The sequence below is a fragment of the Streptomyces sp. NPDC002838 genome (assembly GCF_040295365.1).
Lineage (GTDB): Bacteria > Actinomycetota > Actinomycetes > Streptomycetales > Streptomycetaceae > Streptomyces.
This window is the reverse complement of the sequence record NZ_JBEOVF010000060.1, coordinates 1-52,272: the sequence shown is the minus strand read 5'-3', so window position 1 is coordinate 52,272 and position 52,272 is coordinate 1. Positions and strand designations below refer to the sequence as shown.

The 52,272-nt window shown below is 70.4% G+C and carries 47 protein-coding genes and 1 pseudogene; 16 read left to right on the top strand and 32 right to left on the bottom strand.

Annotated elements, in window-relative coordinates:
• Positions 1–128: 128 nt before the first annotated feature.
• The 5 genes from ABT063_RS43990 to ABT063_RS43970 all read left to right on the top strand — a co-directional run bounded on the left by ABT063_RS43990 (position 129) and on the right by ABT063_RS43970 (position 9,754).
• Entirely contained in the window at positions 129–524 is a 396-nt protein-coding gene (locus ABT063_RS43990; protein ID WP_351066590.1) for a GNAT family N-acetyltransferase, read from the top strand.
• Positions 525–709: 185 nt separating this feature from the next.
• The gene (locus ABT063_RS43985) at positions 710–2,086 is read left to right on the top strand and encodes an alpha-amylase (RefSeq protein ID WP_351066589.1); all 1,377 of its coding nucleotides are present in this window, start codon (positions 710–712) and stop codon (positions 2,084–2,086) included.
• A 191-nt stretch (positions 2,087–2,277) separates the two neighbouring features.
• Entirely contained in the window at positions 2,278–7,674 is a 5,397-nt protein-coding gene (gene pulA / locus ABT063_RS43980) for a pullulanase-type alpha-1,6-glucosidase (RefSeq protein WP_351066587.1), read from the top strand.
• 75 nt (positions 7,675–7,749) lie between these two features.
• Complete coding sequence (locus ABT063_RS43975; protein ID WP_351066585.1) at positions 7,750–9,369, top strand: SpoIIE family protein phosphatase; 1,620 nt, start codon at positions 7,750–7,752, stop codon at positions 9,367–9,369.
• A gap of 28 nt (positions 9,370–9,397) precedes the next feature.
• Positions 9,398–9,754, top strand: coding sequence for a 5-carboxymethyl-2-hydroxymuconate Delta-isomerase (locus tag ABT063_RS43970; protein ID WP_351066583.1), 357 nt, complete (start codon positions 9,398–9,400; stop codon positions 9,752–9,754).
• Here ABT063_RS43970 and ABT063_RS43965 read toward each other — a convergent pair.
• From ABT063_RS43965 to ABT063_RS43955, 3 genes are all read right to left on the bottom strand, one after another.
• Positions 9,751–10,467 carry a TetR/AcrR family transcriptional regulator gene (locus ABT063_RS43965; RefSeq protein ID WP_351066581.1) on the bottom strand — a complete coding sequence of 239 codons (717 nt, stop codon included), beginning with the start codon at positions 10,465–10,467 and terminating at the stop codon, positions 9,751–9,753. The two genes, ABT063_RS43970 and ABT063_RS43965, sit on opposite strands and share 4 nt — an antisense overlap.
• A 74-nt stretch (positions 10,468–10,541) precedes the next feature.
• Positions 10,542–12,464 carry a hypothetical protein gene (locus ABT063_RS43960; RefSeq protein WP_351066580.1) on the bottom strand — a complete coding sequence of 641 codons (1,923 nt, stop codon included), beginning with the start codon at positions 12,462–12,464 and terminating at the stop codon, positions 10,542–10,544.
• 57 nt (positions 12,465–12,521) lie between these two features.
• A complete protein-coding gene (locus tag ABT063_RS43955; protein WP_351066579.1) occupies positions 12,522–13,058 on the bottom strand; it encodes a tetratricopeptide repeat protein in 537 nt (178 codons plus the stop codon).
• A gap of 86 nt (positions 13,059–13,144) precedes the next feature.
• Between ABT063_RS43955 and ABT063_RS43950 the strand changes: the two genes are divergently transcribed.
• Positions 13,145–13,549, top strand: coding sequence for a hypothetical protein (locus ABT063_RS43950; RefSeq protein WP_351066578.1), 405 nt, complete (start codon positions 13,145–13,147; stop codon positions 13,547–13,549).
• A gap of 69 nt (positions 13,550–13,618) precedes the next feature.
• Here ABT063_RS43950 and ABT063_RS43945 read toward each other — a convergent pair whose 3' ends face one another.
• The 9 genes from ABT063_RS43945 to ABT063_RS43905 form a co-directional block, all read right to left on the bottom strand.
• On the bottom strand, positions 13,619–15,178 hold the full coding sequence (locus ABT063_RS43945; RefSeq protein WP_351066576.1) for a DUF1996 domain-containing protein: 1,560 nt from the start codon (positions 15,176–15,178) through the stop codon (positions 13,619–13,621).
• Between the two features lie 202 nt (positions 15,179–15,380).
• Complete coding sequence (locus tag ABT063_RS43940) at positions 15,381–16,034, bottom strand: response regulator transcription factor (RefSeq protein WP_351066575.1); 654 nt, start codon at positions 16,032–16,034, stop codon at positions 15,381–15,383.
• Complete coding sequence (locus ABT063_RS43935) at positions 16,019–17,296, bottom strand: sensor histidine kinase (RefSeq protein WP_351066574.1); 1,278 nt, start codon at positions 17,294–17,296, stop codon at positions 16,019–16,021. Before ABT063_RS43935 ends, ABT063_RS43940 begins: the two co-directional genes overlap by 16 nt.
• A 52-nt stretch (positions 17,297–17,348) precedes the next feature.
• A complete protein-coding gene (locus ABT063_RS43930) occupies positions 17,349–18,368 on the bottom strand; it encodes an SDR family oxidoreductase (protein WP_351066573.1) in 1,020 nt (339 codons plus the stop codon).
• A 60-nt stretch (positions 18,369–18,428) separates the two neighbouring features.
• Positions 18,429–18,995 carry a winged helix-turn-helix domain-containing protein gene (locus ABT063_RS43925; RefSeq protein ID WP_351066572.1) on the bottom strand — a complete coding sequence of 189 codons (567 nt, stop codon included), beginning with the start codon at positions 18,993–18,995 and terminating at the stop codon, positions 18,429–18,431.
• Between the two features lie 303 nt (positions 18,996–19,298).
• On the bottom strand, positions 19,299–20,327 hold the full coding sequence (glnII, locus tag ABT063_RS43920; RefSeq protein WP_351066571.1) for a glutamine synthetase: 1,029 nt from the start codon (positions 20,325–20,327) through the stop codon (positions 19,299–19,301).
• A gap of 365 nt (positions 20,328–20,692) precedes the next feature.
• On the bottom strand, positions 20,693–21,301 hold the full coding sequence (locus ABT063_RS43915) for an SCO2207 family protein (protein WP_351066596.1): 609 nt from the start codon (positions 21,299–21,301) through the stop codon (positions 20,693–20,695).
• Positions 21,302–21,475: 174 nt separating this feature from the next.
• Positions 21,476–22,261 (bottom strand): hypothetical protein, encoded by a 786-nt coding sequence (locus ABT063_RS43910; protein ID WP_351066570.1) that lies wholly within the window; start codon positions 22,259–22,261, stop codon positions 21,476–21,478.
• A gap of 58 nt (positions 22,262–22,319) precedes the next feature.
• A complete protein-coding gene (locus ABT063_RS43905) occupies positions 22,320–22,679 on the bottom strand; it encodes an arsenate reductase family protein (RefSeq protein ID WP_351066569.1) in 360 nt (119 codons plus the stop codon).
• Between the two features lie 176 nt (positions 22,680–22,855).
• On the opposite strand from ABT063_RS43905, the gene ABT063_RS43900 reads away from it, so the two are divergent.
• From ABT063_RS43900 to ABT063_RS43890, 3 genes are all read left to right on the top strand, one after another.
• Positions 22,856–23,170 (top strand): hypothetical protein, encoded by a 315-nt coding sequence (locus ABT063_RS43900; protein WP_351066568.1) that lies wholly within the window; start codon positions 22,856–22,858, stop codon positions 23,168–23,170.
• Positions 23,171–23,386: 216 nt separating this feature from the next.
• Positions 23,387–23,707 (top strand): GatB/YqeY domain-containing protein, encoded by a 321-nt coding sequence (locus ABT063_RS43895; protein WP_351066594.1) that lies wholly within the window; start codon positions 23,387–23,389, stop codon positions 23,705–23,707.
• 302 nt (positions 23,708–24,009) lie between these two features.
• Positions 24,010–24,300 carry a hypothetical protein gene (locus ABT063_RS43890; RefSeq protein ID WP_351066567.1) on the top strand — a complete coding sequence of 97 codons (291 nt, stop codon included), beginning with the start codon at positions 24,010–24,012 and terminating at the stop codon, positions 24,298–24,300.
• 24 nt (positions 24,301–24,324) lie between these two features.
• Here the strand turns inward: ABT063_RS43890 and pspAB are convergent, their stop codons facing one another.
• The 5 genes from pspAB to glnA all read right to left on the bottom strand — a co-directional run bounded on the left by pspAB (position 24,325) and on the right by glnA (position 30,650).
• A complete protein-coding gene (gene pspAB, locus ABT063_RS43885) occupies positions 24,325–24,909 on the bottom strand; it encodes a PspA-associated protein PspAB (RefSeq protein ID WP_351066566.1) in 585 nt (194 codons plus the stop codon).
• A 2-nt stretch (positions 24,910–24,911) separates the two neighbouring features.
• Positions 24,912–25,832 (bottom strand): zinc metalloprotease HtpX, encoded by a 921-nt coding sequence (htpX, locus tag ABT063_RS43880; RefSeq protein WP_351066565.1) that lies wholly within the window; start codon positions 25,830–25,832, stop codon positions 24,912–24,914.
• A gap of 163 nt (positions 25,833–25,995) precedes the next feature.
• Positions 25,996–28,698 (bottom strand): substrate-binding domain-containing protein, encoded by a 2,703-nt coding sequence (locus ABT063_RS43875; protein WP_351066564.1) that lies wholly within the window; start codon positions 28,696–28,698, stop codon positions 25,996–25,998.
• A 132-nt stretch (positions 28,699–28,830) separates the two neighbouring features.
• Entirely contained in the window at positions 28,831–29,088 is a 258-nt protein-coding gene (locus ABT063_RS43870; protein ID WP_351066563.1) for an SCO2583/SCO2584 N-terminal domain-containing protein, read from the bottom strand.
• A gap of 152 nt (positions 29,089–29,240) precedes the next feature.
• Positions 29,241–30,650 (bottom strand): type I glutamate--ammonia ligase, encoded by a 1,410-nt coding sequence (glnA, locus tag ABT063_RS43865; RefSeq protein ID WP_351066562.1) that lies wholly within the window; start codon positions 30,648–30,650, stop codon positions 29,241–29,243.
• Positions 30,651–30,849: 199 nt separating this feature from the next.
• Here glnA and ABT063_RS43860 point away from each other — a divergent pair, with 199 nt between their 5' ends.
• The gene (locus tag ABT063_RS43860; protein WP_351066561.1) at positions 30,850–31,317 is read left to right on the top strand and encodes an RDD family protein; all 468 of its coding nucleotides are present in this window, start codon (positions 30,850–30,852) and stop codon (positions 31,315–31,317) included.
• Between the two features lie 90 nt (positions 31,318–31,407).
• On the opposite strand, the gene ABT063_RS43855 is transcribed toward ABT063_RS43860, so the two are convergent.
• From ABT063_RS43855 to lipB, 4 genes are all read right to left on the bottom strand, one after another.
• Positions 31,408–32,109 (bottom strand): DUF4191 domain-containing protein, encoded by a 702-nt coding sequence (locus ABT063_RS43855; RefSeq protein ID WP_351066560.1) that lies wholly within the window; start codon positions 32,107–32,109, stop codon positions 31,408–31,410.
• Between the two features lie 70 nt (positions 32,110–32,179).
• Positions 32,180–32,380, bottom strand: a complete 201-nt coding sequence (locus ABT063_RS43850; RefSeq protein ID WP_351066559.1) for an SCO2195 family GlnR-regulated protein — start codon at positions 32,378–32,380, stop codon at positions 32,180–32,182.
• A gap of 282 nt (positions 32,381–32,662) precedes the next feature.
• Positions 32,663–33,628, bottom strand: coding sequence for a lipoyl synthase (gene lipA / locus ABT063_RS43845; protein WP_351066558.1), 966 nt, complete (start codon positions 33,626–33,628; stop codon positions 32,663–32,665).
• 324 nt (positions 33,629–33,952) lie between these two features.
• Positions 33,953–34,750 carry a lipoyl(octanoyl) transferase LipB gene (lipB, locus tag ABT063_RS43840; RefSeq protein WP_351066557.1) on the bottom strand — a complete coding sequence of 266 codons (798 nt, stop codon included), beginning with the start codon at positions 34,748–34,750 and terminating at the stop codon, positions 33,953–33,955.
• Positions 34,751–35,048: 298 nt separating this feature from the next.
• On the opposite strand from lipB, the gene ABT063_RS43835 reads away from it, so the two are divergent.
• Positions 35,049–36,488, top strand: a complete 1,440-nt coding sequence (locus tag ABT063_RS43835) for an NsdA family TPR-like regulatory protein (RefSeq protein WP_351066556.1) — start codon at positions 35,049–35,051, stop codon at positions 36,486–36,488.
• On the opposite strand, the gene ABT063_RS43830 is transcribed toward ABT063_RS43835, so the two are convergent.
• Both ABT063_RS43830 and ABT063_RS43825 read right to left on the bottom strand, forming a co-directional pair.
• The gene (locus ABT063_RS43830) at positions 36,485–37,960 is read right to left on the bottom strand and encodes an NAD(P)/FAD-dependent oxidoreductase (RefSeq protein WP_351066555.1); all 1,476 of its coding nucleotides are present in this window, start codon (positions 37,958–37,960) and stop codon (positions 36,485–36,487) included. The genes ABT063_RS43835 and ABT063_RS43830 overlap by 4 nt on opposite strands.
• A 180-nt stretch (positions 37,961–38,140) precedes the next feature.
• Positions 38,141–39,037, bottom strand: coding sequence for a TIGR01777 family oxidoreductase (locus ABT063_RS43825; RefSeq protein ID WP_351066554.1), 897 nt, complete (start codon positions 39,035–39,037; stop codon positions 38,141–38,143).
• Positions 39,038–39,110: 73 nt separating this feature from the next.
• On the opposite strand from ABT063_RS43825, the gene ABT063_RS43820 reads away from it, so the two are divergent.
• Entirely contained in the window at positions 39,111–39,599 is a 489-nt protein-coding gene (locus ABT063_RS43820) for a GNAT family N-acetyltransferase (protein WP_351066553.1), read from the top strand.
• Here ABT063_RS43820 and ABT063_RS43815 read toward each other — a convergent pair.
• Together ABT063_RS43815 and ABT063_RS43810 are read right to left on the bottom strand one after the other, a co-directional pair.
• Entirely contained in the window at positions 39,580–39,771 is a 192-nt protein-coding gene (locus tag ABT063_RS43815) for a hypothetical protein (RefSeq protein ID WP_351066552.1), read from the bottom strand. The two genes, ABT063_RS43820 and ABT063_RS43815, sit on opposite strands and share 20 nt — an antisense overlap.
• An 86-nt stretch (positions 39,772–39,857) precedes the next feature.
• Positions 39,858–41,042, bottom strand: a complete 1,185-nt coding sequence (locus ABT063_RS43810; protein ID WP_351066551.1) for a MarP family serine protease — start codon at positions 41,040–41,042, stop codon at positions 39,858–39,860.
• A 148-nt stretch (positions 41,043–41,190) separates the two neighbouring features.
• Here ABT063_RS43810 and ABT063_RS43805 point away from each other — a divergent pair, with 148 nt between their 5' ends.
• Positions 41,191–42,075 carry a peptidoglycan recognition protein family protein gene (locus ABT063_RS43805; RefSeq protein WP_502991007.1) on the top strand — a complete coding sequence of 295 codons (885 nt, stop codon included), beginning with the start codon at positions 41,191–41,193 and terminating at the stop codon, positions 42,073–42,075.
• 101 nt (positions 42,076–42,176) lie between these two features.
• On the top strand, positions 42,177–42,368 hold the full coding sequence (locus tag ABT063_RS43800) for a hypothetical protein (RefSeq protein WP_351066549.1): 192 nt from the start codon (positions 42,177–42,179) through the stop codon (positions 42,366–42,368).
• Positions 42,369–42,379: 11 nt separating this feature from the next.
• On the opposite strand, the gene ABT063_RS43795 is transcribed toward ABT063_RS43800, so the two are convergent.
• The 4 genes from ABT063_RS43795 to ABT063_RS43780 all read right to left on the bottom strand — a co-directional run bounded on the left by ABT063_RS43795 (position 42,380) and on the right by ABT063_RS43780 (position 47,653).
• Positions 42,380–42,898, bottom strand: a complete 519-nt coding sequence (locus tag ABT063_RS43795; protein WP_351066592.1) for a DUF4240 domain-containing protein — start codon at positions 42,896–42,898, stop codon at positions 42,380–42,382.
• 80 nt (positions 42,899–42,978) lie between these two features.
• Entirely contained in the window at positions 42,979–43,956 is a 978-nt protein-coding gene (locus ABT063_RS43790) for a helix-turn-helix transcriptional regulator (protein ID WP_351066548.1), read from the bottom strand.
• A gap of 78 nt (positions 43,957–44,034) precedes the next feature.
• On the bottom strand, positions 44,035–46,737 hold the full coding sequence (gene aceE / locus ABT063_RS43785) for a pyruvate dehydrogenase (acetyl-transferring), homodimeric type (protein ID WP_351066547.1): 2,703 nt from the start codon (positions 46,735–46,737) through the stop codon (positions 44,035–44,037).
• 292 nt (positions 46,738–47,029) lie between these two features.
• Entirely contained in the window at positions 47,030–47,653 is a 624-nt protein-coding gene (locus ABT063_RS43780) for a GntR family transcriptional regulator (RefSeq protein ID WP_351066546.1), read from the bottom strand.
• A gap of 238 nt (positions 47,654–47,891) precedes the next feature.
• Here ABT063_RS43780 and ABT063_RS43775 point away from each other — a divergent pair, with 238 nt between their 5' ends.
• The gene (locus ABT063_RS43775; RefSeq protein WP_351066545.1) at positions 47,892–48,578 is read left to right on the top strand and encodes a hypothetical protein; all 687 of its coding nucleotides are present in this window, start codon (positions 47,892–47,894) and stop codon (positions 48,576–48,578) included.
• Positions 48,579–48,751: 173 nt separating this feature from the next.
• Here ABT063_RS43775 and ABT063_RS43770 read toward each other — a convergent pair whose 3' ends face one another.
• A complete protein-coding gene (locus ABT063_RS43770) occupies positions 48,752–49,330 on the bottom strand; it encodes a TetR/AcrR family transcriptional regulator (RefSeq protein ID WP_351066544.1) in 579 nt (192 codons plus the stop codon).
• A 90-nt stretch (positions 49,331–49,420) separates the two neighbouring features.
• Here ABT063_RS43770 and ABT063_RS43765 point away from each other — a divergent pair, with 90 nt between their 5' ends.
• Positions 49,421–49,867, top strand: coding sequence for an anthrone oxygenase family protein (locus ABT063_RS43765; RefSeq protein WP_351066543.1), 447 nt, complete (start codon positions 49,421–49,423; stop codon positions 49,865–49,867).
• A gap of 125 nt (positions 49,868–49,992) precedes the next feature.
• Here ABT063_RS43765 and ABT063_RS43760 read toward each other — a convergent pair.
• Both ABT063_RS43760 and sucB read right to left on the bottom strand, forming a co-directional pair.
• A pseudogene (locus ABT063_RS43760) lies at positions 49,993–50,932 on the bottom strand (transposase).
• A 151-nt stretch (positions 50,933–51,083) separates the two neighbouring features.
• Positions 51,084–52,272 (bottom strand): 2-oxoglutarate dehydrogenase, E2 component, dihydrolipoamide succinyltransferase (gene sucB, locus ABT063_RS43755; RefSeq protein ID WP_351066542.1); only part of this gene is annotated, 1,189 nt, incomplete at its 5' end.

Sequence of the window (52,272 nt, the reverse complement as noted above, 5' to 3'; positions counted from 1 at the left end):
CGGGCCGGGCTATGGTGCGGCCCCACCCTTTGGTGGGGGGGACGCGGGCCTGACGAGCCGGCGGGGGGGCTCCCCCACCTCCGGGGGACGCCCGCCCTGTGGGGCGGCAGACCCCGTACGCTCGCGCCATGACGATCACCTACGAGTGGCGCGGCGACTTCGACAACTCAGCCGTCAATGCGCTGCATGCGGAGGGCTTCGATCATCGGCCCGTCAATGCCGACTGGCTGACGCGGGTGCACCGCCACAGCCTGGGCTGGGTCTGTGCACGTCATGACGGTGACCTCGTCGGCTTCGTGAACGTCGCGTGGGACGGTGGCGCCCACGCGTTCCTTCTGGACACCGTGGTCGCGGTCGGCCACCGCCGCTTCGGGATCGGTGGCGGGCTTGTGGCCGAGGCCGCCCGGCAAGCCCGTACAGCCGGATGCGAGTGGCTGCACGTCGACTTCGAAGACGACCTGCGGTCGTTCTACTTCGACGCCTGCGGGTTCAGGCCGACGACCGCGGGTCTTGTCGCGCTCTGAGTCGCCGCACCGGATCGGCCTACCCGTCCAGGGCGGCGCTGAAAGTTCTTGAATCAACTTCACACGGCCCACTGCCTTTTGAGGCAGCGGGCCTTTAACATCTCCGTCACCGCAAGTTTGCTGCAAGGTTCAGCAAGCGCATTCAGCGGCTCCGAACTGCCTTCAACGACGAAGGAAAAGCCCACATGGCATCCAGCAGATCCCTCGCGGGCGCCATCGCGCTCGCCGCCGCGGCGGCTGTCATGGCCCCCGGCGCCGCACACGCCTCCCCGCCCGGCACCAAGGACGTCACCGCCGTCCTCTTCGAGTGGAACTTCGCCTCGGTGGCGAGGGAGTGCACCAACACCCTCGGCCCCGCCGGCTACGGATACGTCCAGGTCTCCCCGCCCGCCGAGCACATACAGGGCTCGCAGTGGTGGACGTCGTACCAGCCCGTCAGCTACCGGATCGCGGGCAGACTCGGTGACCGTACGGCCTTCCAGAAGATGGTCAACACCTGCCACGCGGCCGGTGTGAAGGTCGTCGTCGACACGGTCATCAACCACATGTCGGCGGGCAGCGGCACCGGAACCGGCGGCTCCTCGTACACCAAGTACAACTACCCGGGCCTGTACTCGTCGTACGACTTCGACGACTGCACCAGCCGGATCAGCAACTACCAGGACCGCTGGAACGTCCAGCACTGCGAACTGGTGGGCCTCGCCGACCTGGACACCGGCGAGTCCTACGTCCGCGGTGCCATCGCCGGCTTCATGAACGATCTGCTCTCCCTCGGTGTCGACGGCTTCCGCATCGACGCGGCCAAGCACATGGACGCCTCTGATCTCGCCAACGTCAAGTCCCGGCTGAGCAATCCGTCGGTGTACTGGAAGCAGGAGGCCATCTACGGCAGCGGAGAGGCCGTCCAGCCCACCGAGTACACGGGCAACGGTGACGTCCAGGAGTTCCGCTACGCCTACGACCTCAAGCGCGTCCTCAACAACGAGAACCTCGCCTACCTGAAGAACTACGGCGAGGGCTGGGGCTACATGAACAGCGGTGTCTCCGGCGTCTTCGTCGACAACCACGACACCGAGCGCAACGGCAGCACGCTCAGCTACAAGGACGACGCCAACTACACGCTGGCCAACGTCTTCATGCTGGCCTGGCCCTACGGCGCCCCGGACATCAACTCCGGCTACGAGTTCTCCGACACGGACGCCGGCCCGCCCAACGGCGGGACGGTCAACGCCTGCTGGCAGGACGGCTGGAAGTGCCAGCACGCATGGCCGGAGATCAAGTCGATGGTCGCCTTCCGCAACGCCACGCGCGGTGAGGCCGTGACGAACTGGTGGGACAACGGCAACGACGCCATCGCCTTCGGACGGGGCAGCAAGGGCTTCGTGGCCATCAACCACGAGTGGGGCTCGCTGAGCCGTACGTACCGGACATCGCTGCCTGCGGGGACGTACTGCAATGTCCAGAACAACACAACGGTGACCGTCAACTCCAGCGGCCAGTTCACGGCCACCTTGGGCTCGAACACGGCCCTGGCAATCTACGCGGGGAAGTCGAGTTGCTGAGTCCTCTGATGCGGTAAGAGGGCTTGACGGTTGCGCGGCGACAGAAAACGCCACCGCCCTGGCCATCCATGGCAAGTCCGGCCTCTGAAAGTTCTTTCCGAGTTTTTCAGGACCCTTGCTGTAAGCCTTTCCTCGGCGATACGGTCGCGCGGGGTCGGACCCAAGAGCCGTACATCGCAAGGAGTCCCTCTGTGATACCGAGATGGCCGGCGCCGTCGAGGCGCCGCACCAGCCATACCGGACGGGTCGCCGCGGTCACCTTGACCGCGCTGGCCGCAGCGCTCGTCCAGCCCCTCGCCGCCCGTGCCGCTACCCCGCCCCCGCCGCCGTCCGATGCCAGGCTCGCCGCCGAACCCGCCCGGCACGACGCCACGCGCGAGCAGTTCTACTTCGTGATGCCGGACCGTTTCGCCAACGGCGACACGTCCAATGACCGGGGCGGCCTCACCGGCACCGGCCTCACCACCGGTTACGACCCCACCGACAAGGGCTTCTACCAGGGCGGTGACCTCAAGGGCCTGACCAAGAAGCTCGACTACATCAAGGGTCTCGGCACCACCGCCCTCTGGATGACCCCGATCTTCAAGAACCGGCCCGTCCAGGGCACCGGCAAAGACGCTTCCGCCGGCTACCACGGCTACTGGGTCGCGGACTTTACCCAGGTAGACCCGCACTTCGGCACCAACAAGGACCTGGAAACCCTCATCGACAAGGCCCATGCCAAGGGCATGAAGGTCTTCTTCGACGTCATCACCAATCACACGGCCGATGTCGTCGACTACGAGGAGAAGTCCTACGGCTACCTCTCCAAGGGCGCGTTCCCGTACCTGACGAAGGACGGCGAGCCCTTCGACGACGCGGACTACGCGGACGGTGCCAAGAGCTTCCCCGCCGTGGACGCCGACTCCTTCCCGCGCACGCCGAAGGTCACGCAGCACCTCAAGGTCCCGTCCTGGCTCAACGACCCGACGATGTACCACAACCGCGGCGACTCGACCTACGCCGGCGAGTCGACCACGTACGGCGACTTCTCCGGCCTGGACGACCTGTGGACCGAGCGTCCCGAGGTCGTCAAGGGCATGGAGAGGATCTACCAGCGGTGGGTCAGGGACTTCGACATCGACGGCTTCCGGATCGACACCGTGAAGCACGTCAACATGGAGTTCTGGACCCAGTGGGCCACGGCGCTGGACGCCTACGCGGCCAAGCGGGGCCGCGACGACTTCTTCATGTTCGGCGAGGTCTACTCCGCCGACACCGCGATCACTTCGCCGTACGTCACCCAGGGCCGCCTCGACGCCACGCTCGACTTCCCCTTCCAGGAGGCGGCCCGGCAGTACGCCTCCCAGGGCGGCAGCGCCAAGAAGCTCGCGTCCGTCTTCGGTGACGACTACAAGTACACGACCGACAAGGCCAACGCGTACGAGCAGGTCACCTTCCTCGGCAACCACGACATGGGCCGCATCGGGTACTTCCTGAACCAGGACAACCCCAAGGCGACCGACGCCGAACTGCTCGCCAAGGACAAGCTCGCCAACGAGCTGATGTTCCTCAGCCGCGGCAACCCCGTCGTCTACTACGGTGACGAGCAGGGCTTCACCGGCTCCGGCGGCGACAAGGACGCCCGCCAGCCCCTGTTCGCCTCGCGTACGGCCGACTACCTCGACGACGACGAGATCGGCACCGACCGCACGCACGCGAGCGACGCGTACGACCCGAGTGCACCGCTCTACCGGCAGATCAGTGCTCTGTCGAAGCTGCGGAAGGCCAACCCGGCGCTGACCGACGGAGTCCAGACCGAGCGCTACGCGGCCGAGGGCCCCGGCATCTACGCCTTCACCCGCACCGACGCCAAGTCCGGCACCGAGTACGTGGTCGCCTTCAACAACGCCGGCGAGGCGAAGACGGCGACCCTCGCGACGGGCTCGGCGGAGATGGCGTACACCGGGATCCACGGCACCGACCGGACGGCCAGGTCCGACGCCGACAAGAAGATCACCGTCACCGTCCCGCCCGGCTCGGCCATCGTCCTCAGGGCGACCGGCAGGCCCGCCAAGCCCGCCACCAAGCCGACGGTCACCCTCAAGGCCCCCGCCCCCGGCGCCACCGGCACCGTGGAGCTCGGCGCCGACGTCGACGGCGGACAGCTCAACCGGGTCGTCTTCGCCGCCCAGATCGGAGACGGCAAGTGGCGGACCCTGGGCTCCGCCGACCACGCCCCGTACAAGGTCACCCACACCATCGCCGAGGCCGTACCGACCGGTACGGCCCTGCGCTACAAGGCGGTGGTGATCGATTCGGCCGGCCGCACGGCGAGCTCCACGGCGGCCTCCAGCACCGGCACTGCACCCACCGAGCAGCCGCCCACCGCCTCCTCCCGCGACTACGCGATCGTCCACTACAAGCGCACCGACGGCGACTACGCCGACTGGGGCCTGTACGCCTGGGGCGACCTCGCCGACGGCGAGTCGACGAACTGGCCCGACAGCCACCCCTTCATCGGCCGGGACGCGTACGGCGCCTTCGCCTACGTCAAGTTGAAGCCCGGCGCCTCGAACGTCGGCTTCCTCGTCATCGACAAGGACGGCAACAAGGACGTCTCCGCCGACCGCACGATCGACGTCACCCGGACCGGCGAGGTGTGGATCGAGCAGGGCAGGGCGGACGTACGGACAGAGCGCCCGGACTACCCCGCCCAGGACAAGACCAAGGCCGTCCTGCACTACCACCGTGCCGACGGCGACTACGACGGCTGGGGCCTGCACGTCTGGACGGGCGCCGCGAACCCCACCGAGTGGTCGAACCCCCTGAAACCGGTGAAGACTGATACCTATGGCGCGGTCTTCGAGGTACCGCTCACCAGCGGCGCCACCAGCCTCAGCTACATCGTCCACAAGGGCGACGACAAGGACCTGCCCACCGACCAGTCGCTCGACCTCACGGCGAACGGCCACGAGGTGTGGCTGGTGAGCGGCCAGGAGAAGTACCTGCTCCCGCAGCCGGCCGGGTCTGCCGCCGCGCTCGACCTGACCACCTCCAAGGCGGTCTGGATCGACCGGAACACGGTGGCCTGGAACGGCTCCGAGGCGGCCGCGTCCACCCAGCTGCCGTACTCCCGCGCCGGCTCGATCGAGGTGAGGGACGGCGGGCTGACCGGCGACGACCAGCGCTGGCTCCGGCTGACGAGGACCACCCTCACGGACGGCCAGAAGACCAGGTTCCCGCACCTGAAGAACTACACCGCCTGGTCCGTCGACCCGCGCGACCGCGACCGGGTGCGCGAGGCCCTCAGCGGCCAGATCGTCGCGTCCCAGCGGGCCGCGAACGGCGCCGTACTTGCGGCGACGGGCGTCCAGATCGCCGGTGTACTCGACGATCTGTACCCCGGGGCGACCAAGGCCGAGCTGGGACCGGTGTTCCACAACGGCCGTCCCACGCTGGCGGTCTGGGCGCCCACCGCACAATCCGTGAAGCTGGAACTCGACGGGTCCACGGTGGCCATGAAGCGGAACGACATCACCGGAGTCTGGTCCGTCACCGGCCCCAAGTCCTGGAAGAACAAGCCCTATCGGTACGTCGTGAAGGTCTGGGCGCCCAGCGTCCGGAAGGTCGTCACCAACAAGGTCACCGACCCCTACTCGGTCGCCCTCACCGCCGACTCCGAGCGCAGCCTCGTCGTCGACCTCGGCGACAAGTCCCTGGCCCCCAGCGGCTGGTCGAACCTCCGCAAGCCCAGGGCCGTACCGCTGAAGGACGCCCAGATCCAGGAGCTGCACATCCGGGACTTCTCGGTGGCGGACAGGACGGCCGCCCGGCCCGGCACCTACCTGGCCTTCACGGACAAGGACAGCGACGGCTCGAAGCACCTGCGTGAGCTGGCGAAATCGGGCACCTCCTACGTCCATCTCCTGCCCGCCTTCGACATCGCCACCATCCCCGAGAAGAAGTCCGACCAGGCGAGAGTCGACTGCGACCTGGCCTCCTACCCGGCCGACTCCGACAAGCAGCAGGAGTGCGTCGCGAAGATCGCCGCGAAGGACGCCTACAACTGGGGCTACGACCCGTACCACTACACGGTCCCCGAGGGTTCGTACGCGACCGACCCGGACGGCAGCGGCCGTACCGTCGAGTTCCGCGAGATGGTCAAGGCGCTGAACGAGGACGGCCTGAGGGTCGTCATGGACGTGGTCTACAACCACACGGCGGCCGGCGGCCAGGCGGAGACGAGCGTCCTCGACCGGATCGTCCCGGGCTACTACCAGCGGCTCCTCGCCGACGGCTCGGTCGCCAACAGCACCTGCTGTGCCAACACCGCCACCGAGAACGCCATGATGGGCAAGCTGGTCGTCGACTCGATCGTCACGTGGGCCAAGGAATACAAGGTCGACGGCTTCCGCTTCGACCTCATGGGCCACCACCCGAAGGCCAACGTCCTCGCCGTCCGCGAGGCCCTGGACGCGCTGACCCTCGACAAGGACGGCGTCGACGGCAAGAAGATCATCCTCTACGGGGAGGGCTGGAACTTCGGCGAGGTCGCCGACGACGCCCGCTTCGTGCAGGCCACACAGAAGAACATGGCGGGGACGGGGATCGCGACCTTCTCCGACCGCGCCCGTGATGCCGTGCGCGGTGGCGGCCCCTTCGACGAGGACCCGGGTGTCCAGGGCTTCGCGTCCGGGCTGTACACCGACCCCAACCCGTCCACGAGCAACGGGACTTCGGAGGAACAGAAGGCCCGTCTGCTGCACTACCAGGACCTGATCAAGGTCGGTCTGTCCGGCAACCTGAAGTCGTTCACCTTCACCGACACCAACGGCGAAGAGGTCACCGGCGCCGACGTCGACTACAACGGCTCACCCGCCGGATACGCGGATGCCCCCGGCGACGCCCTCGCCTACGCCGACGCGCACGACAACGAGACGCTGTTCGACGCGCTCGCCTTCAAGCTGCCGGCCTCGACGAGCGCCTCCGACCGGGCCCGGATGCAGGTCCTCGCCATGGCGACGGCCACCCTCTCGCAGGGCCCGGCCCTCTCCCAGGCGGGCACCGACCTGCTGCGCTCCAAGTCCCTGGACCGCAACTCCTACGACAGCGGCGACTGGTTCAACGCGATCCACTGGAACTGCGCCGACGGCAACGGCTTCGGGCGCGGACTGCCGATGGCGGCCGACAACGCCTCCAAGTGGCCGTACGCCAGGCCTCTGTTGAGCGGCATCAGGGTGGGCTGCGAGCAGATCGAGGGCGCCTCGGCCGCGTACCGGGATCTGCTGAGGATCCGTACGACGGAGAAGGCGTTCTCCCTCGGCACGGCAGGCCAGGTGCAGTCGGCGCTCTCCTTCCCCCTGTCCGGGAAGGACGAGACGCCCGGCGTGATCACCATGGAGCTCGGTGACCTCGTCGTCGTGTTCAACGCGACGCCGAAGACCGCGGAGCAGCGCGTCGACGCGCTCGCCGGGACCGGCTACCGGCTGCACCCGGCGCAGGCGTCGGGGGCGGACTCTATCGTCAAATCGTCGTCCTATGGGCGGGTTTCGGGCACGTTCGCCGTTCCGGGTCGTACTGTCGCCGTGTTCGCCCGGACGGACTGACGTCGCACTACGTTGGGTGGGGCGGACCCGATCGCGGGGCCGCCCCACTTCCCTTTCCCCGAGGGACCGGCGGACATGAACGGCAACGGCAAGCAGACCGACACGACCGTGCTGGTCGTCGACGACGTGGCGGCCAGCCGCTACGCCCTGGGCGCGGTGCTGCGGCGCGCGGGCCACCAGGTCGTGCCGGTCGCGAGCGGGAACGAGGCGCTCGTCGAACTCGACGTACGGCTGCACACGGGCACCCTGCCGGACGTGGCCCTCGTCGACGTCGGGCTGCCGGACATGAGCGGTTTCGAACTGTGCCGCCGGGTCAAGGCCAGGCCGCCCATGGCGGCGCTGCCCGTGGTCCACTTCTCGGCCGCCGCGGTGGGGCCGGGGGACCGGTGCCGGGGGCTGGACGCGGGCGGGGACGCCTATCTGACGGTGCCCGCCGAGCCGCGGGAGATCCAGGCCGTCGTACGGGCGGCGGTGCGCGGGGCGCGTCGGAGCAACGGGGCCGAGACACTCGTCCACCGGCTGACGCTGCTGTCCGAGGCGATCGTGACCGTGCAGTCCGCGCGCACCCTGCGGGAACTGGCCGAGGCGGCCGCGGACGGCGGCGCCCGGCTCACCGGCACATCCGCCGCCGTCTTCGTCGTCGGCCCGGACGGCGAGCTGCACCGGGGCATGTCCCGCAACCGCAGCTCCCTCGCGCTGCCCGACCGTGCCGCGCACGAGGCGGTCGCGCGGCTGGTCACGCGGATCGCCGACGGGCAGACCGGGGTGCACAGCGTCGTCGTGCCCGCCCCGCTGTGGCCGGCCGGTTTCTTCCGGCCCGGCGTCCAGGAGGACGCCCGGCTCGTGGTGGCGCTGACCCAGCAGGGCAGGGCACCGGTGTGCGTCGCCACGCCCGTGCGCCGGGTCGGCGGGAAGGATCCGGTGGACGACGGGCTGATCGCCCGCCTCGCCGAGGCGACCGCGCTCGCCGCCGAGCCGCTGCTGATGTACCAGGCCGAGCGGCACGTCGCCCTCACCCTCCAGCACAGCTTCCTGCCCCGGCCGCACAAGCTCGCCCAGCTGCCCGGCGTCGGTCTCGTCGTCCGGTACGTGCCCGCGTCCCGGGAGACCGAGATCGGCGGCGACTTCTACGCCGCCCTGAGCACCGGCGACGGGGTGCTGACCGCGGTCGGGGACGTGGTCGGGCACTCGCTGGACGCGGCCACCGTCATGGTCGAGATCCGGCACGCGCTGCGCGCCTACTGCGTCGAGGAGAGCGACCCGGCCGTCCTCGCCGCACGCCTGGACCAGATGCTGGTGCACTACCACCCCGACATCACCGCCACCGTCTGCCTGGTCCTGATCGACCCGGACACGGGGCGCACGCGCATCGCCAACGCGGGGCACATCCCGCCGCTGATCGTGCGGGACGGCTCGGGCGCCGACTACGTCGAGGCGTGCGGGCCGCTGCTGGGCCTCGGCCTGGACCGGCCGGAGCCCGCCGAGCTGTACCTCGACCCGACCGACCGCCTCCTCATGGTCACCGACGGCCTCATCGAGAGCCGTGGCACGGATCTCGCGGTCTCCCTCGAGCACCTGCGCAGGGCCGCCGCCGACGCCCCGCCCGGCCTGGACGCCCTGTGCGACACCCTGCTGGGCTGCTTCGGCCACGACCGGGAGGACGACATCGCGATGCTGGCGCTGCGGTTAGGGTGACCCCTGTTGCCTTAGAACAGGAGTGCCCATGCCGCAGATCACCGTCGACTACTCCGGACAGCTGGCGGACGACTTCGACCGGCCCGGGTTCGCGCGGGCGCTGCACACCGCCGTGGTGGAGATCGCGGCCGCGAAGCCGCCGGCGTGCAAGACGCAGTTCCGGCGGACCGAGGACACCACGGTCGGCGACGACAGCGACGGCCACGCGGTCGTCCACGTCACTCTCGGTCTGCTGGCGGGCCGCACCGACGAGACGAAGGCGCAACTCACCGAGGCCGTACTGGAGTTGCTGCGTCAGTACGTGAAGCCCGCCGCGGACCTGGCGCTGCACGCGTCGGCCGAGGTACGCGACCTCGACGCCTCCTACCGGAAGTTCGAGAGCTAGGACGCCAGCGAGATCAGCCGTGCGGCCAGGTCGCTGAACGGGCCCTCGACCGGTTCGTCCTTGAGGATGCGGCGCAGCAGCGCGGTCATCTCGGGGTCGTAGGCGGCACTTACGGCGGCCAGCGCCGCGAAGTCGTGCACGAGCTGTGCCTCCAGCTCGGTGCGCGGGATGCGCCGGCCGTCCAGCCAGATCAGCGCGGTCGACTCGGCGAGCGAGATCCAGGAGCGAACGACCAGTTCCAGTCGCGCGGGCGGATCCTCCACCCGCAGATGCGAAAGGATCTGGTCATAGGCGGCCTGTCGTACGGAGTCGATGAGGGCGTTCGTCGTCGAGGCTGTATTGAACAAGCGGGCTCCGCCCGCGGGGACGGCCGGGCCGCCGCGCATCAGCGCGGAGAAACCGGGGCCGTGTTCGTCGACGAAGTCGAAGAACCGGTGCATCACCCGCCGCAGCCGCGCCCCCAGCGGCCCCTCGTGCGGCTCGGCGAACCGGCCGGCCAAGTCCTCGGCGGCGCGCTTCAACGCGGCCTCGTACAGGCTGAGTTTGCCGGGGAAGTAGTGGTAGACCAGCGGGCGCGAGATACCGGCGGCCGACGCTATCTCGTCGATGGAGACCTCGTCGGGCGACCGGCGGCTGAACAGGTCGAGAGCGACGCCGATCAACTGCTGCCGTCGCTCCTCGACACCCAATCTGCGGCGCACCCCGATAGTCATGCGAACACTTTACCGATCGAATCCGGCCTCGAACGGACCGGACCGATCAGCCGTGTTCACATCCGCGCCGGCGGCTACCGCAGACCGCTGATCGACCGCCCGTTGTCCAAGGTCCCCTTCAGGTCGGCCTGTGCCCCTCGCTTCGTGCGTACGGTGAGCAGGTTGCTCTGCGTGGAACCGTCGATCCCGCCGGTCGCGGTGATCTTCGCCGTGTCCCGGCTGCTCGCCGCGAGCAGGTACCAGGACCCCGCCTTCGACTTCCACAACACCCCCGCCAGCACGTGCGGATCGCGCGGGCCGCACGCCGGAACGTTCTCGGCCTTCGCCGCCACCGCCCCGTACGCCGCGCGCGGCGTGTGGAACTGCGCCAGCACGCGCGTGCCGTCGCCCCGCCAGGTCGCCGCCCGGGTGCACACCCACGCGGCCGAACCGCTCGAGTCGGGCAGCGACTGGTGGGCGTACTCCCAGGCGTTCACCGACCGCACGCCCTGCGAGCGCACGGCGGACAGGGAGCAGGCGAACGGTGCCCAGGTGCGCTGCGCCTTCGCGCCGGACGCCTCGTGGGGTGAGCCGGGCCGTCCGGTGGTGAGGTGGGCGGGGAGCAGTTCGCCGAGGTCCGTCAGCAGGCGCGTACCGGAGTCGTCGGTCAGCTGCAGCACGTTCCACGACGTGCACGTGCCGTTCCGCAGGGCCGGGCTGGCCATCGGTGCGGTGATGCCGTCCGCCATGGTGAGGTCCATCGCGCCGGCGCCCGGCTTCCGCAGGTCCCGCTCGGCCGCCTTCCGCACCCAAGGAGCCGTCAGATAGCGGACGTTGCCGTCGGCCCGGCCCAGCACCATGGCGCTGGCCTCGGCCTTCCTCGCGCCGTCGGCCCGCGCGAAGTCCAGCGCCGCCCCGCTCGCGCCGCCCTTCGGTTCGGCGTACCGGGCGATGCGCAGACCGTCGTAGAGGATTACCACGCGCGCGTTGTCGACGTTCCCGGCGTACAGCAGCTGGGGCGGGCCGGCCGGGCCGCCCGACGGGGTGCCGGGGGTCACCGCGACCTGCACCTTCTCGCCGGGCCTGGCCCAGACGGCGAGGGCGCGGCGCAGCAGGCCCCGGTCGTCGGTGAGGTCGCCGCGAGCGGGCCAGACGGAGAAGTCGGTGCGCGCGGAGGACTTCCACGCGGTGGGCGCGACCTTGGTCAACTTGCCCGGGTCCAGGGCCGCTTGGGCCGCCGGGTTCTGCGCGTACGAGGGCGCGGCGGCGCCGTCGGGGCCCCAGCCGTCGCCGGGCAGAACGAGCAGCGCGCCGCACACGGCGACGGCCGCCGCCGCGGCGAGCGCCGCCTTCATGTGCTGCCTGCGCCGCATCAGGTCGGTGGGCCGGGCCTGCAGCGAACAGGGGTCGAACTCGGGGGAGTCGAGCAGCTCGTACTGCGCGGCGACACCGTCGGCCTCGCGCAGCGCCGCGTCCACGTCGTCGACCCCGGCGGCCGTCAGCACGTCGCGTACGTCGCCGTCCGGCAGCTTCTCCAGACCGCGCAGCACGTACGCGGCGCGGGCCGGGCCGGGCAGCGTGGACAGCTGCTGGTCCAGGGCGAGTTCGTCGGCGCCGCCGGAGCGCGGGAAGAGCCGCAGGCCCCACACCTGGGGCAGCAGCGGCGGCAGCTGGGAGCGCTTGGGCCACGCCTTGCGCTTCAGCGGCAGGCCCGCCTCCAGCGCCGTACGCAGGACTTGGAGGCGGACGAAGGCATAGCCCGGGTCGCCGTCACGGCCGGTCGACTGGGCCGGGATCACGGGCGCGGGCGTCCGGCCACGGGGCAGCGCGCGCTGGGTGAGCGCGTGCGCGGTCACGACACGCCGGTTGCGGCCGATACCCGGCGGCAATACCAGATAGGCGAGCCGGACGAGCCGGGGGTAGTGCTCGACGAGCGCGGCCTCGGCCTGCTCGACGTCCACGACCGGGTCGGTGGGGGAGGCTGGGGAGGGGCGCGGGGCGACATCCTGTGACTGCACGTTCAGCAGAACGAGGGAATCGCCGGTTGGTCACCTCCGCACCTCCAGACGGGTGAGTCAACCCTCCGGCGCCACGAGGGCACGCGCGTAGTTCGCCATCGACCGCCGGTAGCGCGGCAGATGAGGGGCGAGGGCGCCGAGCACCAGGGCGAGCCCCTCGCGATCCCGGCCGAGACTGGACAGGCACAGGGCCAGGGTCGCCCGTACCGCGTCGTCCAACTCGTCGGAGGGGGCGTCCAGCTCGGGTGTCAGCAGCTTGACGCCCTCCTGCGCCTGCCCGATGTTCCGGAGGGAGCTGGACAGCTGGATCCTGGCCCGGCGGCCCTTGTAGCCGCTCAGCCCCTTCGCGAGTGCCTCCCGGTACAGCGGAACCGCCTTGTCCGAGTGGCCGGTGGAGTCCCAGGCGCAGGCTTGTTCGAAGGGGCCCAGTGGGCTGTCCGCGGGCAGCTCGGCGACCAGGGCGTCGATCACCGCCCGGAAATCGGCCGCGTCTGCCTCCGCGTAGTCGTCGAAGGTGGCCCAGGCGGCGGCCACGCGATCTTCCCAGTCCTGGTTCACCGGCCCACCTTCGCACAGGCGTGCCCGTGACAGCATCGGATTTGAGCGCATCGCACGCCACAGCCGTATGAGGGAGGAGGCCCCTCGCCGGGGGCTCTCTGCGGCACGGACCGGAGGAACAGATGAGGTTGACCCGACCGAGGCTCGCGCTGGCCTGCGCGGCGGCGGTGCTGGCGCTGGCGGGATGCGGTTCCGGCGGCGAGAAGAAGGCCGCGGTACCGGAGACGGCCACCGGCAGTCTCGAACAACTCGCCGCCGAGGTGAAGTGCGAACCGAACATGCAGACCGACGCGGACACCATCCGCCAGGCCATCTGCGAGAAGGGCAAGCAGAAGTACATCCTCGCGACCTTCTCCACCGACCGCGGCCAGCGCGAATGGATCAACACGGCCAAGGACTACGGCGGTTTCTACCTCGTCGGCCGCAAGTGGGTCGCCGTAGGACACCAGGACGTGGTGGCGACGCTGCGCGGCCGGCTGGGCGGGACGCTGGAGGTGGGGACGGACCACTCCGCGCACAAGGGCTGACACACACGAAGACGGCCGGTGACGGGATCTCCCGCCACCGGCCGTCCTCTGTGAGTGACTACGGGTGGATTACTGGCAGTCCTCCCCGCTGTTGATGCACTCGACCACCTGGTTCATCAGGTTCTCGTCCATGACGTTGATGAAGTCGTTGTGGTCGGTGATCGGCTTGTGCAGCTGCTCCGGGAAGCCGTCCACGGCGTACGGGTTCTGCACCTGACCGTTCTCGACGGTCGGGGCGGGCACGTCGTACACCAGGCGGATCTGGAGCTGGGGGATGGCCTGGAAGCCGTTCGCGCAGCTGCCGTCGGCCTGGACGAACGCCACGTGGTCACGGTGGTTGGCGCTGTCGACGTTCTGACCGTCCCAGCAGCTCTGGAAGTTGGACGTCCGAACCACGCTGCTGCCCTCGGGGCAGATCACGTACTTGTCCGTCACCTGCCGGTCCTCGAAGCCGGTGCAGCTGAACGAGGTGTTGGCGTTCGCGAGACCGTTGGTGAAGGCCTTGGCGTCACCGGTGATGATGCGCAGGAACTTCGGCATCGCGACGACGTCACCCTGCTTGCTGCCGACGAACTTGATCTCCGCCTGGCTGGCCTCCAGGATCGTGCCGACGTTGCCTTCGGCGCCACCGCCTGCCTGGTCGGCGTCGAACTCGTTGGAGCCGTCCTGGAGCCTGAGCACCGGCCAGTAGTACGTGGACTTGTCAGCCTGGTTCTGGCAGGTGGTGTCCGCGTTGGCCAGGTCCTCGTCGCTGGCGAAGGCGTCGTTGCCCTGGTTGCCGACGTAGTCGTGCGTGTGGTGTGCGCCGTTGTCGACACCCGGGGCGACGATGATGTTGTCGGTGTTGAACAGGTTGTTCTCGTTGGTACCGCACTCCGTGGTGAAGGAACCGGTGGAACCGGTGTCCCCGTTGGCGGCCAGTCCGTTCTGCAGGTCGCGGGAGTTGGGCTGGACGTCGTTGATGTTGACGAAGTCGTCCGCCACCGGGCCGTTGCCGGCCTGGCCCCCGTTGCCCTCGGGTACGGGATCCAGGCCGTTGTCCTGCCCCTGGTCCTGCCCCTGGTCCTGGCCGTTGTCCTGGCCCTGGTCCTGGTCCTGGCCCTGGTCCTGGCCGTCGTTGTTCTGGCCGTCTCCGCCGTTGCCGTCGTTGGTCTCCGGCTGCTCGGCCGCCATGCCCTGGCACTCGGCGAGCTGCTGGAGGTCCGGAGCCTGCCCGCCCACGCGCCGGATGTTGATCCCGATCCGGTCGAGGGCGGCGGTCCTCTTGGACTTCAGCGGCCCGAGGATCGCGTTGTTGACGAAGCCCGCGTCACCGGCCTGGGCCTGACGCGTCGAGGCGAGCCGTGAGTAGGCCTCGGTGATCTGCTGATCGAGGTTCGCCAGCTCCTTCGCCACACCGGCGCGCGCACCCTCCGGCACGTCGCTCAGTTGCTGGCCGACGTCGGGGCACTGGATCGTGGCGATCTGCGCCCCAGCGGCCTTGATCTCGTTCTGTGCCGAGTTCTCCTCATGTGCCGAGGCGTAGAAGTTGGCCCAGACCAGCCCGCCCCCACCGAGCGCTAGGGCCGCCGCCCCGGCAATGGCCTTGGTGGCCAGCGGCGTACGGCGTTTTCTTGTGTTGCGTCCCATGGAACTCCTCTGACTTCCTTGCGGGGCTATCGAGGCGCCCGACAGGAGTGAAGCGGCTCCCCTCAGTACGCAAGCCGTCCCACGGGTGTTCAGCCGTCTCAGAAATTGGTGAGAGATTCGCGTGACAATTCGGCCTCAACTGCACATGAAACACCGGGAGTTGTTGATCCCTTACGGCATGTGCGGAATCCGGGGCCCGATTTCAGCGGTCCTGGTCCAGATAGGCGAGAACCGCCAGGACGCGACGGTTGTCGTCGTCCGACACCTCCAGGCCCAGTTTGCTGAAGATGTTGGAGGTGTGTTTGGCGATCGCCCGTTCCGTGACGACGAGCTTCTCCGCGATCGCCGCGTTCGACCGGCCCTGCGCCATCAGCTCCAGCACCTCCAGCTCGCGTGGGGTCAGCCGCCCCAGAGGCCGGTCGCCGGTTGCCCGCCGGGACAGCAGCTGCTGGATCACCTGCGGGTCCATCGCCGTACCGCCCGCCGCCACCCTGCGTACGGCGTCCACGAACTGCTCCGCGTCGAACACCCGGTCCTTGAGCAGATAGCCGACCCCGCCGCTGCCGTCGGCGAGCAGTTCACGCGCGTACAGCTGCTCCACGTGCTGCGACAGGACGAGCACCGGCAGGCCCGGTCTGTCCCGCCGGGCGTTCAGCGCGCACTGCAGCCCCTCGTCGGTGTGGGTGGGCGGCAGCCGGACGTCGACCACGGCGACGTCCGGCCGTAACTCCGCCAGCGCGGCGGTCAGCTCGGGGCCGGTCTCGACGGCCGCGGCGATCTCGAAGTCGTGGGCTTGAAGGAGCCGGACGAGTCCGTCGCGCAGCAGGAACAGGTCTTCGGCTAGGACAACGCGCAAGGGATCTCCAGGGTGACCATGGTGGGGCCGCCCGCGGGGCTGCTGACGGCCAGGACGCCGTCGAATGTACCCAGTCGGCGCTCGACCCCGGCCAGGCCCGAACCGGCCCCGATCACCGCGCCGCCCTTGCCGTTGTCGGTGACCGAGATCCGCAGCATGCCGCCGCCTTCTTCGGTGTGGTGCAGGTCGATCCAGATCCGGTCCGCGTTCGCGTGCTTGACCGCGTTGGTCAGGACCTCGCTGACGGCGAAGTACGCGGCCGACTCCACCGGCGCCTCCGCGCGGCCGGGCAGCTCCACGTTCACCTCCGTGGCCACCGGCAGCCGCAGCGCCAACGCCTTGACGGCGTCGCCCAGTCCGCGCTCGGCGAGCACCGGCGGATGGATGCCGCGGACGAGTTCGCGCAGTTCGGTCAGGGCGTCCACGGAGGACTGGCGGGCCTGTGCGAGCAGCCGCCTGGCCTGCTCCGGGTCCTTGTCGAGGAGCATCTCGATGGTGCCGAGGTCCATGCCCATGGCGACCAGCCGGGCCTGCGCCCCGTCGTGCAGGTCCCGCTCGATGCGCCGCAGTTCGGCGGCGGAGGTGTCGACGGCGTCCCGCCGGGTCTCGGTCAGTACCCGCACCCGCTCGGCCAGTTCGCCCTGGCCCGCGGCGAGGACGGCCCGGGTGAGGCGGAAGTGGGCCTCGAGCAGCCGCGGGGTGAGGAAATGGGCGAAGAAGAGGATGACCAGGCCCAGGACACCGGCGGCCAGGGCGGAGGCCTGCCCGGTCACCGGCACGAACCCGTACCAGTACCCGTCGGGGAAGACCCGCCACAGCCCGGCCGCGATCGCGAACCCCTCCAGCGGGTAGAACAGCAGCAGGGCCGGCAGCAGCGCGGTGAGGAACCCCGCCGTCATGTCGACCGGCAGCCACCTCAGGTCCCGCCAGGTCGCCGGATCACGCAGTAACGCGAACGTACGCGTCCACGGATTGGCGTCCTTCGGGAGCGGCCGGTACGCCGACGGGATCCGCACCCCGCACCACTGGGCGGCCAGCACCCGCCGCCAGTCCGCGAACGCCCGCACCCCCGTGAGCACCCACGGCGTGGTGACGAGGCCGATCCCGATCGGTATCAACGCGATGGACACCAGGGAGAGCGTGAAACAGAGCACCGCCCCCGGCAGCAACACCAGCGCCAGCCCGAGCCCCCGTACCGCCGCGAGCCCGATCCCCCGCACCCTGGTGGAACCGCTGCCACTCTTCGTCTCGATGGTCGTCATGGCGTCAGTCTCGCCGAGCAGGCGGTGAGGGGCACGGGGTCTGGGCTCCGGATCAGGGGGTGGTGCCAGGTACACCTCCGCCGCTCGCCAGCACCTTCGCCTCCACCTCCGGATCGAGGCCCTTGACCGTCCGGCCCGGCCGCTGCGGCGCCGTACCGCCGATGTCCTGGAGCCACTTCCAGGTATCGGTCACCGTGTCGCCGACGGGCCGGCAGTCCAGCCCTGTCGCCAGTGCCCGGGAGACGTCCGCGGCGTGCAGGGCGTCGTGCAGGTCGCTGCCCGGCGGCACCCACACCGGCAGCTGGACCCACGGCTCGATACCCGCCTCCAGGATCACCTCCGGATCGGTCCACCGCAGCTCGGCCGGACCTCCGGTGGCGCGCACGCAGGCGTCGAGCAGGGTGCCCATGGTGGCGTGCCCCTGCGGTGCGATCAGGTTGTACGGCCCGCTCAGCTCCCGCTCCACCGCACCGAGGATCCACTCGGCGAGATCACGGACGTCGACGTACTGGAGGGGCAGGTCACGCGGCCCGGGCGCGAGGACGGGCCCGCCGCGGGCGATCCTGCCCAGCCACCACGGCAGCCGCCCGACGTTCTCGTACGGCCCGAGGATCAGCCCGGCCCGCACGAGCAGCGAACCGTCCGCGCCGAAGGCCTCCACGGCGGCCAGCTCGCCGCCCCGCTTGTCCCGGGCGTAGTCGGTCTGCCCGGCGTCGGCCAAGGCGCCCTCCACCAGGGGCGCGTCCTCGCCGTATCCGGCGGGCGGGGACCACTCGTACACCGAGCAGCTCGACACGTACACGTACCGCCCGGCGCGGCCCCGCAGCAGCCGCGCCGTGTCCCGTACCGCCCGGGGCGCCGCCGACCAGGTGTCGACGACGGCGTCCCACTCTCCCTCCGCGAGGGCGGCGAGCCCGTCGGGCGCGGTGCGGTCACCGTGCAGTGACCGCACACCGGCGGGGGGCGCGTGCCGTCCCCGGTGGAAGACGGTCACCTCCCAGCCGCGCCCGAGGGCCGCCTCCGCGACGGCCCGTCCCGCGAACTCGGTCCCACCCAGCAGCAGAAGTCTCATACCGATGACTCTGCCCGGCCGGCCCGCGGGACGGAACGGGAATCTGCCGTCAGCAGAGAGTCAACGCCCCGTCGGCGGCGCGTACTTGTACCCGACCCGGCGCACGGTCCGGATCACCTGCCGGTGCTCGGCGCCCAGCTTGCGGCGCAGGCGGGCGATGTGGACGTCGACGGTACGGCCGTCGCCCACATGTCCGTACCCCCACACCGTGGTGACCAACTGGTCGCGGGTGTACACCCGGTAGGGGTGGTTGACGAGGTGGGCGAGCAGCTCGAACTCCAGGTAGGTCAGGTCGAGCGCGCGCCCGTCCACCTCGGCGGTGCGCTGCGCGGTGTCGATCCGCACGAGCGGGTCGTCGGCGGCCCCGGCACCCGTCTCCGACCGCTCGGGCACCGTCACCGGCGGGAACGGCGGCTGCTGGTCGGCCGGGAGGAGCACCAGATAGCCGACCATCGGCGGCCGGCCCGGCAGGGTGGGCAGGGTGTGCGGGGGAGCGGGCAGCAAGGTGGCGCCCGGCGGCAGGTAGTCCGCGACGTCCACCACCTCGTCCCGGTCGACGGCACGCAGCCGGTGCCGGGCGGGGGCGTTCAGGGGTGCGGTGGAGGGGAGGGAACGAGTGGTCGCCATGAGAGGTCAGCTCTTTCGCGCGAGAGGTTCGTCGGGGGACGTACGTCGTTGCGCGCCGATCGAAGGCCGAGATGCGGCTTCAGAGGGCCGGCGCGTTCACCGCGCGGCAACACTCCCGGTCGAAGTCGTGGTGCTGACGGGAAGGCCAGAAGGGCTCGAGGTCATGGCGACCCGTCGCGGAGATCTTCTGGATGCTGGCCATGGCCCCAGTCAACAAGCCGGCCGTGGCCCAGTCAACCGCGGGCACGTCGAAGGGGGCGCCCACCTCCCGGTGGACGCCCCCTCGCGGAGCCGAAGCGCGGATCAGACCTGGCCGGCCTTCTCCAGCGCGGAGCAGCAGGTGTCGACGAGTAGACGCGTCACGACGTACGGGTCGACGTTGGCGTTCGGACGACGGTCCTCGATGTAACCCTTGCCGTCCTTCTCGACCTGCCACGGGATACGGACCGAGGCGCCACGGTTGGAGACGCCGTAGGAGTACTCGTTCCACGGGGCGGTCTCGTGCAGACCCGTCAGACGGTCGTCGATGCCGGCGCCGTAGTTCTTCACGTGGTCGAGCGGCTTGGAGCCCTCACCGAGCGACTCGGCCGCGGTGATGATCGCGTCGTAGCCCTCGCGCATCGCCTTCGTGGAGAAGTTGGTGTGCGCACCGGCGCCGTTCCAGTCGCCCTTCACCGGCTTCGGGTCCAGGGTGGCGGCGACGCCGAAGTCCTCGGCGGTGCGGTAGAGCAGCCAGCGGGCGACCCACAGGTGGTCGGAGACCTCCAGCGGGGAGACCGGGCCGACCTGGAACTCCCACTGGCCGGGCATGACCTCGGCGTTGATGCCGGAGATGGCCAGACCCGCCTTCAGGCAGTTCTCCAGGTGAGCCTCGACGACGTCACGGCCGAAGATCTCGTCGGCGCCGACACCGCAGTAGTAGCCGCCCTGCGGGGCCGGGAAGCCGCCCTTGGGGAAGCCGAGCGGGTAGCCGTCCTTGAAGAAGGTGTACTCCTGCTCGATGCCGAAGATCGGCTCCTGGGAGGCGAACTTCTCGGCGACCTCGGCGAGCGCGGCACGGGTGTTGGACTCGTGCGGCGTCATGTCGATGTTGAGGACCTCGCACAGGACGAGGAGGTCGTCGCCGCCGCGGATCGGGTCGGGGCAGGAGAAGACCGGCTTGAGCACGCAGTCCGAGGCGTGGCCCTCGGCCTGGTTCGTGGACGACCCGTCGAAGCCCCAGATCGGCAGGTCGGCACCCTTGGCGTCGTCCGCCAGGATCTTCGTCTTGGAACGGAGCTTGGCCGTCGGCTGGGTGCCGTCGATCCAGATGTACTCAGCCTTGAAGGTCACGGGCCACTTCCTTCGGGGGTGTGTCTGGGCGCACTTGCGGGTGCTGCGGCGCTGCGGCACTGGGGCACCGCACTTGTCGCCCGCGAGCCTGTCAACAGGCGATTTCCCGGTCATTGCTCGAATGTGAACCCCGTGTTACCTGGTGGTTCTGTGGTTCGATTCACGCTGTGAGGGCTTGCGCGGGGGCGGCGGTGGCAGGGCAAGCGGCCGAAAGCCGACAACCAGACCTGTTCGCAGCCGCAGAACCGGACGGTTTACGGCCGCTCGTATGCGATGGGGTGGGGGTCGGCCCGGACATGCCGGTCCCGCTGCTCCTGGCCGGGAGCAGCGGGACCCATGACACGTACGTCTTCGGCGTCCGAGCCTCACCCCACCTTCTCGATCACGGCCCGGCGGATCAGGAACTTGCCGGGCTCACGGACCTGTTCGAAGGCCGCGTTGTTGAGCAGCACGCAGCTGCCGGAGACCGAAGTGACCTCCACCGTCGTGGACTTGTCGTTGTCCAGGTTGGTGACCTTCAGCTTCGTGCCGGCCGGGAACTGGTTGCTGGACGCGGCCGGGGCGCCGCCCTCGCCGGACAGGGTGACGGTCGAGCCGTTGCACACCTGCTGACCGGTGGCAGCACCACCGTTCCCCGCCGCGGGAGCCTGCGAGGCGGGGGCGCTCTGCGCGGGCTGTGCGGCCTCGGCGGGCTGCGTGGCCCGGGAGTCCTGAGCCGACTCCCCAACCACGCATCCGGACGCCTCCTGCTTGCGCTCGATCTCCGCGATGACCGCCTCACGGTTGGCGATCCTGGCCTCGGACTGCGCATCCGGATCGGCCCGCTGACCGTCGATGAACTTCTGGTTGTTGCCGAGCGCGGTGGCAAGCCCCTGGCAGACGGTCGAGTCCGCCGCGGACTGCGGCCCCGCGGCGTTCGAGGTGCTCGCCATGACGAAGGCACCACCTCCCGCCACCGCTGCCGCGCCGACCAGCAGCGCCGCCTTCTTCCTCGTGCTGAGTGTTCTCCTGCGCGACATGCGCGCCTCCTGAGGGGTCGGGGAGCGTACGCCGCTACGTACGAGATACCGAACGAGGTTACTCAGCGGTTACAGGAGTCAACCGAAGTAACCTGCGTCACATATTGCTGGAGAGGCCGCGAGGGACCGTCAACCCGCGTAGCCCCCTTCTTCATACGCCGCAACCTCGTCGCTGACGTACCGCAACAACCCCTCCGTCTCCTTCGTCAGCGCCGCCTCCCCGCTCTCCGCCCCGTCCCCCCACTGCCCGTTGGCGAACACCACGGACCGCACGGTCATCACCCGCCGGAAGGCCCCGGCCGAACCGGGCGGCACGGTCGGCAGTCCCGCCTCCGGCGGGGGGTCCAGCGAGACCACCTGATACGTCACCGGATCCATCGAGGCCATCGCGAACACTGTCGACGCATCCTCGACCCGCGCGAAACTCGCCACGGTGACCGTCACCTGCGAGCGCCGCTCGACGTCCGTGAACAGGGCGGTGCTCAACCGGGCACATCCTTCTCCCTGTTCGACCAGCGCGGCCAGCTCCGGTGACATGGCGCGGCCGCAGTCGGTGGTGGTGGCGAGGTCGACGCGCTGGAATCGGGAGCCGTCCTTCAGGCGCACGCTCTGCCGCGGAAACGCCTGCTCGGGCCGGATGACGGGCCGCTCGAGCAGTGAGGCCAGGGCGGTCGGGGTGCCGGAGGGGAGGGAGGCGGTCACGGACGGGACGGCGGTGGCGGTGGCGGTGGTGGCCGACGCCGAGGGAACTGCGGCATTCTCGCCGCCACCACCGCCACCGGCGTACAGCACGACGCCCACAGCCACGGCCGTCACGAGGACGAGCCCCGTGCCGACGGCGACCGCCCGCAGACTGCGCCGTTGCCGTATCCGCTCCTGCGGCCCGTGTGGCATGCCTTGATCACCGAAGGTCATGACCGCGGAGGGTAACAGCGGAAGCGCTCTGAACTCCCGCCCGCCGACAAGCCGTTGACTACCGGGACAAAGCGTCCCGTACGGCCTCGTCGGTACGGCCCACCACCGCCGTACCGTCGTCCGCCGTGATGATCGGCCGCTGGATCAGCTTCGGATGCTCGGCGAGGGCCTTGACCCAACGCTCGCGCGAGGAGTCGTCCCGCGGCCACTCCTTCACGCCGAGCTCCTTGGCGACGGCCTCCTGGGTGCGAGTGATGTCCCACGGTTCGAGACCCAGTCGCTCCAGCACGTCCCGGATCTCGTCCTCGCTCGGTACGTCCTCCAGGTAGCGGCGGACGGTGTAGTCCGCGCCCTCGGCGTCGAGGAGTTTGATCGCGCTGCGGCACTTCGAACAGGCCGGATTGAGCCAGATTTCCATGCCGCCCACGGTACGCGAAAACCCGTCCTCCACCTGCGTCACAGCACCCCCGAAAGCCCTTGTGGCCAGGGCCTTTTGTCAGTGCCGGGCAGTAGAATAGAAGCAGTGTTCGAGGGTGTCGCCGGGGTCGCCGTAGTCCCCGGGGCCGGCGCCCTGACCGCGACAGGAGGATGCCTGTGCCAGCTGCCGCACTGAAGCCGAAGCCGTTGCCCACCCAGTCCACCGCGAAGCGCCCCGTCCTGCTCGACATGCCGTACACGCCCGTGGAGAAGCGGCCGCTGCCGCCGGGGCGGCCGCGTGAGTGGTACGTCACTCACAACCGCCGCCTCAAGGCGATGCGCCTCGCGATCGCCCTGCTCGACTCGGGCGTGTACGTGCCCAACCAGGCCCGCAACGAGACGATCCGGAGCACGGCGGAGATGATCGGGGTTCACCCGCCGTCGGACACGACGTGCCACATAGTGCGGGCGTTCATGCGTTACTCGCGGTGAGCCGGTAGTGCCGGGTGCCCTGTGTTCCGGGGTGCCCGGCACTTGCGTTGCCGGCCTGTGGCCGAGCGCACGGCGCCTCACTGCCCAGGTGTGGTGTCTCCCAGTTGGTGGGAAGCCTGCTGCTGGACCTATATCGCGTTGTGAGTCCAGGGGTAGGGCCATAAGGTCACCGGCATGTCCTTACGTCTTCGTATGCGTCAAGCACTGCCGGAAGCGATGCGCGCCCGTGACAAGGCCGCGGTGAGCGCCCTGCGCGCAACGCTTGCCGCGCTGGACAACGCTGAGGCGGTGCCGGTGGACGAAGCCGAGCTCCGCGGCTTGGCCCTTGAGCAGTCGCCGGTCGGTGTCGGCGTCACCGAAGCAGCGCGGCGTGAGCTGAGCGAGCGCCATGTGGTTGATGTCGTGCGCGCCGAGGCCGCCGAGCGACTGGAGGCTGCAGCGCAGTTGACTGCGCCCGCGCATGCTGACCGAGCCGCGCGGCTCCGCTCGGAGGCCGCCGTGCTGCTTCGGTTCCTCGACGGTCACGGCACCGCATAGGACACAGCGTCGCATCGCACTCGCCGCCCCCTTGAGGACGCGCGGGACCGGACCCGGCGCTGGTACCGGCGTCACGGAACTTGCCGCCTCCCCGGGAAAAAGAAGATGCACCCGGAGTGACCACCTCCCTACGCTGGACAAGCGTTGCGGAGTCGGCCACACCGCTTCCCGCAGGACAGGCACCTCCCTGCGGACCCGGGGCTACTCTCTACGCACCGATGGCCGGACGCCTCCCCCAAGCGCCCCGTCGGGACACCGCACCGATCACCGCTCGGACCGACCCACGCCCACGGAGGCCCGCCATGGGCACCATCGTCATATCCGGGACCGTCGTCCTGGTCGTTCTAGGATTCGGAAACCACGTCTGGTGGCTCGCCGCCGTCGCCGTGCTCTTCCTGTACGTGCAGTACGGGCACGGCACCTCCTCGACGTCCTCGTCGGGAGGACCGCCGTCCGGTGGGGCCTCGGGACCCATGCCCGGCAGTTACCGCGCGTACCGCGACCGCCGTGACCGGCAGGCCAAGTGGGAGCGTCGCTACCGTCGCGAGCGCCCCTTCGAGTCCCGTCGGCAGTCGCGCGAGAAGGGCAAGTGAGACCTGTAGTGGACGCGCCCCCGGTCACAGGCCGGGGGCGCCCCACACCGGGAACCAGCGGTTGAGGTCCTGCTCGATCCGCAGGTCGTTCCCGAGGGCCGCCTTCACCCGCAGTTCCAGCGCGTTGTCGCGCCGCTGCGCCTCACCGGGCAGCGGCGCGAACGGATAGAAGGAACCGCGCTTGTAGAGGTAGACCAGCGCGAGCCGACGGCCTTCCGGGTCCGTGAAGCCGGCCAGCGAGCACAGCAGTTGCGGACCGAAGCCGTTGACCTCCATCGCACTGTTCACCGCGTGCAGGTCGTTGACGAGGAGCGGCAGCTGGTCGGGCGTGCGCTCCGACACCAGCCACGAGTACCCGTAGTCGTCCCGCCGCAGCTCCACCGGAGGCCCGTCGCGGTCGGAGTCCGCGTCGAGCAGGGCCTGGACCTCGCGGTGCGTCTGCTCGAAGGCGGCGCCCTCGACCGTGGCGAAGCACACCGCGCCGCGCCCGGTCGGGGTGAAGGAGGCGGCCGCCTCCAGGGTGACCGCCGCCGACGGCAGCGCGAAGAGCTGGTCGAGGTCGGGCGCGACCGGTTTCGTCCGCCCGAGCAGGATGTCCAGCAGCCCCATCCTCAGTCCGCCCTCCCCGGGGTGGCCGCCTCGCCCAGCTCGCCGGAGATGCGCCCCAGCTGTTCCAGCCGCTGCTCCAGGCTCGGGTGGGTCGAGAAGAGCCGCGCGACGCCCGGCTCGGAGCCCAGCGCCGGGGTGAAGTAGAAGGCGTTGAAGGCCTGCGCGGTCCGCAGGTCCTTGGTCGGGATCCGGGCGATGTCGCCCGAGACCTTGGTCAGCGCGGACGCCAGCGCCGAGGGCCGGCCGGTGAGCAGCGCCGCCGCCCGGTCCGCCGCCAGCTCCCGGTACCGGGACAGGGCCCGGATCAGCAGGAAGCTGATCGCGTACACGGCCGCCGACACACCCATCACGGCGGCGAAGACGAGCGCGGTGTTCTGGTCCCGCCGCCCGCCGCCGAACAGCTGCGAGTAGAAGGCGAACCGTACGATCAGCCCCGCGATCACGCCGAGGAAGGACGCGATCGTGATCACGGCGACGTCCTTGTGCGCCACGTGCGACAGCTCGTGCGCGAGCACGCCCTCCAGCTCCGCCGGTTCCAGCCGCCGTAGCAGACCGGTGGTCACGCAGACGACGGCGTTGTCGGGATTCCGGCCGGTCGCGAACGCGTTCGGCATGTCCATCTCCGACACGGCGACCACCGGCTTGGGCATGTCCGCGATCGCGCACAGCCGGTCGACCACCGCGTGCAGCTCGGGATACTCCTCGCGCTCCACGACCCGCCCGCGCATCGCGAACAGCGCGATCCGGTCGGAGAACCAGTACTGCGCGCCGAGCATCGCCGCCGCGATCACGACGACCAGCACCCACGACTTCAGCAACACGATCAACGCGGCCACGAAGGCCACGTACAGGAGTCCGAGCAGGAACAGCGTGACCGTCATGCGCACGGTCAGCCGCCGATCGCTCTGGAAGCGGCTCTGCATCTTGCATCACCCCAGCAGTCAGGCACTCGCCCCACTGCCCAGTGTGCACCCGCGCCTTCCACGGACAGATCTCGATCAGCCCTACGGGGAGCAAAGGAACGCACACGGCAGGGTCTCGGCCCGCCGTGACCGGCCCGTCGGAAGCCGACGTGAGAAGCCGACGTCAGAAGTTGGAGATCACGCTGGTGATCACCTGCTCGATCGTCTCGGCCTTCTTCGCGTCGTACATCCGCCCGCCACCGGCCTCCGCGATCTCCTGGAGCACGGTCCTGCCGTTCTTGTCGTTCTCGTCGGCCGCGTTGCCGTAGGCGATGGTGAAAACGCGAACGTTCGGCTTGGTGGGATCGCTGATCCGTTCCAGCAGCTCTTCCTTCGCCAGACTGCCGTTGTCCTCGTTGCGGCCGTCGGTCAGCAGGACGATCGCGTTGATGGCCTTCGGATCGTAGTCCTGACGCATGGCGGCGGTGGCGGCGTCGAGGGTGTCGTAGAGACCGGTAGCGCCCTCCGGTTCCAGGCTCTTGAAATTGTCGGACAGCAGGTCGGAGCGGGTGCCTCCGGCCAGCTTCTGTTCGAACGGGCCGAGCGGCACCAGCTCCTTGTAGTCGTGCTCGCCGCCCAGGACCTCGGCGTCGGAGAACTTCCACAGACCGACGCGGTCGGTGCCGGTGAACTCACCGAACAGCTCGGACTCCGCCTGCTTCAGACGTTCCATCTTGGTGTCGCCGGTGCCGGGGATCTCATCGCTCATCGACTCCGAGGTGTCGATGAGGATGCGCACGTTGGCGTGCCGGCGCAGAGTGGGCCAGATCTCCATCAGGTGGTCGAGCACATCGCCCCTGGGCATCGGCATGCGGGTGAACACTTCCTGGGGCAGGACTCCGCTGGTCTTGCCGCGCAACGGGGAATCCGTCGGGATGGTGCCCTGGTGGGTGCGGAAGCCGTAGGGAGCGAACTGCTTGGCGTGGACCTCGGGGCTGTGCAGGTACTGGAGGAAACTGCGCGACACCGCCTTTTTCGCGGGGCTCATCCCGTTCAGCTCGATGTACGGGTGGTCGGAGAACGGGACTCCGTCCTTCGGATAGAACGAGACCAGGGGAGTGTCCGGAGGGGAGGTCTTGGCACAGACCTTCTCGGGGTTGAGCGCACCGCAGGGATAGCCCGCGTTGTAGGCCGCCACGGTGCTCTCCTCCAGGGTGACGGCGGAGATGTACGACATCGCCTGCTCAGGGCTGTTCCGGTCGGCCTGGCGGAGATTGGAAAGGAAGGTCAGCGTCGTCTCTCCGTAGTGGACGGCGGCCTGCTCGATGCTCTTGACGAAGGAGCGGTTGCCGGATTTGTCGAGGTGCGTGATGCTCAGCTCGCGACTGGTGCCCGTCGCGGCGTAGAAAGCGCCGACGGTCGCGTTGAGCCCGGAGGTCGAGTACCCGGGATTGGTCTTCCCGAGCTTGAAGTCCCCCCACTCCGGCTTGCCGCGCTTCGCCCAGAAGCCGTCGGCGTTGTTCGCCCAGTCAGCCAGGTGACTCCAGGTGAACCGCGGCTCGGGCCAGTCCAGCGCCTCGGCCATCGGTTTCGGCATCGCGATGGTCAGCGGGCTCTGGACGATCGATTCCGCCCGCTCCGGGAACTGTTCCTTGTTCTTCCCCGTCGCGGTGGCACGGGCCAGCGCGAGCCAGGTATTCCCGGCCGGCGCCCACACGTCCGGCTTCGTCTCCTTCCAGCCGCCCACCAGGGCCCGCATCGCTTCCCCCGAGTTCCTGTCCTGCACCTCGATCCGCACGCACGTCCCGTCGCTCACCCGGTTGCCGTAGGCCTTCGCCGCCCGCCGCATGGGTTCCGACTTGTCGACGGAGGCGGCGATCCGCAGGGTCGTGTCCGCGTGGTCGCACTTCGGCAGGGTGCCCGGGTCGCCGCTCCCGCACGACTGGAGGACGAGTACGAGGGCCGTCGCCAGGGCGAGAGGCGGAGCCGCCCAGAGCCATCGTCGCCGACCGGCGCCGACGAGAACGGGCATTCTGCCCGGGGGAGATGCCCGGCCCGGTCTACCTTCCGGCTTGGTGCCGAGGGGTGACTCGCTCACCTCCTGACGCAGGGGAGAGGGGGCGGGGGCGGAGCGACCGGACTCCTCGGACTCCTCGGGGCTGAGCGCGAGGAGGGTGGCAATGGCCACCTGCGCCGCGTTGAGGGCCGCGCGCTCCTGTGAGCGCGCGGCGTCGAGGAACTTTTTGTTTCCGTCCGCCAGGTCGCTGATGCCGCGGATGAGGAGCCACTGGAGCCTCGTGGCGGTGTAACCATGGACTGCGGCGGCGAAGCCGGCCCCCTCCGTTTCGATGGCCGCCGCGTTCTCGTAATGAGTGCTGATGATGTGGTGATCGGAGGCATCCAAGGAGTCGATCACGACGTCCCCGGACACGATCGGTTTGAAGTGGATCGTGTAGGTGATCAGCTCCGTCCTGTCGAGCTCGCGCGCCACCTGCGCCGCCGTGCTGACAGTGTCGGGCGGCGGCTTCAAGCCTTCGGGGCGGGCGTGGAAGCCCCACTCGGAACGTTTGCCTCGCTGGTACTCGTCCACGTACTTGGCTACGACGACATCCCCGGGACCGGCGTCTTTCCGCCCCGCGGCGATGCCGACGAAGAACGCGGCCTCGGGCCGCACACGCTCGAGACAACGGGCCACCACCGCGGTGGCGGTGGTATTGCCGGGGCCGGTCTCGGCGAGGTAGACCCGCCAGGGAACCCGGCCGCCCAGCTCATAGACGGCCGCGACCGTACTGCCGTCGAGCGTCTCGCTGCCGAGAGGCGTCGCGCCGGCCTTCGTCAGACGCGCTTCGACTTTCTCGTACTCCACACGGATTGCCGTGAAGATCATCGCAATGCGGGAAGGACGGGCTGCTGCCACCGGACCAACCGATCTTGATACGGATTTCAATACGTGAATCGCCCAAGAAGGTTCAACGTAGCATCATGCGGCCCAACACCCCTGGCAGGTACCGGTATTGCTCTAATACGGCGCCCGGAAGTTGATGTACCCGAGCAGCAGGATGATCGCGACGACGCTGCCGAGCACCACGGCCGTCGAGATCCACGACGACCGCCGCGGCTTCACCGGGTCGGCGGCGGCGCGGAACGGCTGCGGCGCCGGCGGGTTCTCCTTCCACCGCGCAGCCAGCATGCGCGCCCGGGCGGAGGGCTCCTTGTGCTCGGCCCCGTCCGCCCACCTGAGGTCGAACTCGCGCTCGTCGTCGTCCCGCTCGTACATCCCCGTTCCCTCTCTCGAACATCCGTGTCAGTAGGAATGATCCCTCGTCTGTGCCCGGTCTGTGAAGCGACTTCCACGCATACGACGGCGCCCCCGCCTCGGAGAGAGGCAGGGGCGCCGGATGGCTCACGCGTCGCTCAGGCGTGGTCCGATCACACGTCGAAGTAGAGCTCGAACTCGTGCGGGTGCGGACGCAGCTGCAGCGGCGCGATCTCGTTCGTGCGCTTGTAGTCGATCCACGTCTCGATCAGGTCCGGCGTGAAGACGTCGCCCTGGAGGAGGAACTCGTGGTCGGCCTCGAGGGAGTCGAGGACGGCCGGGAGCGAGGTCGGGACCTGCGGGACGCCCGCGTGCTCCTCGGGAGCCAGCTCGTACAGGTCCTTGTCGATCGGCTCGGCCGGCTCGATCTTGTTCTTGATGCCGTCCAGGCCGGCCAGCATCAGCGCCGAGAAGGCCAGGTACGGGTTGCCGGACGAGTCCGGGGCGCGGAACTCGACGCGCTTGGCCTTCGGGTTCGAGCCGGTGATCGGGATACGCATCGCGGCGGAGCGGTTGCGCTGCGAGTACACCAGGTTGACCGGGGCCTCGAAGCCGGGGACCAGGCGGTGGTACGAGTTCACCGTCGGGTTGGTGAAGGCCAGCAGCGACGGGGCGTGCTTGAGGATGCCGCCGATGTAGAAACGGGCGGTGTCCGACAGGCCGGCGTAGCCCTGCTCGTCGTAGAAGAGCGGGTCGCCGTTCGCCCACAGCGACTGGTGGACGTGCATGCCCGAGCCGTTGTCACCGAAGATCGGCTTCGGCATGAAGGTCGCGGTCTTGCCGTTGCGCCAGGCGACGTTCTTCACGATGTACTTGAAGAGCTGGAGGTCGTCGGCGGCGGCGAGCAGCGTGTTGAACTTGTAGTTGATCTCGGCCTGGCCGGCGGTGCCCACCTCGTGGTGCTGGCGCTCGACCTGCAGGCCGGCCTTGCCCAGCTCCAGGGAGATCTCGGCGCGCAGGTCGGCGAAGTGGTCGACCGGCGGGACCGGGAAGTAGCCGCCCTTGTAGCGGACCTTGTAACCGCGGTTGTCCTCCAGCGCACCGGTGTTCCAGGCGCCCGCCTCGGAGTCGATGTGGTAGAAGGACTCGTTCGACGAGGTGGCGAAGCGCACGCTGTCGAAGACGTAGAACTCGGCCTCGGGGCCGAAGTACGCGGTGTCGGCGATCCCGGTGGAGGCGAGGTAGGCCTCGGCCTTCTTCGCCACGTTGCGCGGGTCACGGCTGTACTGCTCGCCGGTGATCGGGTCGTGGATGAAGAAGTTGATGTTCAGCGTCTTGTCGCGGCGGAAGGGGTCGACCCGGGCGGTCGACAGGTCCGCGCGCAGCGCCATGTCGGACTCGTGAATGGCCTGGAAGCCACGGATCGAGCTTCCGTCGAAGGCGAGCTCGTCGTCCGGGTCGAACGCCTCGACGGGCACCGTGAAGTGCTGCATGACGCCCGGCAGGTCGCAGAAGCGGACGTCGATGAACTTGACGTCCTCGTCCGCGATGAACTTCTTGGCCTCGTCGGCGTTCTGGAACATCCAGCTCCTCCTACTCCCGACCGTTCCTTGCCGGGGTGGTAGTTCGTTCGTGCGGCCAGTGCGGTGGCACACGCTGACCTCGACCCTAGGGACGGGTGATTTCTCAAGCGTGACCCATTTGTTTCGTGCACGTTAACCGGACATCGTACTGCGCACCCCACCTGTCCGTATCCCAAAACGGGCGCAGTACCGTGGACGCGTGGACAAGAGGGAAGCAATCGGATCGTGGCTCTCGGGCCCCCGCGCGGCGGCCGAGGAAGCCGGTGTGGACTTCGGATACCGGGGCGAGCAGCTGGGTCTGCCGGAGGAGGGGCCGGGTTCGATCGCCCGCCCGGGACGGCGCTGCGGCGCACTGGCCGTGGACTGGGGGATGAGTGCTCTGATTGCATCCCAACTGATCACTCAGAGCTATGACCAGACGTCCTCCAACTGGGCGCTGCTGATCTTCTTCGTGATGAGCGTCCTGACGCTCGGCACGATCGGCTTCACCCCCGGCAAACGCCTCTTCGGCCTGCGCGTGGTCGCCCTGGACACCGGCACGGTCAACCCACTGCGCGTCCTGCTGCGCACGGTCCTGTTGTGTCTCGCGCTCCCGGCCCTGGTCTGGGACCGCGACGGCCGGGGCCTGCACGACCGGCTGGCCCGCACCGTGGAAGTGCGCATCTGAGGGTCTCTACGACTCTGTTGTACGACGAAGGGGGCGCCCGGTGTTGACCGGGCGCCCCCTTTCTGACGTAGGAGGTCTGACGCGGGGGAGTCAGCGGGCCTTCGGTCCGCCCTTCGGCAGCTTCATGCCCTTCGGCATCGGGCCCTTCGGCAGTGGCATGTTGCTCATCAGGTCGCCCATGGCCCGCAGCCGGTCGTTGGTGGCCGTCACCTGCGGACCGGTCAGCACGCGCGGCAGCTTCAGCATGGTCGTGCGCAGCTTCTTCAGTTCGACCTGGCCCTCGCCCGTGCCGACGACCAGATCGTGCACGGGCACGTCCGCGATGATCCGGTTCATCTTCCTCTTCTCGGCGGCCAGCAGACTCTTCACCCGGTTCGGGTTGCCCTCGGCGACCAGGACGATGCCGGCCTTGCCGACGGCCCGGTGCACCACGTCCTGGCTGCGGTTCATCGCCACCGCGGGGGTCGTCGTCCACCCCCGGCCGACATTGTCGAGTACCGCCGCGGCCGCGCCCGGCTGGCCCTCCATCTGCCCGAAGGCCGCTCGCTCGGCCCGGCGCCCGAACACGATCGCCGACGCGAGGAAGGCGAGCAGGAGGCCCAGGATGCCGAGATAGATGGGGTGACCGATCAAGAAACCGATCGCGAGGAAGACACCGAAGGTGACGATTCCGACTGCCGCGAGTACAAGACCGATCTTCTTGTCGGCCCTGCGGGTCATCTTGTAGGTCAGGGCGATCTGCTTCAGTCGCCCGGGGTTCGCAGCGTCCGCTGCAGTTTCCTTCCTCGCCATGCCACGAAGTCTACGTGGCCCCCGGAGCGCGGACGACGGCAGTGTGCCCGCGGGGAAGGGGGGACGGGATTCAGGAGTGGGCGGTGAAGGTCTGCTCCAGTACGCGCTGCGCCTCGACCCTGTCCTTGGCGCGGCGGCGGTCCTCCAGTACGGACGTCCAGGCGTTGCGGCGGGCGGTGCGCTGACCGCTGCTCATGAGCAGGGACTCGACGGCACGGAGTGCGTCGGTGAAGGACGGAATGGCTGTGGCGCGAACGGGCGCGGCCTGCATGATGGAGGTCCCCCCTCGATACCGCTTTGGGTATGGGTGTACGTGGCGTGAGTTCAGGGTCACTGATTGGTGTTACCAGGGCGTGACCGACCGGTCAAACACCAATGAAGCCTTGATGCGGCGGGCTCAAACACTGACGCGGCCCTGACGTACGCCCTCATCTGCGAGGACGGTCAGGACCGCGTCGTATCGGTCGCTACTGGCGAGTAGTTACTTGTGCGCGAATTCACACGCTTGGGTCGCTCCCCGCTGGGCAAGGAGGGTGACGGTTTGTCGGGCAGGTCACACGGCCTGCGAGGCGATGTAGGAGCCCCGCTTCTCGATGGCCATCTGGTACAGCCGCCCGGCGCGGTACGAGGACCGGACCAGCGGGCCGGACATCACGCCGGAGAAACCGATCTCCTCGGCCTCCTGCTTCAGCTCAACGAACTCCTGGGGCTTCACCCAGCGCTCCACGGGGTGGTGGCGCACGCTCGGGCGCAGGTACTGCGTGATGGTGACCAGCTCGCAGCCGGCGCCGTGCAGCTGCTGGAGCGCCTCGCTGATCTCCTCGCGGGTCTCGCCCATGCCGAGGATCAGGTTGGACTTGGTGACCAGGCCGTAGTCGCGGGCCTCGGTGATGACCTTCAGCGAGCGGTCGTAGCGGAAGCCGGGGCGGATGCGCTTGAAGATCCGGGGGACCGTCTCGACGTTGTGCGCGAAGACCTCGGGGCGGGAGGCGAAGACCTCTTCGAGCAGCTCCGGTACGGCGTTGAAGTCCGGGGCGAGGAGCTCGACCTTGGTGCGGCCGGCCTCGCGGCCGGCGGTCTGCTCGTGGATCTGCCGGACCGTCTCGGCGTAGAGCCAGGCGCCGCCGTCCTCGAGGTCGTCGCGCGCGACGCCGGTGATGGTGGCGTAGTTCAGGTCCATGGTGACCACGGACTCGCCCACGCGCCGGGGCTCGTCCCGGTCCAGTGCCTCGGGCTTGCCGGTGTCGATCTGGCAGAAGTCGCAGCGCCGGGTGCACTGGTCGCCGCCGATGAGGAAGGTCGCCTCGCGGTCCTCCCAGCACTCGTAGATGTTGGGGCAGCCGGCTTCCTGGCAGACGGTGTGCAGGCCCTCGCTCTTCACGAGGTTCTGCATCTTCGTGTACTCGGGACCCATTTTCGCCCGGGTTTTGATCCACTCGGGCTTGCGCTCGATGGGGGTCTGACTGTTACGGACCTCCAGGCGCAGCATCTTGCGTCCGTCGGGTGCGACTGCGGACACGTCGGCTCCCTGTAGCTTCGATTCTTCGGCGTACACCAGAGTACGCCCGTACGTTTTCGGTCCCCGGGGTGGGCAACCTTGCGGAACCGTGGGCCATTCCCGCGCCCGGCGTCGGTGTGGGCGTTTGCCTACCCGCCATCCGTCTCGGTTGGTCGAGAGCTGCACCACAACTCAGCCCGTCCGGCGTTTGAGGACGAGGCCGTCAGGCCGATGGGGGTCCAGGGGGCGCAGCCCGCCGACGGGGTCGAAGGGGCAGCGCCCCTGGGGGCCGGGACGGATAGGGGCGGCGGGGGCGAGGGACACCCGGCGCCCCCCAACGGCGCGCTACACCGACGCCCGCTCCACCACCCGCGGCCTCAGCTCCGCGTTCTCCAGCACATCCCGAAGGTGCCGCTCCACAACCGGCAGCACCTCGGCGATCGTCACCTCACGCCCGAGCTCGTTCGCCAGCGACGTGACCCCCGCGTCACGAATCCCGCACGGGATGATCCGGTCGAACCACGCGTTGTCGGGATTCACGTTCAGCGAGAAACCGTGCATCGTGACGCCCTTGGCCACCCGGATCCCGATCGCCGCGATCTTGCGGTCCTCGCGCCGCTGGCCGGCGTTGGAGGGGGCGTACTCCGGCCCGTTCATGCGCGGATCGAACTCGTCGTCGTGCAGGCGGGGATCGAAGTCCAGGGCGAGTCCGCCGAGCGCCGGGCGCTGCTCGACCGGGTCGCCCAGCACCCACACCCCACTCCGGCCCTCGACCCGGGTCGCCTCCACACCGAACTCCGCGCACGTACGCAGCAGAGCCTCCTCCAGTCGCCGTACATGCGCGACGACGTCCACCGGCCGCGGCAGCTTCTGGATCGGGTAGCCCACCAGCTGGCCCGGGCCGTGCCAGGTGATCTTGCCGCCGCGGTCCACGTCGATGACCGGCGTGCCGTCGAGGGGGCGCTCGTTGTCCGCCGTGCGCCGACCGGCTGTGTAGACCGGCGGGTGCTCCAGGAGCAGCACGGTGTCGGGGACCTCGTCCGCGAACCGCGCCGCGTGCACCCGGCGCTGCTCGTCCCACGCCTCCTGGTACTCGACCGCGTCCGGACCGAACCCCATGCGGACGAACCGCAACTCACTCACGGCAAGCGCCTCCCTAGAAGGTCGTAAGGCACGAAGGGTGCCTACGCCACTGTACGACTGGCCGTACGACCGCCTGTACGAGTGGCCCGTCCGGGTGAAGAACGGAACGTCCGCGTCAGCCCGGCCCCACGATCCTCACACGATCGGATGAATGAACGTCGAAGTGTGCGATCGGCTGCTTACGCTCAGCTACATTCGCGCCGTTCACGAGGCCATAAGGGCTGCTCACAGGCAATCCCGGGCGCCGCAGGCACCACAGGGCCTCCGCGAGGCCCGAAGGCAGGAGACCGCACCGCAGATGACGGAACGACCCGCGCAGCGCACCCCCAACCGCCAGCTCGCCGCGCTCATCGCAGAAGCGGGGTTCTCCAACGCGGGACTCGCCCGTCGCGTGGACCAGCTCGGTCTCGAACACGGGCTTGACCTGAGATACGACAAGACCTCAGTGACCCGGTGGCTGCGCGGGCAGCAGCCCCGCGGCACCACCCCCGCCCTGATCGCGGAGGTCTTCACCCGCCGCCTCGGCCGCCGCCTGACCGCCCAGGACCTCGGCCTGGACGCCTGCGCCCCGGTCTACGCGGGACTCGAGTTCGCCGCCACCCCCGAGGAAGCCGTCGACATCGTCAGCGGGCTGTGGCGCAAGGACTCCGGCAGCCACGCCGAGCTGCGCAAGATCGCGTTCACCCCGGCGGGGCTCGTCGTTCCCAGCCGCGACTGGCTGATCGGCCGCCCCGACGACAAGGTCGCCCGCGGTGAACCCGCCGCCCGCGTCCCCGCCCAGGGCCGTCCCGCCGCGGTGCCCCGGCAGCGCGGCCAGGCCGAACGCGGCCCGGGTCAGAAGGTCACCGGCGGCGACATCTCCGCCCTCCGCTCGGTCGGCGAGCTGTTCCGCTCCCTGGACGACATGTACGGCGGCGGCCACGCCCGCCAGGCCCTCGTGCGCTACCTGGAGCACGAGTGCGAGCCGATGCTGCGCGGCACCTACGGCGAGCAGACGGGCCGCCGCCTGTTCGCGGCGGCCGCCGACCTGACGAGGCTCGCGGGCTGGACGTCGTACGACATCGCCGCGCACGGTCTCGCCCAGCGGTACTTCGTGCAGGCGCTGCGGCTCGCGCAGGCGGCCGGGGACCGGGCGTACGGCAGTTTCGTCCTCGTCACCATGAGCCGCCAGGCCGTCTACCTCGGGCACGGGCGCGAGGCCGTACAGCTCGCGCGGGTGGCCCAGCAGGGCGTCGGCACCAACGCCCCGCCCGTCGTCCAGGCGCTGCTGCACGCGGTCGAGGCGCGCGGGCACGGGGTGCTCGGCGAGGTGCGTGCCTGCACCGGCTCGCTCGTGCGGGCCGAGCGCGCCCTGGAGGCCGCCCGGCCCGGTGACGAGGTCCCGCACTGGGCGCGGTTCTTCGACGAGGCGCAGCTCGCCGACGAGTTCGGGCACTGCCACCGGGACCTCCAGCAGTTCCGCTCCGCCGCCCAGCACGCGGAGCGCTCCCTGCAACTGCGCGCTCCCTCCTACGCCCGCAGCCGCCTCTTCTGCCGTGTCGTCCTCGCCTCCGCCCGCCTCGGCCTGGGGGAACTCGACCAGGCCTGCGCGCTCGGCGCCGAGGCGGCCGGACAGGCGGCGGACATGCGCTCGGTCCGGGCGATCGAGTACGTACGGGACTTCGAGCGGAGGCTGGAGCCGTACAAGGACGCGGCACCGGTGAGGGGTTACCGGGACAAGGTGGCGGCCTTCGGCTAGGCCGCCCGGGCCGTCGGCAACGGGTCGGCCACGTGCATCGACCCCGCCGCCCCCAGGTCCGCCAGGATCGCCGAGGCGGCCCGGTGGGCCGAGTGCAGCGCCCCCTGCACGGTGCTGGTGTCCCGGTGGTCGCCGCACACGTACAGGCCCGCCAGCAGCCGTACCGGACGGCGCAGGTCGTGCGGTGGGCGCATCGCGGGCACCGCCTCGGCGGTGTGGTGCACGGCGAGGGTCTCCCAGCGCCGGGTGGAGGTGCCGTAGAGGCGGGACAGGTGCATGCGTACGGCGGTGTCGAGGTCGGGCGGGGGCGGGCCGAGGACCGTCGACGAGACCAGGGTGCGGCCCGCCGGCGCGCGGGCCGGGTCGACCCGGCTGACCAGCGCGGTGTGCGCGACCGGGCCGCCCCGGTCCGCGTCGAGCAGCAGGGACGCCCCCGTGGCCGGCGGCTCGTCCGTCGTGTGGTGCACCACCGTCACCGGGTGGAAGTCCGGCACGCGAAGGCCGGGCAGCAGTTCGGCGGCGGCCCGGGCGTCGGTCGCGAGCAGGACGGCGCGGCAGCGGATCTCGCCGTGCTCGGCGGTGGTCACGGATGTCGTGGAGACCGCGGTGACCCGGACGCCGGTGTGCACGGTGCCCGGCGGCAGGGTCCGCGCGAGCAGCTCCGGCAGGGTCTCGGCACCGCCCTCCGGCACGCACAGCCGCCCGCGCGCGAAGGCACGCAGCGCGAGGTCCGCGCACCGGCTGGACGTGGACAGCTCCGGGTCGCACAGCAGGGCGGCGAGCAGCGGGCGCAGGAAGCCGTCGACCGTGCGGGCGGGCACACCGCGGGCGGCGAGGGCCTGTCCGGCGGGCAGTTCGGGGCGGGTCAGGAGGCGCTCGAGAGGTGTGTTCGCGAGCCGGGAGAGCGAGGCTCCGAGGCGGGCCTGGTCGACGGCGGTGCCGAGCGGGGCCGTCCCCCGGGGAGCGATGCGGGCGGTCTCGGGCACGGGAACCGGCGCGGGCATGCTCCGGCTCCTGGACCCGGCTCCCGACCAGGGAACGCTCCGGCCCCTGACCCCGGACACGGGGCGAGGCAGACTCCGGCCCCGCGGCCCGGCACCCGGCCGAGGGGCGCTCGCCAGGGCGCGCACCGCGTGGAGTGCGCCCCTCGCGCTCCCCGCGTTCGCCGGCACGCCCGCGCGGTGGTGGCGGCCGTCGCTGTGCAGCAGGACGCCCGGTGCGAACGGGCGCAGAACCAGCCCGTCGAGCCCGGGTGTCAGCCGTAGTTCGGGATACGCCGTGGACAGCAGCTGCCCGATGCGGTCGAGCCGGAATCCGTCGACCTTCTCGGTCGACATGCGGCCGCCCGCGCACGGGGCGGCCTCCAGCACCGCGGTCGTCACTCCTGCGCTGGTCAGCCGATGCGCCGCGGAGAGCCCGGCGATCCCGGCTCCCACGATCACGACGTCCGCCTGGTACGCGGGCTCAAGCACGTGCCCCTCCTCGAGGTTGCGCGGCCGGTGGAGACGTGATGCCCCCAACTGCCTCCGGGAATACCCGAGTTCGGCACGAGGGTAGGGCCGTGATCGGTCAGGGGGAGTCGCGCATGGACAGGGCACGGTCGCACGCCGGTCGCATACGGACGCGGCGAGTCACGCAAGCGGCCTCAAGGGTCACAAAGCGGCCCGGATCACCCCCTCGATCTCCGGAAAAGCGAAGGTGAACCCCGACTCCAACAGCCGCATCGGCAACACCCGTTGACTCCCGAGCACATCCCCGGCCATCTCGCCGAGCACGCCCCGCAGCACGGGTGCGGGCACCGTGAACAGCGTCGGCCGGCGCAGCACGCGCCCCATCGCGGCGGTGATCTCACGGTTCGTCAGCGGATGCGGGGCGGTCACGTTGAACGGCCCGGCGAGGCCCTCGGTGTCCATGAGATGGCGGATCGCGGCCACCTCGTCGTGCAGCGAGACGAACGACCAGTACTGCCGCCCGTCGCCCATCCGCCCGCCGAGCCCCGCCTTGAACAGCGGGAACAGCCGCCCCCAGGCCCCGCCCTGGCGGGCCACCACCAGACCCGTCCGCGTGAACACCGTCCGTACGCCCGCCTCCTGGGCCGGCGCCGCGGCCCCCTCCCATTCCACGCACAGCTCGGGCAGGAAGCCCTCCCCGGGTGGCGCGTCCTCGTCGACGGCCCGGTCGCCGGTCTCGCCGTAGTAGCCGATCGCGCTGCCGTTCACGAACACCCGCGGCGGCTCGTCCAGGGCGGCGGCGGCCTCGGCGAGGGCCGCCGTGCCCAGCACCCGGCCGGCCCGGAGCCTCGCCTTGTAGGCGTCCGTCCAGCGGCGCGAGCCCACGTTCGCGCCGGCCAGGTTGACCACCGCGTCGCACCCGGCGAGCCCGGCCGCGTCGACGTACTTCCGCTCGGGGTCCCAGCGGACCTCGTCCGGCGTCCGGGGGTCCCGGCGCACCAGCCGTACCACCTGGTGCCCGTCGGCCGTCAAGGACCGCACGAGGGCGCTGCCGATGAGACCTGAGGCGCCGGCCACCGCGATTCGGGAACGTTCCATGACCACCATCCTTGCTCAGTGGCCGCGGAAAACCCCGCAAGGGTCCCGCAACCGCCGTCGTAGGGTGATCGTCATGCCGGATCCGTACATACGCCACGCCACTGCCGACGACGAGGACGCGCTGGGCCGTCTCGACCGCGACACCTGGTCCCCGCTGCACGCCGTCCAACCGCGGCCCCAGCCGCCGTACGAGCCCTTCTTCAACGAGCGGTTCGGGCCGTGGGACCACCTCGTCGCGGAGCTCGACGGACGGGTCGTCGGCTACATCCGGCTGGGCTACCCGACGCCGCTCGCCTGCAACGCCCACGTCCGCCAGATCCAGGGCCTCGCCGTCGCCGAGGAGGCGCGCGGCGCCGGGGTCGCCCGGGCACTGCTGCGGGCCGCGCAGGACGAGTCACGGCGGCACGGAGCGCGCCGCATCACCCTGCGTGTCCTGGGGCACAACACCCCGGCCCGCAGGCTCTACGAGTCCGAGGGCTTCGTGGTGGAGGGCGTCCTGCCCGAGGAGTTCCTGCTGAACGGCGAGTACGTCGACGACGTGCTCATGGGGCGCAGTCTCTGACCTGCTCGGCCGCCGCGGTCGTACGACGTCTGCGCACCACCACGTAGAGCGGCACCCCCGCCACCACGGCCGCCGTGGCGAAACCGGCGAGCACCCAGCCCCGGACGCCGGAATCCTGGACCGGGGCGGCGGTGAGGGCGGACAGCGAGGCCAGAAGGAGCGCACGTGACATGAGGTCAGGGGTACGCCCCGGCCGGCCGTCGCGGGCGGCATTGCCCCGTACGAGGGCGAGTGAGCGGGCCGGCTCCGAGGGGCCGCTCAGGACGTGACCAGTTCGCCCGTGTCCACCGGTGCCGTCGCGTCTGCCGCGCTCCGGGCGTCGTCCGCGACCTCGTCCGCCGTCAGGACGTACCCCGTCTCGGCGTCCGAGGTCGAGCGGGCGAAGACCACGCCGTACACCCGGCCGTCGGTGGTCAGCAGCGGGCCGCCGGAGTTGCCGGGGCGGACGGTGGAGCGGATCGAGTAGATCTCGCGGGTGACCGTCTCGTCGCTGTAGATGTTCTGCCCGCGCGCCTGCACCCGGTTCGCGACCGTCGCCGCCTGGAGGTTCAGGTCGCCGTCCTGCGGATAGCCCGCGACCACGGCCGAGTCGCCGCGCCTGGCGCCGTCGTCGAAACGCAGCACAGGGGCGTTCAGGTCCGGCACGTACAGCACCGCCACGTCCTTGTCCGGATCGAAGAGCACCACGCGGGACTCGTACGACCGTCCGACCCCGCCGATCCGCACACTCGGGTCGTCGATGCCGGCCACCACATGGGCGTTGGTCATCACATGCCGCGGCGCGTACACGAAGCCGCTGCCCTCGCGGCCCTGGTTGCCCGCGACGCCCTCTATCTTCACCGTGCTCAGCTTGGCGGCGTTCGTCGCGGCCGCCGTCACGCTGTCGCCGGTGGGCCTGGCGACCTCGGCCGTCGACTCGTTCTCGAAGGGGTTGAAGACCTGCGGGAAACCCGCCTCGGTGAGTGCCGAGGTGGCCCGCGAGAACCACGCGGGGGTCGTGTCCGGCATGGCGTCCTGCACCGTGCCGAGCAGCCGTGATTCCCGGATCGCCGTCGTGACCAGCGGGGACGAGGACGCGGCGAGCACGCTCGCGGCCACCCACGCCACGATCAGCACCGCCACCGAGTTGGCCACGGCCCCGCCGACCCCGTCGGCCACCCTGAGCGGGCCCCGGTCCAGCTCCAGGCGCAGTCTGAGCGCCAGCCGCCCGGCCAGCTCGTGCCCCACCGCGGCCGGGACCAGCACCGTCAGCACCGCGGTCACCGTCGCCGTGGTCGTCCCCTGCGACACCAGGTCCATCATCCACGGCAGCACCCACACGCCGACGACCGCACCGCCCACGAAGCCGGCGAACGAGACACAGCCGGCCACCAGTCCGCGCCGGTAGCCGGACGCCGCGTAGGCGACGATCACCAGCAACAGCAGGATGTCGAGCAGGTCCACGGAGCCGCCTTTCTGTCGGACCCTCAGGGGGCGTCCCCTCCGTCCCCCTAGTACGCGCGGGACGGGCCCAATGATCAGCCGCACGCGCGGAGTGATCCGGAACCGGCCACGCGCGCGTGCACCTGGAAAAACGCCGCGGACCCGGACGATGGTTCCACCGGGTGGCACAGCACACATCGCGGGCGGACGGGATCCGACGGACAGTGGGACCATGCGTGCCCGAAGACCGATCCGGAGAGCGAGAAGACCGAGAGGACGGCGGACACCACGTCCGGTGCGCATACCGGGCGCCGTGCTCGTGCTGCTCGGCTGTCTGCCCGGCCTCGCCGCCGCCGTCGCGCTGCCCCTGTGCGCGGCCGGAATCGAACGCGCGACCGGCGCCCGCGCACGGCCCGTCGCGGCCCGCCCCGCCGTCGCCCACCCCGCGGCCCGGCCGCACATCGTGCCGAGGTCCGCCTGGGCGGTCGACAGCGCCCGCACCCGGCCGCCCCCGCGCTACGACGACAAGGTCGTCGCGGTCTTCGTCCACCACACCGACTCGCCCAACGACTACGACTGCGCCGACGCGCCCCGCATCATCCGCGACCTCGCCGCCGGCCAGACCGGCACCCGCCAGTGGGACGACATCGGCTACAACTTCCTCGTCGACCGCTGCGGCACCGTCTACGAGGGCCGCGCGGGCGGCGCCGACCGCCCCGTCACCGGCGCCCACACCCAGGGCTTCAACCACGGCACGGTGGGCATCGCCGCCCTCGGCACGTTCACGGCCCAAGTCCCCGTCCCGCAGGCGATGGCCGACGCGATCGCCGCCCTCGCCGCCTGGAAGCTGAGCCTCGCCGACATCGACCCGCGCGCACGGGTCCGGCTGACCTCCAGCAACAGCCGCAGCCGGTACGCGGCCGGCTCCACCGCCGCGCTGCCCGCCCTGGCGGGCCACAACGACGGGTACATGACCAGCTGCCCGGGCGCCGCCCTGAGCGCCCGCCTGCCGGAGATCAGGGAGCGGGCGGCACGACTGCAGGGCAGGAAGTGAGGCCGGTCGTGCGGTCCACAGGAATGTCACAGCCGGCACGAAGGCTGCTCAGATTCCCGCCGCCTACGGTCTTCACCACAAGCCGACCGGAGGTGGGGATCATGAGCGGCAACAGCAGCAGGCGCATGTGGACGGTGGTCTGTGCGGTCGCGACCGTCGTCCTGGGACCGGCCGCCGTCACGGCGTCCGCGCTCGACCAGGCCAACAGGGCACCGATGTATCACGCGGTGCGGGCCGACCAGAACCAGGCGTACATCCCGTCCGACACGACGCGCCGCAGGTCCGTGGCGTAGGGACCACTTGCTCAGGCCCTGAACCGCTCCCAGAGCTTGGGATAGCGCTCCGCCAGGGCCCGCTCGTTCTCGAAGCTTATGGGCGTCCCCTCCGGCTCCGAGGCCGCGGGCGGGATGCCCAGGTCGGGGGCGACGGTGCCGGTGAGCTGCTCGTACGCCTCGTCCGCCGCGTAGCCGAGCTCCTCTCCGTCGCCGTCGATCTCCTCGTCGAAGTCGTCCAGCAGGTCGGCGAGCGAGTCCGGGTCGTGCACACCGCCCTCGTACACCTCGCGGCCCTGGCCGATCAGCCAGCACCGGAAGAAGTCGAAGGCGTCGTCGCTCGCGCCGTCCAGCAGCACCCAGGCGGCGCCCCACAGATCCCAGGTGTAGGCGCGGTTGTAGCGGGCCTCGAAGTGCCGGGCGAAGTCCAGGACCATCTCCGGATCCAGCTGGAGCAGCCGGTCCACGAGCAGGTCGGCCTGCTCCTCCGGGTCGCCATCGGCGGCCTCGCGGGTGGTGTCCACCAGCTCCCAGAACTCCGTCTCGTCCATCACGGGTCAAGCATCGGCCCTGGACGGGTGGGGCGCACGTGGAGTGTGGCGGATTGTTATGTCCCGTACAGCCGGGCGGGTCACGGCGTCCCGTACAACCGGGCGAGACGTATCGCGTCGCTCGCGAAACGCGCCCGCAGACCCTCGGGCGCCAGCACCTCGACCTCCGGCCCGAGCGCCGCGAGTTGTGTGTGGGCGACCTCCTCGGACTCCACCGGGAGCGTCACCGTCACCCACCCGTCCTCGTCGGGCGCGCCGGCGGCCTCCAGCGCCTCCCGGGCGGACTGGGGATCCAGGGCGTACGGCAGTCCGCGCACCCCGTCCGCGGACAGCCGGACGACGACCTCCGCGCGCAGGATCGACCGCGCGAACTGCTCGGCCCGCTCCTCCCAGAAGTTCGGCAGGTCGAACTCCTCGTCCCGCGCGAACCGCTCCTCGCCGGCCTCCACCGCCATGAACCGGTCGATCCGGTACACCCGGTAGGACCCGCGCCCGGCCACCCGCGCGCACAGATACCAGACCCCGGCCTTGAGCACGAGCCCGTACGGCTCCAGCTCGCGCTCCACCTCGGCCTCTTTGCTCCGGTACCGCGTGACGATCCGCCGGTCGTCCCACACCGAGTCCGCGACAGCGGGCAGCAGCTCGGGCGTCTTCGCCTCCTTGAACCAGTTCGGCGCGTCCAGGTGGAAGCGCTGCGCCGCCGTACGGGAGGCGTCCCGCAGGGAGGGGAGGAGGGCCGCCGACACCTTGAGCCGGGCCGCGGAGGCCGCGTCCTCCAGTCCCATCTCGCGCAGCGCCCCCGGCACCCCGGACAGGAACAGCGCCTCGGCCTCGCCGCGGGCCAGCCCGGTCAGCCGCGTCCGGTACCCGCCGATGAGCCGATAGCCACCGGCCCGCCCCCGGTCGGCGTACACCGGTACCCCCGCCTCCGACAGCGCCTGCGCGTCCCGCGTGACGGTCCGCTCGGACACCTCCAGCTCCCGCGCCAGCTCGGCGGCGGTCATCGAGGGCCGGGACTGGAGCAGCAGCACCATTTTGATGAGACGGGCAGCGCGCATACGGCCATCATGCCGGGGGCCACTGACAACGAAGGGGGCACGGCGAACGCCGTACCCCCTTCACACAAGAGCGATGACCTACAGGCCGTACCGCTCCCGCGCCTCCTTCACCGCCGTCGCCTTGACCTCGCCGCGGCGGGCCAGCTGGGCCAGGGCCGCGACGACGACCGACTGGGCGTCGACGCCGAAGTGGCGGCGGGCCGCCTCACGGGTGTCCGACAGGCCGAAGCCGTCGGCGCCCAGCGAGGAGTAGTCCTGCTCGACCCACTGCGCGATCTGGTCGGGCACCTGGCGCATGTAGTCGGAGACCGCCAACACCGGGCCCTCGGCACCCTGGAGCGCCTGACGGACGTACGGCATCCGCTCCTCGCCGCGCAGCAGCGCCGCGTCGGCCTCCAGCGCGTCGCGCCGCAGCTCGGTCCAGGAGGTCGCGGACCACACGTCGGCCGCGACACCCCACTCCTCGGCGAGCAGCCTCTGCGCCTCGAGGACCCAGTGGATCGCCGTACCGGAGCTCAGCAGCTGGATGCGCGGGGCGTTGGCGACCGGCGACAGCTCCGCCGACTCGGCCGTGTTGAAGCGGTACAGGCCCTTGACGATGCCCTCGTCGATGCCGGTGCCGGACGGCTTCGCCGGCTGCGGCAGCGGCTCGTTGTAGACGGTGAGGTAGTAGAAGACGTTCGGGTCCTCACCCGGGGCCGCCTCGCCGTACATCCGGCGCAGACCGTCCTTGACGATCGTGGCGATCTCGTACGCGAAGGCCGGGTCGTACGTCAGCGCGGCCGGGTTGGTCGCGGCGATGACGGGGGAGTGGCCGTCGGCGTGCTGGAGGCCCTCGCCGGTGAGCGTGGTCCGTCCCGCGGTCGCGCCGATGAGGAAGCCGCGGCCGAGCTGGTCGCCGAGCTGCCACATCTGGTCGGCCGTGCGCTGCCAGCCGAACATCGAGTAGAAGATGTAGAACGGGATCATCGCCTCACCGTGCGTGGAGTACGCGGTGGACGCGGCGATGAAGTCGGCCATCGAACCGGCCTCGGTGATCCCCTCGTTGAGGATCTGGCCGTTCTGGGCCTCCTTGTAGTACATCAGCTGGTCGCGGTCGACCGGCTCGTACGTCTGCCCCTTGGGCGAGTAGATGCCGAGCGACGGGAAGAGCGACTCCATGCCGAAGGTGCGCGCCTCGTCGGGGACGATCGGCACCCAGCGCTTGCCGGTCTCCTTGTCGCGGACCAGGTCCTTGACCAGACGGACGAACGCCATGGTCGTGGCGACGTTCTGGGAGCCGGAGCCCTTGTCGAAGGAGGCGAAGGCCTTCTCGGAGGCGGCGGGCAGCGGGGCCGGCGCGTGCGTACGGCGGGCCGGGGCAGGGCCGCCGAGGGCCGCGCGACGCTCCTGGAGGTAGCGGACCTCGGGGGAGTCGGCGCCCGGGTGGCCGTAGGGAACGACCCCGTCGACGAACTGGCTGTCGGAGATGGGCAGTTCAAGAAGATCGCGCATCCTCTTGAACTCGTCCACCGTCAGCTTCTTCATCTGGTGGTTGGCGTTCTTCGACGCGAAGCCCTCGCCGAGGGTGTGGCCCTTGACCGTCTGGGCCAGGATGACCGTCGGGGCGCCCTTGTGCTCGACGGCCGCCTTGTAGGCCGCGTACACCTTGCGCGCCTCGTGACCACCGCGGGAGAGGTGGAAGCACTCCAGGATCTTGTCGTCGCTCAGCAGCTTCGCCATCTCGACCAGCGCCGGGTCGGAGCCGAAGAAGTCCTGGCGGATGTAGGCGGCGTCGCGGGTCTGGTACGTCTGCACCTGGGCGTCCGGCACCTGGCGCAGCCGGCGTACGAGCGCGCCCGTGGTGTCGAGCTGGAACAGCTCGTCCCAGGCCGTACCCCACAGCGTCTTGATGACGTTCCAGCCGGCGCCGCGGAACTGGGCCTCCAGCTCCTGCACGATCTTGAAGTTGGCGCGGACCGGGCCGTCGAGGCGCTGCAGGTTGCAGTTGATGACGAAGGTGAGGTTGTCCAGCTCCTCGCGGGCGGCGAGCGCGAGGGCCGCCGTCGACTCGGGCTCGTCCATCTCGCCGTCGCCGAGGAAGGCCCAGACGTGGGACTGGGAGACGTCCTTGATGCCGCGGGCGGTGAGGTAGCGGTTGAAGCGCGCCTGGTAGATCGCGGAGAGCGGGCCGAGGCCCATCGACACCGTCGGGAACTCCCACAGCCAGGGCAGGCGGCGCGGGTGCGGGTAGGAGGGCAGGCCGTTGCCGCCGGCCTCCTGGCGGAAGTTGTCGAGGTGCGTCTCGGTCAGCCGGCCGTCGAGGAAGGCGCGGGCGTAGATGCCGGGGGAGGCGTGGCCCTGGATGTAGAGCTGGTCGCCCGAGCCATCGGCCTCCTTGCCCTGGAAGAAGTGGTTGAAGCCGGTCTCGTACAGCCAGGCGGCGGAGGCGAAGGTGGCGATGTGGCCGCCGACGCCGTGTTTGCTGCCCCGGGTCACCATCGCGGCCGCGTTCCAGCGGTTCCACGCGGTGATCCGGGCCTCCATCGCCTCGTCACCCGGTACGGCGGGCTCGGCGGCGGTGGGGATGGTGTTGACGTAGTCGGTCTCGAGCAGCTTGGGCAGCGCGATACCGGCGCCCTCGGCACGCTCCAGCGTGCGCCGCATCAGGTACGCGGCACGGTGCGGCCCGGCCGCCTGGGCGACCGCGTCCAGCGAGGCCTGCCATTCGGCGGTCTCCTCCGGATCCCGGTCCGGGAGCTGGTCGAGCGCGCTCGGCTGGATGGCGTTGGGGTCGGTCATGTCGCCGCCTTCCTCAGTCGAAGGGGGGTTCCCTGTGAGGGTTTTGGGGGTGCCCTTGGTCTTTGGCAGGACAGGGCTGAGGGCCTCGGTGCTGTGACACCATGCGGCTTCTGCCGCGTGGCCCGTCGGCGACTGTAACTCCCTGATCGATGATCGATCAAAGGGTTGAAGGTCAAAATCTCTTGATCACGAGAAAGTCGGCACGGGGTGCCTCCGGCGGCGGCACCGGGTGTCGTGGCGGGCCTGGATTTTCGCAGGTGAGCGTGCGTTTGAGCGGTGGTGCGCTCAAGGTTCACGCGCGTGGCGCGCACCCCAGCACATGCGCCTTCACGATCTCGGCGATCCTCGGGTCCCGCCGCTGGAACGCGGCCACCAGCTCCTCGTGCTCCTCCGCGTACGACTGCTGCACCGTCCCCAGCCAGCGGATCGACAGCGCCGTGAACACCTCGATGCCGAGGCCCTCCCAGGTGTGCAGCAGCACCGAGTTGCCCGCCGCCCGGACCAGTTCGCGGTGGAAGGCCACCGTGTGCCGCACCTGGCCCGTCCCGTCCGACTCGCGGTCGGCCTCGTACAGGGCGGCGACATGAGGCTCGAGGGCCGAGCAGTCCTCCGCCAGCTTGTGCGCCGCCAGCTCCGCCGCGATCGCCTCCAGACCGGCCCGGACGGGATACGACTCCTCCAGATCGGCCGCCGTCAGGTTCCGCACCCGCACGCCCTTGTTCGGCGCCGACTCGATCAGCCGCAGCGACTCCAGCTCCCGCAGCGCCTCCCGCACGGGCGTCTGACTGACCTCGAGCTCGGTGGCGATCCGCCGCTCGACGATCCGCTCGCCCGGCTTCCAGCGCCCGCTGACGATCCCCTCCACGATGTGCTCGCGGATCTGCTCGCGCAGCGAGTGGACGACGGGCGCGGTCATGAGGGCTCCTTAGGGAGGGGCCGCCCATCGGCCCCGGGGGCGTTTGACGTTTAGACAATAAGGCCGCACTCCCGTCCGTGAGGGGCGCACGGGGGCGCTTTCGCGCAGGTGAGACGAGGCTTACACGCTCTCAGCTGGGCGTCTTCTGTCAAGACAGGGAACCCTGAGGGCTCCCTGGGTGTCGCGGTCGGCAGAGGGCTCCCGCGCGGGGTGCCCCTCGGCACGACTGGGGGATGGCATGAACATCGGGGGACTGCGTGGACCGCTGCGCCGGACGGCCGCGGTGGCCGTGCTCGGCGTGCTCGTGGCCGTGACGGGTTGCGAGCGGACGCCCACCCGGGCGGAGGCGAAGCCGACCGGCACGGAGCAGATCACCGGTCTGGCGGGGCCGGCCGCGGTGGCGGGACAGCCCACCGGGCCCGGCGGCGCCTGCGTCTTCGTCAAGCCGGACGGGGCACAGCGCTTCGGCCACGTCGGCTGGGGCTTCCGGATCAACGGCAGCGACCGCTGGGTGTACGGCGCGATCGAGAACCCGAGCGGCAAGCTGTACACCCCGCCCGGCGGCGACATCGGCGCCTGGCACGCGGAGGGGTCGTACGCGCGCATGCTCAGCGAGATGTCACGGGACGCCCACTACCCCGGCAAGTCCGAGCATCCGTACAGCCGTTACCGGTGCACCAGCTCGTCGACGTACGACGTGGCGGCGGCCCGCGCGATGATCCGTATCGTCGCCGCCCGGGGCTTCCTCGTCGGCGTCGACCCGAAGACCGGCAAGCTCACCTCGCGGGACTGCCTCGACGCCACGTACGACGTGCTGAAGGCGTACAAGACGCGGCGGCTGACGCCTGCCGCCAAGCTGTCCGTCCCGAACGTGTGGGTGGAGTCGCTGGTGGCATGGTCGGACAAGCGGCTGAAGCCGCACTAGCGCGTATCGGGTCGTGATCAATGAGCATCGCAGCTTGCGGGGCGGGTGCCCGTCTGGGGTACGGGGCCCGGCGATCTGCGGCTGCGCCGTGTGGGCGCGAGTGACCGGAAGCGATGCCGCAGGCGGGCAACGGGGCCCGAGGACCCCGACTGCGTGCCCGCCGGGACGGTGTGTCAGACCATGGCGAGCCGGTCCACCAGCAGTTCCACCCTCCGCTCGGCGTCTCCAGGCGGCAGCCGTCCCGCCCGGGTCAGGGTGGCCAGCCCGTGTAGGGCCGCCCAGAACACCTCGGTGAACAGTGCCGGGTGGACGCCGTCGCCGGCGACCTCGCCGAGAGTCTCCAGCAGGGCGGCGAAGGCGTCCTTCAGAGGTTGTGGGGTGTCCTCGTTCGCGAACGCCAGGCCGCCGTCGAGCTGGAACATGGCGTCGTAGACCGCCGGGTTGCGTTCGGCGAAGTCGAGGTAGGTGCGGGCGAGGGCGGTGACCCGGGTGCGGGGGCCGTCTGCGGCGGAGGTCGCGGCCCGCAGCGCCGCGGCCATCTCGGCGGCGCCCTCGAGGGCGACGGCGCCGATGATCTCGCGCTTGCCGCGGAAGTGGCTGTAGAGGACGGGCTGGCTGTATTCGATGCGCTCGGCGAGCCGGCGGGTGGTGACCGCGTCCCAGCCCTGCTGCTCGGCGAGCTCGCGGGCTGTCGCCACGATGAGGCGCTCGCGGACCGCCCGTTCGCGCTGCTTGCGTTCCTGTACCGACATGATTCGATCCTAGCATCGCTAGACAATCAAGCGGCAGCAGCACTAGCGTTGCCTCATCATCTAGCAATACTAGATTCCAGAAGGGTCATCATGCTCAACGCACTCGAGGTCTTCACCACCGTGGTCGTCGGCCTGATGGTGGGAGTGGAGTTCTCCGTCGCCTTCGTCATCAACCCGATCCTCAACGCCCTCCCCGAGGACAGTGGCCAACTCGGCCGCGCCCACGGGGGCCGGATGCTCGGCGCCCTGATGCCGGTCTGGTACATCGGCTCGCTCATCCTCGTCGCGGTCTGGGCCATCGCCGGATGGCACCACGACGGCGCCGGCCTCGCCGTCACCGCCGGCGCGCTGCTGATCCTCAGCGTGATCATGTCGCTCCTGCTGCTCGTCCCGATCAACAACCGGGGCAAGACATGGACCCCCGAGAACCGGCCCGCCGACTGGAAGCAGCAGATGAACCGCTGGGACCGCTTCCACTACGCCCGCGTCGCCGTCATCATCGCCGCCTTCACCCTGCTCGTCGCCGCCCTCGCCTGAGCCCGCGGGCCGACACCGCGCCGGCGGCGCACAATCCCCACTCCCCGGGCGGCAGCGGGCCACCGAAATCCCGACATCCGGGAATGCGGCTGCCGCTGAGAGCCCACAACTGCGATCCCGGCAAGCTACGCCCTTCGATGACCTGCGCGGCTCCCGGCTCTGGTTCGGGTGAGGTCTTTGATCCAGATCACCGAGGCACGCAGCTGAAGGCCGGCGAGGTAGCTTTCCGGGGTCCTGTCGTAGCGGGTCGCGATGCCCCGCCACGCCTTGAGCTTGTTGATCAGGCGCCCGACGGTGTTCTTCTCCTCGTAGAGCTCGGCGTCGTGGTCGACGGGGCGTCCCCCTTTGCGGCCCTTCCTCTTCCGGTTGGTGGCCTGGTCCCGTTTTCTCCGGGATGACGGCCGACGGGCCCGCGGACGCGCACCATGTCCAGTACGGGGATGAACTGCGGGCCGTCGGCGGCCTGCCCAGCGGTCAGGGCGAACGCCAGCGGACGGCACCTGCGGTCAGCGGCGAGGTGGACCTTTGACGTCTGCCCGCCCCGCGAGCGCCCCAGCAGAGCGGCCTTCAGCCGGACCCTGCGCCGGCGCCGGACGCGTCGCCGCTCGTCCCGCTCGGGATCGGCACCACCGTCCTGCCCGCTTCGTCCCTCGGGACCGCCCCCTTTGACCTGGCCTCCTCCTCTTCGGCGGCAGCCTTCTCCAAAGCGGCGAGCACGTCCTGGCTCGTGTGCATCCCGGCGGCATCGTGATGGGCCCGCACAGCGGTGGAGTCGATACCGGCCAGCGACAGATCCACCTCACCCCGCTTCGCGGCCTCCGCGATCAGGCCCTCCAGCAAGGCCTCGAACACGTCGGCGTCACGCCACTGCCGGAAACGATCGGACACCGCCGACCAGGCACCGGATTCCTGCGGCATCTCCCGCCACTGCCCGCCGGTCCTGAACCGCCAGACCACGCCCTCGAACTGCTGGCGCAACCGCTCGGGGTACGGGCCATACTCGCCGATCGGCAGGTACGGCTCGATGAACTCCCACTCCACATCGGTCAGCTGCGCACGCGTCACGCAAGACGATCTACCGGATCGAAGATCAGCACGAGGGGAGAACCCGCTCATTGATCACGACCCGATACGCGCCCTGGAAGCGCGGTGCCCCGCCCGGAGAGTTCCGGACGGGGCACCTCGTTGAGATCCTCGGCCCTTGCGGGCCGCCAGGTCAGAGACCGAGCTCGACCTCGAACTCGCCGGCCTCCAGGATCGCCTTGACCGCGGTCAGGTAACGGGCCGCGTCGGCGCCGTCCACCAGACGGTGGTCGTAGGACAGGGTCAGGTACGTCATGTCGCGGACGCCGATGACCGTGCCCTCCTCCGTCTCGATGACGGCCGGGCGCTTGACCGTGGCACCGATGCCGAGGATCGCGACCTGACCCGGCGGCACGATGATCGTGTCGAACAGCGCGCCGCGCGAACCGGTGTTGCTGATGGTGAAGGTCGCGCCGGACAGCTCGTCCGGGGTGATCTTGTTGGCGCGGACCTTGCCCGCGAGCTCCGCCGTGGCCTTGGCGATACCGGCGAGGTTGAGGCTGCCGGCGTTCTTGATGACCGGGGTCATCAGGCCCTTCTCGGAGTCCACCGCGATACCGATGTTCTCGGTGTCGAAGTAGGTGATCGTGCCCTCGTCCACGTTGATCCGGGCGTTGACGGCCGGGTGGGCCTTCAGCGCCTGGGCCGCCGCCTTGACGAAGAACGGCATCGGGGAGAGCTTGACGCCCTCACGGGCCGCGAACGCGTCCTTGGCCCGGCCGCGCAGCTTCATCAGGCGGGTGACGTCGACCTCGACCACCGAGGACAGCTGGGCCTGCTCGCGCAGGGCCTTGACCATGTTGTCGCCGATGACCTTGCGGATGCGCGGCATCTTGACGGTCTGGCCACGGAGGGGGGAAGCCTCCAGGGTCGGCGCCTTCTTGGCGGCCGGAGCGGCGGCCGCGGCCGGAGCCGGGGCAGCGGCGGCGGCCTTCGCGGCCTCGGCGGCGGCGATGACGTCCTGCTTGCGGATACGGCCGCCGACGCCGGTGCCCTTGACGGAGGCCAGGTCGACGCCGTTCTCGGCGGCGAGCTTGCGCACCAGCGGGGTGACGTAGGCGCCCTCGTCGGTGGCCTGCGCGGCGGGAGCCGGAGCGGCCGGGGCCGGGGTGACCGGAGCCGGAGCGGCGGGCGCGGGCGCCGGAGCCGCGGGCTGGGCCGGAGCCGGGGCGGCAGCGGCGGGCGCGGCCGGGGCGGCGGGGGCCGGAGCCGCGGGGGCGGGCGCCGGAGCCCGGGCCGGGGCCACGGCAGCGGGCGCCGGGGCCGGCGCGGCGGGGGCCGGAGCAGCGCCCGGAGGCGCGCCCGGGGCGCCGATGTCGGCC

Coding starts and splice junctions, on each gene's coding strand:
- ABT063_RS43990 (WP_351066590.1), top strand. CDS start 129: ATGACGATCACCTACGAGTGGCGCGGCGACTTCGACAACTCAGCCGTC.
- ABT063_RS43775 (WP_351066545.1), top strand. CDS start 47,892: ATGAACATCGGGGGACTGCGTGGACCGCTGCGCCGGACGGCCGCGGTG.
- ABT063_RS43955 (WP_351066579.1), bottom strand. CDS start 13,058: ATGCTGTCACGGGCACGCCTGTGCGAAGGTGGGCCGGTGAACCAGGAC.
- ABT063_RS43895 (WP_351066594.1), top strand. CDS start 23,387: ATGCGCGCCCGTGACAAGGCCGCGGTGAGCGCCCTGCGCGCAACGCTT.
- htpX (WP_351066565.1), bottom strand. CDS start 25,832: ATGCAGAGCCGCTTCCAGAGCGATCGGCGGCTGACCGTGCGCATGACG.
- ABT063_RS43825 (WP_351066554.1), bottom strand. CDS start 39,037: ATGGAACGTTCCCGAATCGCGGTGGCCGGCGCCTCAGGTCTCATCGGC.
- ABT063_RS43780 (WP_351066546.1), bottom strand. CDS start 47,653: ATGACCGCGCCCGTCGTCCACTCGCTGCGCGAGCAGATCCGCGAGCAC.
- ABT063_RS43820 (WP_351066553.1), top strand. CDS start 39,111: ATGCCGGATCCGTACATACGCCACGCCACTGCCGACGACGAGGACGCG.
- ABT063_RS43850 (WP_351066559.1), bottom strand. CDS start 32,380: ATGCAGGCCGCGCCCGTTCGCGCCACAGCCATTCCGTCCTTCACCGAC.
- ABT063_RS43905 (WP_351066569.1), bottom strand. CDS start 22,679: ATGGAAATCTGGCTCAATCCGGCCTGTTCGAAGTGCCGCAGCGCGATC.
- ABT063_RS43935 (WP_351066574.1), bottom strand. CDS start 17,296: ATGACGACCATCGAGACGAAGAGTGGCAGCGGTTCCACCAGGGTGCGG.
- ABT063_RS43835 (WP_351066556.1), top strand. CDS start 35,049: ATGACGGAACGACCCGCGCAGCGCACCCCCAACCGCCAGCTCGCCGCG.
- ABT063_RS43950 (WP_351066578.1), top strand. CDS start 13,145: ATGAGGTTGACCCGACCGAGGCTCGCGCTGGCCTGCGCGGCGGCGGTG.
- ABT063_RS43965 (WP_351066581.1), bottom strand. CDS start 10,467: ATGACTATCGGGGTGCGCCGCAGATTGGGTGTCGAGGAGCGACGGCAG.
- ABT063_RS43855 (WP_351066560.1), bottom strand. CDS start 32,109: ATGGCGAGGAAGGAAACTGCAGCGGACGCTGCGAACCCCGGGCGACTG.
- ABT063_RS43930 (WP_351066573.1), bottom strand. CDS start 18,368: ATGAGACTTCTGCTGCTGGGTGGGACCGAGTTCGCGGGACGGGCCGTC.
- glnA (WP_351066562.1), bottom strand. CDS start 30,650: ATGTTCCAGAACGCCGACGAGGCCAAGAAGTTCATCGCGGACGAGGAC.
- ABT063_RS43870 (WP_351066563.1), bottom strand. CDS start 29,088: ATGTACGAGCGGGACGACGACGAGCGCGAGTTCGACCTCAGGTGGGCG.
- ABT063_RS43765 (WP_351066543.1), top strand. CDS start 49,421: ATGCTCAACGCACTCGAGGTCTTCACCACCGTGGTCGTCGGCCTGATG.
- ABT063_RS43890 (WP_351066567.1), top strand. CDS start 24,010: ATGGGCACCATCGTCATATCCGGGACCGTCGTCCTGGTCGTTCTAGGA.
- ABT063_RS43975 (WP_351066585.1), top strand. CDS start 7,750: ATGAACGGCAACGGCAAGCAGACCGACACGACCGTGCTGGTCGTCGAC.
- pspAB (WP_351066566.1), bottom strand. CDS start 24,909: ATGGGGCTGCTGGACATCCTGCTCGGGCGGACGAAACCGGTCGCGCCC.
- aceE (WP_351066547.1), bottom strand. CDS start 46,737: ATGACCGACCCCAACGCCATCCAGCCGAGCGCGCTCGACCAGCTCCCG.
- ABT063_RS43800 (WP_351066549.1), top strand. CDS start 42,177: ATGAGCGGCAACAGCAGCAGGCGCATGTGGACGGTGGTCTGTGCGGTC.
- ABT063_RS43770 (WP_351066544.1), bottom strand. CDS start 49,330: ATGTCGGTACAGGAACGCAAGCAGCGCGAACGGGCGGTCCGCGAGCGC.
- ABT063_RS43925 (WP_351066572.1), bottom strand. CDS start 18,995: ATGGCGACCACTCGTTCCCTCCCCTCCACCGCACCCCTGAACGCCCCC.
- ABT063_RS43945 (WP_351066576.1), bottom strand. CDS start 15,178: ATGGGACGCAACACAAGAAAACGCCGTACGCCGCTGGCCACCAAGGCC.
- ABT063_RS43910 (WP_351066570.1), bottom strand. CDS start 22,261: ATGACCTTCGGTGATCAAGGCATGCCACACGGGCCGCAGGAGCGGATA.
- ABT063_RS43805 (WP_502991007.1), top strand. CDS start 41,191: ATGGTTCCACCGGGTGGCACAGCACACATCGCGGGCGGACGGGATCCG.
- ABT063_RS43795 (WP_351066592.1), bottom strand. CDS start 42,898: ATGGACGAGACGGAGTTCTGGGAGCTGGTGGACACCACCCGCGAGGCC.
- ABT063_RS43790 (WP_351066548.1), bottom strand. CDS start 43,956: ATGCGCGCTGCCCGTCTCATCAAAATGGTGCTGCTGCTCCAGTCCCGG.
- ABT063_RS43970 (WP_351066583.1), top strand. CDS start 9,398: ATGCCGCAGATCACCGTCGACTACTCCGGACAGCTGGCGGACGACTTC.
- ABT063_RS43875 (WP_351066564.1), bottom strand. CDS start 28,698: ATGATCTTCACGGCAATCCGTGTGGAGTACGAGAAAGTCGAAGCGCGT.
- ABT063_RS43985 (WP_351066589.1), top strand. CDS start 710: ATGGCATCCAGCAGATCCCTCGCGGGCGCCATCGCGCTCGCCGCCGCG.
- ABT063_RS43815 (WP_351066552.1), bottom strand. CDS start 39,771: ATGTCACGTGCGCTCCTTCTGGCCTCGCTGTCCGCCCTCACCGCCGCC.